At 47.1% G+C, this 49139-nt stretch carries 47 protein-coding genes, 1 tRNA gene, 1 rRNA gene, 1 other RNA gene and 1 riboswitch; of the genes, 37 read left to right on the top strand and 13 right to left on the bottom strand.

All coding sequences use genetic code 11. The features are described from left to right. From rrf to MH144_RS29670, 10 genes are all read left to right on the top strand, one after another. Positions 1-102: ribosomal RNA gene (rrf, locus tag MH144_RS29715) — 5S ribosomal RNA — on the top strand; the annotation flags it as partial. Between the two features lie 353 nt (positions 103-455). Further along, on the top strand, positions 456-1913 hold the full coding sequence (gene guaB, locus MH144_RS29710; protein WP_239305734.1) for an IMP dehydrogenase: 1458 nt from the start codon (positions 456-458) through the stop codon (positions 1911-1913). A 419-nt stretch (positions 1914-2332) separates the two neighbouring features. After that, a complete protein-coding gene (locus MH144_RS29705; protein ID WP_481857411.1) occupies positions 2333-3721 on the top strand; it encodes a D-alanyl-D-alanine carboxypeptidase family protein in 1389 nt (462 codons plus the stop codon). Between the two features lie 325 nt (positions 3722-4046). Continuing rightward, the gene (gene pdxT / locus MH144_RS29700; RefSeq protein WP_239305733.1) at positions 4047-4637 is read left to right on the top strand and encodes a pyridoxal 5'-phosphate synthase glutaminase subunit PdxT; all 591 of its coding nucleotides are present in this window, start codon (positions 4047-4049) and stop codon (positions 4635-4637) included. Between the two features lie 278 nt (positions 4638-4915). Next, on the top strand, positions 4916-6199 hold the full coding sequence (gene serS, locus MH144_RS29695; protein ID WP_239305732.1) for a serine--tRNA ligase: 1284 nt from the start codon (positions 4916-4918) through the stop codon (positions 6197-6199). A gap of 146 nt (positions 6200-6345) precedes the next feature. Beyond that, positions 6346-6434: transfer RNA gene (locus tag MH144_RS29690), tRNA-Ser, on the top strand. 183 nt (positions 6435-6617) lie between these two features. After that, positions 6618-6959 carry a hypothetical protein gene (locus MH144_RS29685; RefSeq protein WP_095293451.1) on the top strand — a complete coding sequence of 114 codons (342 nt, stop codon included), beginning with the start codon at positions 6618-6620 and terminating at the stop codon, positions 6957-6959. 23 nt (positions 6960-6982) lie between these two features. Beyond that, a complete protein-coding gene (locus MH144_RS29680; protein WP_239305731.1) occupies positions 6983-7159 on the top strand; it encodes a hypothetical protein in 177 nt (58 codons plus the stop codon). A gap of 23 nt (positions 7160-7182) precedes the next feature. After that, on the top strand, positions 7183-7335 hold the full coding sequence (locus MH144_RS29675; RefSeq protein WP_095293452.1) for a small acid-soluble spore protein P: 153 nt from the start codon (positions 7183-7185) through the stop codon (positions 7333-7335). A 271-nt stretch (positions 7336-7606) separates the two neighbouring features. Next, entirely contained in the window at positions 7607-8701 is a 1095-nt protein-coding gene (locus MH144_RS29670; RefSeq protein WP_239305730.1) for a hypothetical protein, read from the top strand. Positions 8702-8781: 80 nt separating this feature from the next. On the opposite strand, the gene MH144_RS29665 is transcribed toward MH144_RS29670, so the two are convergent. Then, positions 8782-9351 (bottom strand): GNAT family N-acetyltransferase, encoded by a 570-nt coding sequence (locus MH144_RS29665; RefSeq protein WP_239305729.1) that lies wholly within the window; start codon positions 9349-9351, stop codon positions 8782-8784. A gap of 36 nt (positions 9352-9387) precedes the next feature. After that, positions 9388-9888, bottom strand: coding sequence for a tRNA adenosine(34) deaminase TadA (gene tadA / locus MH144_RS29660; RefSeq protein WP_239305727.1), 501 nt, complete (start codon positions 9886-9888; stop codon positions 9388-9390). 329 nt (positions 9889-10217) lie between these two features. On the opposite strand from tadA, the gene MH144_RS29655 reads away from it, so the two are divergent. Together MH144_RS29655 and rluF are read left to right on the top strand one after the other, a co-directional pair. Further along, positions 10218-12557, top strand: coding sequence for an ATP-binding protein (locus tag MH144_RS29655; RefSeq protein ID WP_239305726.1), 2340 nt, complete (start codon positions 10218-10220; stop codon positions 12555-12557). An 18-nt stretch (positions 12558-12575) separates the two neighbouring features. Then, the gene (gene rluF / locus MH144_RS29650; protein ID WP_239305725.1) at positions 12576-13277 is read left to right on the top strand and encodes a 23S rRNA pseudouridine(2604) synthase RluF; all 702 of its coding nucleotides are present in this window, start codon (positions 12576-12578) and stop codon (positions 13275-13277) included. A gap of 139 nt (positions 13278-13416) precedes the next feature. On the opposite strand, the gene motB is transcribed toward rluF, so the two are convergent. Next, complete coding sequence (gene motB, locus MH144_RS29645) at positions 13417-14235, bottom strand: flagellar motor protein MotB (protein WP_239305724.1); 819 nt, start codon at positions 14233-14235, stop codon at positions 13417-13419. Next, complete coding sequence (motA, locus tag MH144_RS29640; RefSeq protein ID WP_095362317.1) at positions 14222-15022, bottom strand: flagellar motor stator protein MotA; 801 nt, start codon at positions 15020-15022, stop codon at positions 14222-14224. The genes motB and motA overlap by 14 nt, the downstream gene beginning before the upstream one ends. Positions 15023-15257: 235 nt before the next feature. Here motA and MH144_RS29635 point away from each other — a divergent pair, with 235 nt between their 5' ends. From MH144_RS29635 to rbsK, 3 genes are all read left to right on the top strand, one after another. Continuing rightward, on the top strand, positions 15258-15551 hold the full coding sequence (locus tag MH144_RS29635; RefSeq protein WP_095293459.1) for a hypothetical protein: 294 nt from the start codon (positions 15258-15260) through the stop codon (positions 15549-15551). Between the two features lie 261 nt (positions 15552-15812). Continuing rightward, positions 15813-16109 carry a 4a-hydroxytetrahydrobiopterin dehydratase gene (locus MH144_RS29630; RefSeq protein WP_095293460.1) on the top strand — a complete coding sequence of 99 codons (297 nt, stop codon included), beginning with the start codon at positions 15813-15815 and terminating at the stop codon, positions 16107-16109. Between the two features lie 44 nt (positions 16110-16153). Further along, the gene (rbsK, locus tag MH144_RS29625; RefSeq protein WP_239305723.1) at positions 16154-17137 is read left to right on the top strand and encodes a ribokinase; all 984 of its coding nucleotides are present in this window, start codon (positions 16154-16156) and stop codon (positions 17135-17137) included. 72 nt (positions 17138-17209) lie between these two features. Here the strand turns inward: rbsK and MH144_RS29620 are convergent, their stop codons facing one another. The 5 genes from MH144_RS29620 to MH144_RS29600 form a co-directional block, all read right to left on the bottom strand. Next, positions 17210-17566 (bottom strand): c-type cytochrome, encoded by a 357-nt coding sequence (locus MH144_RS29620; protein WP_239305722.1) that lies wholly within the window; start codon positions 17564-17566, stop codon positions 17210-17212. A gap of 154 nt (positions 17567-17720) precedes the next feature. After that, complete coding sequence (locus MH144_RS29615; protein WP_239305721.1) at positions 17721-18212, bottom strand: GNAT family N-acetyltransferase; 492 nt, start codon at positions 18210-18212, stop codon at positions 17721-17723. A gap of 311 nt (positions 18213-18523) precedes the next feature. Further along, positions 18524-18994 (bottom strand): C40 family peptidase, encoded by a 471-nt coding sequence (locus MH144_RS29610; protein WP_095293464.1) that lies wholly within the window; start codon positions 18992-18994, stop codon positions 18524-18526. A gap of 3 nt (positions 18995-18997) precedes the next feature. Next, positions 18998-19135, bottom strand: a riboswitch (cyclic di-AMP (ydaO/yuaA leader). Between the two features lie 260 nt (positions 19136-19395). Next, positions 19396-20238, bottom strand: a complete 843-nt coding sequence (locus tag MH144_RS29605) for a hypothetical protein (protein WP_239305720.1) — start codon at positions 20236-20238, stop codon at positions 19396-19398. Between the two features lie 10 nt (positions 20239-20248). Further along, positions 20249-22240 (bottom strand): M1 family metallopeptidase, encoded by a 1992-nt coding sequence (locus tag MH144_RS29600; RefSeq protein ID WP_239305719.1) that lies wholly within the window; start codon positions 22238-22240, stop codon positions 20249-20251. Between the two features lie 101 nt (positions 22241-22341). On the opposite strand from MH144_RS29600, the gene MH144_RS29595 reads away from it, so the two are divergent. After that, positions 22342-22845 carry a YwhD family protein gene (locus tag MH144_RS29595; protein ID WP_239305717.1) on the top strand — a complete coding sequence of 168 codons (504 nt, stop codon included), beginning with the start codon at positions 22342-22344 and terminating at the stop codon, positions 22843-22845. Between the two features lie 207 nt (positions 22846-23052). Here MH144_RS29595 and MH144_RS29590 read toward each other — a convergent pair whose 3' ends face one another. Next, a complete protein-coding gene (locus tag MH144_RS29590) occupies positions 23053-25131 on the bottom strand; it encodes a transglycosylase domain-containing protein (protein WP_239305716.1) in 2079 nt (692 codons plus the stop codon). A 413-nt stretch (positions 25132-25544) separates the two neighbouring features. On the opposite strand from MH144_RS29590, the gene speE reads away from it, so the two are divergent. After that, positions 25545-26372: a polyamine aminopropyltransferase gene (gene speE / locus MH144_RS29585; RefSeq protein ID WP_095293469.1), complete on the top strand. Its 828-nt coding sequence runs from the start codon at positions 25545-25547 to the stop codon at positions 26370-26372. A 14-nt stretch (positions 26373-26386) separates the two neighbouring features. Continuing rightward, positions 26387-27256 (top strand): agmatinase, encoded by an 870-nt coding sequence (gene speB, locus MH144_RS29580; RefSeq protein WP_239305715.1) that lies wholly within the window; start codon positions 26387-26389, stop codon positions 27254-27256. A gap of 390 nt (positions 27257-27646) precedes the next feature. Here the strand turns inward: speB and MH144_RS30920 are convergent, their stop codons facing one another. Beyond that, on the bottom strand, positions 27647-27778 hold the full coding sequence (locus MH144_RS30920) for a hypothetical protein (protein WP_260504323.1): 132 nt from the start codon (positions 27776-27778) through the stop codon (positions 27647-27649). 281 nt (positions 27779-28059) lie between these two features. Between MH144_RS30920 and MH144_RS29575 the strand changes: the two genes are divergently transcribed. The 5 genes from MH144_RS29575 (at position 28060) to argS (ending at position 33616) form a co-directional block, all read left to right on the top strand. Continuing rightward, the gene (locus tag MH144_RS29575; RefSeq protein WP_239305713.1) at positions 28060-29250 is read left to right on the top strand and encodes a WD40/YVTN/BNR-like repeat-containing protein; all 1191 of its coding nucleotides are present in this window, start codon (positions 28060-28062) and stop codon (positions 29248-29250) included. Between the two features lie 217 nt (positions 29251-29467). Further along, positions 29468-30949 (top strand): alpha-N-arabinofuranosidase, encoded by a 1482-nt coding sequence (locus MH144_RS29570; protein WP_239305712.1) that lies wholly within the window; start codon positions 29468-29470, stop codon positions 30947-30949. 4 nt (positions 30950-30953) lie between these two features. Further along, positions 30954-31253, top strand: a complete 300-nt coding sequence (locus MH144_RS29565; protein WP_239305711.1) for a DUF6171 family protein — start codon at positions 30954-30956, stop codon at positions 31251-31253. 261 nt (positions 31254-31514) lie between these two features. Continuing rightward, entirely contained in the window at positions 31515-31940 is a 426-nt protein-coding gene (locus MH144_RS29560; RefSeq protein WP_239305710.1) for a YwiB family protein, read from the top strand. Continuing rightward, positions 31937-33616 (top strand): arginine--tRNA ligase, encoded by a 1680-nt coding sequence (gene argS / locus MH144_RS29555; protein ID WP_095293475.1) that lies wholly within the window; start codon positions 31937-31939, stop codon positions 33614-33616. Before MH144_RS29560 ends, argS begins: the two co-directional genes overlap by 4 nt. 57 nt (positions 33617-33673) lie before the next feature. Here the strand turns inward: argS and MH144_RS29550 are convergent, their stop codons facing one another. Both MH144_RS29550 and MH144_RS29545 read right to left on the bottom strand, forming a co-directional pair. Beyond that, positions 33674-33832, bottom strand: coding sequence for a hypothetical protein (locus MH144_RS29550; RefSeq protein WP_239305709.1), 159 nt, complete (start codon positions 33830-33832; stop codon positions 33674-33676). After that, the gene (locus MH144_RS29545) at positions 33832-34986 is read right to left on the bottom strand and encodes a S8 family peptidase (RefSeq protein ID WP_239305708.1); all 1155 of its coding nucleotides are present in this window, start codon (positions 34984-34986) and stop codon (positions 33832-33834) included. The genes MH144_RS29550 and MH144_RS29545 overlap by 1 nt, the downstream gene beginning before the upstream one ends. 427 nt (positions 34987-35413) lie before the next feature. Between MH144_RS29545 and rpoE the strand changes: the two genes are divergently transcribed. From rpoE to MH144_RS29475, 14 genes are all read left to right on the top strand, one after another. Continuing rightward, positions 35414-35986 carry a DNA-directed RNA polymerase subunit delta gene (rpoE, locus tag MH144_RS29540; protein WP_239305707.1) on the top strand — a complete coding sequence of 191 codons (573 nt, stop codon included), beginning with the start codon at positions 35414-35416 and terminating at the stop codon, positions 35984-35986. A gap of 492 nt (positions 35987-36478) precedes the next feature. Further along, entirely contained in the window at positions 36479-38083 is a 1605-nt protein-coding gene (locus MH144_RS29535; RefSeq protein ID WP_095293479.1) for a CTP synthase, read from the top strand. A 252-nt stretch (positions 38084-38335) separates the two neighbouring features. Continuing rightward, positions 38336-38722 carry a response regulator gene (locus MH144_RS29530; RefSeq protein ID WP_095293480.1) on the top strand — a complete coding sequence of 129 codons (387 nt, stop codon included), beginning with the start codon at positions 38336-38338 and terminating at the stop codon, positions 38720-38722. A 259-nt stretch (positions 38723-38981) separates the two neighbouring features. Next, positions 38982-39836 carry a class II fructose-1,6-bisphosphate aldolase gene (fba, locus tag MH144_RS29525; protein ID WP_095293481.1) on the top strand — a complete coding sequence of 285 codons (855 nt, stop codon included), beginning with the start codon at positions 38982-38984 and terminating at the stop codon, positions 39834-39836. Between the two features lie 147 nt (positions 39837-39983). Next, complete coding sequence (locus MH144_RS29520) at positions 39984-41237, top strand: UDP-N-acetylglucosamine 1-carboxyvinyltransferase (protein WP_239305706.1); 1254 nt, start codon at positions 39984-39986, stop codon at positions 41235-41237. A 471-nt stretch (positions 41238-41708) separates the two neighbouring features. Beyond that, positions 41709-43031 (top strand): transcription termination factor Rho, encoded by a 1323-nt coding sequence (gene rho / locus MH144_RS29515; protein ID WP_095293483.1) that lies wholly within the window; start codon positions 41709-41711, stop codon positions 43029-43031. Between the two features lie 100 nt (positions 43032-43131). Then, a complete protein-coding gene (locus tag MH144_RS29510) occupies positions 43132-44406 on the top strand; it encodes a radical SAM family protein (protein WP_239305705.1) in 1275 nt (424 codons plus the stop codon). Positions 44407-44509: 103 nt separating this feature from the next. Then, a complete protein-coding gene (rpmE, locus tag MH144_RS29505; protein ID WP_095293485.1) occupies positions 44510-44707 on the top strand; it encodes a 50S ribosomal protein L31 in 198 nt (65 codons plus the stop codon). Positions 44708-44846: 139 nt separating this feature from the next. Beyond that, an RNA gene (gene ffs / locus MH144_RS29500) (signal recognition particle sRNA large type) lies at positions 44847-45114 on the top strand. Positions 45115-45288: 174 nt separating this feature from the next. Then, on the top strand, positions 45289-47043 hold the full coding sequence (gene dnaX / locus MH144_RS29495; protein ID WP_239305704.1) for a DNA polymerase III subunit gamma/tau: 1755 nt from the start codon (positions 45289-45291) through the stop codon (positions 47041-47043). 53 nt (positions 47044-47096) lie between these two features. After that, positions 47097-47408 (top strand): YbaB/EbfC family nucleoid-associated protein, encoded by a 312-nt coding sequence (locus tag MH144_RS29490; RefSeq protein ID WP_095293487.1) that lies wholly within the window; start codon positions 47097-47099, stop codon positions 47406-47408. A gap of 34 nt (positions 47409-47442) precedes the next feature. Then, positions 47443-48042: a recombination mediator RecR gene (recR, locus tag MH144_RS29485; protein ID WP_127541111.1), complete on the top strand. Its 600-nt coding sequence runs from the start codon at positions 47443-47445 to the stop codon at positions 48040-48042. 255 nt (positions 48043-48297) lie between these two features. Further along, positions 48298-48525, top strand: a complete 228-nt coding sequence (locus tag MH144_RS29480; protein ID WP_095293491.1) for a DUF2508 family protein — start codon at positions 48298-48300, stop codon at positions 48523-48525. A gap of 29 nt (positions 48526-48554) precedes the next feature. Then, positions 48555-48824 carry a pro-sigmaK processing inhibitor BofA family protein gene (locus MH144_RS29475; protein ID WP_239305703.1) on the top strand — a complete coding sequence of 90 codons (270 nt, stop codon included), beginning with the start codon at positions 48555-48557 and terminating at the stop codon, positions 48822-48824. Positions 48825-49139: the final 315 nt, after the last annotated feature.

Here is a 49139-nt window from a genome sequence, read left to right as displayed (position 1 = left end):
GGAGGGGTTCCACACGTACCCATCCCGAACACGACCGTTAAGCCCTCTAGCGCCGATGGTACTTGGACCGAAGGGTCCTGGGAGAGTAGGACGTTGCCAAGCAAAGAACCACTGCCGATGATATTCGGTGGTGGTTTTTATTTGTTTACAAAGGTTAATATATGGAAGCTATGTAGTTTTACTTGAAACAAAGTTAAAAAAGTTTGAACTCAAACACCATTTTAAAACGGATGGTGTCTTTGGCATATTCGCCTGTTGTCCGCTCAAGAGATACAGTTGTATGCATCAGACAGTACACCTGATATAACCAGGGACTTTTCCTTGACAGTCTAAATATCGCTTTGCTAAGATGGCAATAATAAATTTTTCAGAAAACGTATTTTCGGCATAAATACTGCCTGAGATCTTCGGGTTTTGGACCGTAAAGCTGAGCAAACATAAGGAGGAACACCTGCGTGTGGGAAGATAAGTTTGGTAAGGAAGGTTTAACCTTTGATGATGTATTGCTAGTGCCACGGAAATCCGAGACACTGCCTAAAGAAGTGGATGTATCGGTTCGTTTGAGCGATAGTGTAAAACTGAATATCCCTCTGATCAGTGCTGGTATGGATACCGTTACTGAAGCGACTCTGGCCATTGCCATCGCACGTGAGGGCGGTATTGGAATTATCCACAAGAACATGTCAGTTGAACAGCAAGCGGAAGAAGTAGATCGGGTTAAACGTTCGGAGAGCGGCGTTATTACCAATCCGTTCTCACTGACTGCTGAGCACCTGGTGTCGGATGCTGAAGCAGTTATGGCTAAATATCGCATCTCCGGTGTACCGATTGTCGAAGGTGATCAGAAACTGGTTGGTATTCTGACTAACCGTGACTTGCGTTTCATCCATGACTACGGTATTAAAATCAGTGAAGTCATGACTCGTGAGAATCTGGTTACTGCTCCTGTAGGTACAACCCTGCAAGAAGCAGAAGGAATTCTCCAAAAGCATAAAATTGAAAAGCTTCCTTTGGTGGATGAGTCCAATACACTGAAAGGTCTTATCACGATTAAAGATATCGAAAAAGCCATTCAGTTCCCTAATGCAGCCAAGGATGCGCAAGGTCGTCTCCTGGTTGGTGCTGCAATTGGTATCTCCAAAGATACTTTTGAACGTGCAGATGCATTAGTACAAGCTGGTGTAGACCTGATTACTGTAGACTCTGCACATGGACACCACATCAACATTATCGAAGCTGTTCGTCAATTGCGCGAGCGTTTCCCGAACTTGACTATTATTGCAGGCAATGTAGCAACTGGTGAAGCTACTCGTGATCTGATCGAGGCAGGTGCATCAGTTGTCAAAGTTGGTATTGGTCCAGGTTCCATTTGTACAACACGCGTTATTGCTGGTATCGGTGTACCTCAAGTAACTGCTGTTTATGATTGTGCAACTGTCGCACGCGAGTATGGAGTTCCAATTATCGCGGACGGCGGTATCAAATATTCGGGTGAGATTACAAAGGCACTGGCTGCAGGTGCACATGCAGTTATGTTGGGAAGTTTGTTTGCGGGAACAGCAGAAAGCCCGGGAGAAACTGAAATCTTCCAAGGACGTAGCTACAAAGTATATCGCGGTATGGGCTCAATGGCTGCAATGAAACAAGGAAGTAAAGATCGTTACTTCCAGGATGATGACAAAAAACTCGTTCCGGAAGGCATCGAGGGACGTGTGGCTTATAAAGGTCCATTGTCAGATACTATTCATCAGTTGATTGGTGGTCTGCGTTCGGGTATGGGTTATTGCGGAACAAGCAACCTTGAGCAGCTCCGTAATGACACAGGCTTTATCCGTATTACTGGCGCGGGACTTCGTGAAAGTCATCCACATGATGTTCAAATTACAAAAGAAGCACCTAACTACTCGTTGTAATCCGAAGAGAGTTAATCATTTCCAGGACAGGCTTGGCGATTTTCGCCGAGCCTGTCTTTTTTTGCGGATACCCCTGTGATAGAATAGAACAAGCGGTGACGATCCTTTATCGGATTAGGGCGTTGCGGCGGCTTTTTGACGTGAATCTATGAACCTTGTTTCACATGGAACAAATGCCACAGAAGGCTGCCCAGCTATATAGAAGCGCGGACGTCCTTTTACATATGCATTGGATAATGCTAACTAAGTGACAATCGATAATGAAACTTATGGAGCAATGATATTGCTCTTTCGATACAGCGCATAAAAAGCTACTTTTCACAACATCTTCTACGATCGTTAAGGACCAAGAAAAATGCAGCCCAAGCTGCACTGAAGCATCAATTAAGCGAAGCTTCGGAACGAAGGGAGTATTATCATTGAAAGCTAAACAAATGAACAAAAAGAAACGCCAAATGCTCAAAAAAAGCGTAGCCTCGGTTATGCTGGTTAATATGCTCTGCATGTCTGCAGTAATGCCGGTTATGGCTGCTGCGAACAATTCAGGTCAGGTGCTGACCGCTGCTGCGACAACAACGAAGACTGAAAAAGCCGTGCAAGTTCCTTCTGTAGACTCACTTGGACTTGAAGTTAGAGCTGCAGTACTCATGGAGGCTTCGACAGGCCAGATTCTGCTTAATGTGAACGCGGACAAAGCTATGCCGCCTGCCAGCATGACAAAGATGATGACCGAGTACATTGTGGCTGAACAGGTCAAGCAGGGAAAGTTTAGCTGGGATGATGTAGTTACGGTTAAAAGGAATGCTGCGGAGAGCATAGGCTCACGTATTTTCTTGGCTGAAGGCGATCAACATACGGTTAAAGAGCTGTATATTGCTATGGCCGTTGGATCTGCAAATGATGCAACAGTGGCATTGGCAGAATATGTTGCCGGATCGGAAGAAGCTTTTGTGAAGATGATGAATGAAGAAGCAAAGCGAATGGGCATGAAGGATACGTTCTTTATTAACTCCACAGGTCTTGATCGTGCGGATATGCCTGCCGACTTCCAACCGGCCGAAGATAAAGAGACAGTTATGTCTGCATTGGATGCAGCAATTCTGTGCAGATATATTATTCAGGATCACCCCGACTACACAGACTTTACAACAATTCAGTCTTATAAATTCCGTCCGAATGACAAAGCTCCAATTATCAACTACAACTGGATGTTGGAAGCGAATAAAGATATAACCAATTTCAAAAGCTATGCCTATGAAGGTCTGGACGGAATGAAAACGGGCCATACCACAAATGCAGGGAATAACTTCACAGGAACGGCTGAACGTGATGGTATGCGTCTGATCAGTGTCGTTATGGGGACCGATTCCGAGCCTGCACGGTTCAGAGAGACGAAAAAAGTGCTGGATTATGGTTATAACAACTTCGAAGTGAAGCAAGCTGTCGCTGGCAAAACCAAAGTCACTGGCTGGGAAGCTGTTCCGCTGAAAAAAGGTAAAGAAACAAATGTGCCTGTAGTGACCGACAATGCAGTAAGCTTTGTTGTTCCCAAAGGCACTCAAAACCTGGATGTTACCTTTAAGGCGAATGTAACGGAAGCAGACAAGCTGGTTGCTCCAATCAAAGCAGGAACGAAAGTCGGAACGGTGACCTACACCTATAAGGCTGATGGTATTGAACCACAAGAGAAAACAGTGAACCTGATCACCGCAGAAGAGGCTGAAAAAGGCGGCTGGTTCCGTTTGTTCTTCCGTGCGGTAAAGGATTTCTTCGTTGATCTGTTTGATGGTATCAAAAACCTGTTTTAATTGAGTTCTGTAGGCATTGACTTCTGATAATAGAAGTTTCCGATCTACCTCACCTGAATAAGGACAATAAGCATCAAATTGCGACTGGATGCATTGTGTATTTACAATTTTTCCGGTAAAATATCAAGTTAGAATTCTACGTATAAATCAGCTAAAAGTCTAAGGACAACCTTGTTAGTTGCACATGGTATAGTTGAAGCGACAACGCATTACATGGACTATAAATTGATTGCTGGAGTGTCCATAAACCTCGGGACACGGATCTCCTAACTTACGGCTTTTAGACGTATAACAGGATCTCGGCTGGTAGGAGAGGGGAACGCAAATGAAGATAGGTGTATTAGCACTTCAAGGTGCGGTTACCGAGCATATTCGCAGTGTTGAGCAAGCTGGTGCAGAGGGACTGGCTGTGAAACAGGTTGAGCAGTTGGATGAGCTGGATGGTCTGATCCTTCCTGGCGGCGAAAGCACCACTATTGGTAAATTAATGCGCAAATATGGTTTCATGCAGCCCATTCGGGACTTTGCTGCCAAAGGTAAACCAGTATTCGGCACCTGTGCAGGCCTGATCGTAATGGCTGAGCGTATTTCAGGACAGGAAGAAGCCCACTTGGAATTGATGGATATGACTGTCTCCAGAAATGCATTCGGGCGGCAGCGGGAAAGTTTTGAAACAGACCTGCCTGTCAAAGGGATTGATGAAACGGTAAGAGCAGTGTTTATCCGCGCACCTTTGATCGAGAGTGTAGGGGAACAGGTTGAGGTTCTTTCCACTTATAAGGGTGAGATTGTTACCGCGCGTCAAGGAAACTTGCTTGCCTGCTCATATCATCCCGAATTGACCGATGATTACCGTTTGCATTCTTATTTTGTAGATATGGCCCAATCATATAAGCAGTCGTTACAGAACCAATAGTGCATGTTAGACAACTTATGATACCCCCGGTGGATTGGAACACTCCTGCTGCAGTCTGTTAAACTGCTGGACGAGCTGTATCTGGTCGAATGCCTGATGTTGCCCGTATCTGCTTTACACAGCGGGAATCGCAGCGTAGGGTGTCACAGGGGTTCATAGGTTGTTTTTTTATTGTAGAAAATGATTAAGATGAAGTTATACGCGACTCCACAAAGGCTATATGATAGGCTTAGGTTTATTGATATGTTTTCTGTGAGGTCATTTAGGAGGAGTATATAATGCTTGATGTAAAGATATTGCGGAATGAATATGCCCGTGTAGAAGAAGCGTTGAAGAACCGTGGCAAGTCACTCGATCTCATTGCTGGATTTTCCGAGATGGACGCGAAGCGCCGGGAACTGCTGCAAGAGAGCGAGACGTTGAAGAACCGCCGGAATACAGTATCCGGTGAAGTTGCTAAGCTGAAAAAGAATCGTGAAAACGCAGATGATTTGATTGTTGAGATGCGCGAAGTGTCTGATCGCATCAAAGCGATGGATGAAGAGGTCCGGGAACTGGAAGCGAAGATTAATGATCTGACGATGGCTATTCCTAACATTCCCAATGAGAGTGTACCTGTGGGTGCCTCTGAGGATGATAATGTAGAGATTCGTCGCTGGTCTGAACCGAAGTCGTTCGGTTTTACTCCAAAAGCACATTGGGAGATTGCGCAGGATCTGGATATCCTTGATTTTGAGGCTGCTGCCAAAGTTACAGGTTCCCGTTTTACGTTCTACAAAGGACTTGGCGCACGTCTAGAGCGGGCTCTGATTAACTTCATGATGGATCTACACAGTGATCAACATGGATACGAGGAGATTTTGCCTCCATATATCGTCAACCGGGACAGCCTCTTCGGAACAGGCCAATTGCCGAAGTTCGAAGAAGATCTGTTCAAGCTTAAGGATACGGAGTATTATCTGATTCCTACCGCGGAAGTTCCGGTAACGAACTATCATCGCGAAGAGATTCTGAATGCAGAGGATTTGCCGAAGCACTTCGTGGCATACAGCTCATGTTTCCGTTCTGAAGCTGGCTCTGCTGGCCGTGATACACGTGGATTAATCCGTCAGCATCAGTTCAATAAGGTTGAGTTGTTGAAATTGTCCTCTCCTGAAACTTCTTATGAAGAATTGGAGAAAATGACGCAAAATGCTGAACGTGTGCTTCAATTGCTGGAATTGCCATACCGTGTTTTGACGCTGTGTACAGCGGACATGGGCTTCACTTCAGCGAAAACTTATGATCTTGAGGTATGGTTGCCAGAAAGCAATACATATCGTGAAATCTCTTCCTGCTCTAACTGTGAAGACTTCCAGGCGCGCCGTGCCAACATTCGTTTCCGTAGAGAGCCGAAAGCTAAGCCTGAATTTGTCCATACACTGAATGGATCCGGACTGGCTGTTGGACGTACAGTAGCTGCTATTTTAGAGAACTATCAGCAAGAAGATGGGACTGTAGTTATTCCTGAAGCATTGCGTCCATACATGGGCGGAATCAGTGTGATTGCACGTCGTTCCTAACATGGGGTATAGGGCTTTATTATGATAAAGCCAACCCAAAAATCCGTCATTTAATTATGACGGTTTTTTTTATTCTAAAGCTTGCTTTTTCACTTATATATGTGGTATGATCTATTTCGTGGCAAGTTTATAAAACTTCAAATTTTGGAGAGGTACCGAAGCGGTCATAACGGGGCGGTCTTGAAAACCGTTAGGGTGCAAGCCCACGTGGGTTCGAATCCCACCCTCTCCGCCATAACTACACTTATAACAGGGACTCGAGCGATAAGCTCGGGTCCTTTTTTGCATATAACATTTTCCTCAGTCGAGCTATCTACCATGGTTAGTTTATTAATGGCATCAACAGCCTCTAATTGACTCCGTATGCATGTATAAAATCATCTTGTTCGCCGCACTTTATAGGAGTGGAGGTGGTTAGATGAACCGCGAGTTAAATATAGATCAGACAGAGCTTGTAGGCGCATGGCAGGAGCGTTTGCCGGAAGTGTTGAATGTCGGTGATCAGGCTCAGGTAATGGCAGATGAAGCCGATCAGAAGGCTATTCGCATTCATATCGCGACTGCAGGACACCAAATGTACTCATTCGATTTCAAATGCGCGTATGTGGACTCCCGTGAGGTCAGTGTACAGCTGATTGATGTAGAACGGGATGGGCAAACGACAGATGAGCGTACAGAACCCATTCAGGAGCTGGCTCAGGATTATACACGGCATATTCATGAATGCGCCCAGTCGTTACAGTCCAAGACAAGAACATAGCCCCAATTGAAGGAGTGATTCGAGTGAGTAAAGCCAAGGCAGGGATTGATAAAAACTTGCAGAATGTTGTTGCTGATCTGGAGAAGCCGGCCGTGAACAGCCATCATGCACAGCAGATTCAGCAAGATACAAACGATCGTCGTCATCAGGATTCGTTGAATCATGACAAAACGGAAGATATGAATCCATCCCATTCCTAAAATCATGAAGAGGGGGTAACGGCATGAGCAAACCAAAAGCGATACCTGTACCTGAAGTTCAAGCTGCTGAGCAGCATCGCCGTCCGGAAAAGCATTCATCTGGACAGGAACCGTTGTCCGGGTCCAAAAAAGTGAAAAATCAGAATCATGTGGATCATAACAATCCACAAGGGTAAGATGAATACCCAGCTCATTTCAGTAATGTATTATGTGATATATAAAGATGCATAATTAGAATCCCCTGTTACCTAACAGGGGGTTTTTGCGTATTCATACATAAATAAAGACCAGTGGTGAAAGGAATTGAAAAGCTAACATAGGTCTTTGTAGCCATTTTAGTGTGGAAAGATCACAAATTTCCCAAATCGTGTTTCCGTTTCAGAATAAATGGTATATCATTGATGTTGAATTATTTTTTTTGGGGTTATCACGAGAGGAGAGAAACAAATGACTAAACGTATGGGGGCGTTGCTTCTAACGTTGCTGTTGACCGTATCTTTGGCTTTGACAGCATGTAGCAGCAAACAAGAACCGAAAGAGGCACTGAAGACGGCTGCGGCCAATGCTTCTAAACTGACTTCGTATGAAATGAGTTCCAATTTCACAATTAATGAATTGAGCTATAAACCTGCAGACGAGTCACAACAAGACCCGACTATGACTCAGTTTATGAGCATGTTGAAGGATGCTCAGTTTAACGTAACTGGCGTATACCAAAGCGAGCCAATGCAAACAGAAATGACAGTTAGCCTTGAGCTCAAAGGTGATATGGGTATGACGTTCACCATTCCAATGGTGATGACAGCTGAGAAGCTTTACGTTAAAGTGCCAAGCATTCCGTTCTTCCCAATTCCAGAGACAGTGGTTGGCAAGTTTCTGGAGCTTGATCTGAAAGAATTGGCTGAGCAAGAGGGTACGGAATGGAACCCTGATGCTATGGACGCAGCCAAAACACAAAAACTGAGCAATGAAGTTATGGATGCTGTTCTTAGTGAATATGACCAAGACAAATTCTTCAAAAACGTAGATGTTAAGGATGCACAGCTGCCAGAAGGTGTAGATGCCAAGCAGGTAGTGCAATTCTCCGTTACTAACGACAACGTTAAAGAAGCTATCACTGTACTGGTGACTAAAGCAATGCCTAAAGTGCTGGATATCTTGTCCAAAGAAGAATACCGCGATATGCTTCAACTGGATCAAGCTGATATTGATCAAGCCAAAGAAGATCTGAACATCACGGAAGCTGATCAGACTGAAATGTCTAAAGATCTGGATCAATTGAAAGAGACGTTGACTATCAATAACTTCAACATCGATTTTGCATTGGATAAGCAGGATTTCCCGGTTTATCAAAAGATTGCAGCTGATCTGCTGATCACACCAGTGGATACCAAAGATGAAGTGAAGTTGGCCTTTACTGGATCCAACACATACACAAAAATTAATGAGAAGGCTGCCTTCAAAATCAATATTCCTACAGGCGAAAATGTAATTACAATGCAAGAGTTCGAAGAACTGATGAACGCTTCTTACGGATACTAAGCTCATTCCAAGTAATGAGTGAAAAAAGCCGCCTCGACTTTATGTCGGGCGGCTTTTTGTTGTTTTATAGTTTAAATCTGTTATTGCAGGGACTCCGATAAATCTTCAGCGAGAACAGCATAAATTCGGTGATCCTGATAGCTTCCGTTGATTCTCAGGTATTTACGGGCAATGCCTTCTGCCTGAAAGCCGTTCTTCTCCAGTACACGCTGGGAGCCGGCATTAGTGGACAGGATTGCGGCCTGGACACGATTCAACTTCAAGGCGCGGAAGGCATAGGCAACAGCCAGTTTAACAGCAGCTGTCATACGTCCACCACCCTGATAGTCAGGATGGATAAAGTAACCCATATCGGCATAATTGGCAACACCATAGGAGACGTTATTCAGGCTGATTTGTCCAATGAGTAGGTCGTCTTTGATGGTGTAGATGCCGAACTGATAACCTGTACCTTCTTCAGCCGCTTTTAAGCGGTCATGAATCCGCCTTGTTTGAGCATTCAGTGTATAGAACTCATCATCTCGAAGAGGCTCTACAGCTTGGTAGGGAACGCGAGTAACCTGGATCAGATCAAGATAAGCCTGGGTATCGTCAATGGTGAGTAACCGTAGACTAATGCCGTTGGGGGTATCATACAATGTTAATGCCATAGCATTGCACATCCTCTCAAGATCAAAGTATAAATATTACTTCTTGCGTAACCGACGAAAGAATTGGGTCAGCATCGTCGAGCATTCGGGTTGAAGGACATCTGGAATAACCTCGGTACGATGATTGAACCGCGGCTCCTGCAGCAAGTTCATCAAGGTTCCCGCACATCCGGCTTTGGGATCAGCAGTGCCATATATTACGCGTGGCACCCGGGACTGTACAATGGCACCTGCACACATAGGGCAAGGCTCCAGCGTCACATATAGGCTGCAATCAAGCAGGCGCCAGGCTCCGATCGTTTCGCTTGCCTGACGGATAGCGACCATCTCCGCGTGTGCAGTGGAATCAAGCGTGGTCTCACGCAAATTATATCCTCTTCCGATAATCTGATTATTTTGCACAATGACAGCTCCGATAGGGACTTCCCCAAGTGCCTCAGCTTTAAGCGCCTCAGCAATGGCTTCACGCATCCAGAATTCGTGCTGCAGTTCCTCCGTAAGATGCGAAAGATCAACCGGAATTGAGTGTTCATTCATTACAGTAAAGCTCCTTCCAAGCATTTATTCAGCGAACAAATATTCGTTTGTTAACATGATGTGCATAAGTCTGTGGATAACCACCGAGTTGCTCACAAAGTTATGAACATGATATCCACAACCCTGTGGATTTGTGTATAGTTTTAGTGATTAATCTCATTGTAGGCACGGCAAAGACAAAAAACAATGAATTTCGAGCTTTTCAGCCAAGCGGTAACTTTTGGTCTAGGGGCATTTATCCTTTTCAAAACCACACACAACCGTTATGATGGAGATATGTTTTGCCATATATCGCCAAAGGGTACAAGCCGAGAGGTGAACTAAAAAAGTTGTCTATTAAAACGAAATTATCCATGATTATGTCGTGCTCGGTGCTTGTTATTTTGATTCTGAATATCGCGCTGAGTTATTATACTACCGAGGAAAATCTTAGGCAGGACAGTGAAACCAAGATGGTCCTAACAGCCAAACAGATTGCAATTTCTGTCGAACAGAATCAGAATAGTTTGGATTATGTAAAACGCCAGATTGGTAATAATCTATGGCTTGCTTCAGTCATGGCTGCAGAAGAACTCGACCCGGATATTAATAATATCACAAATGAAGAACTTGTACGTTTAAGCAAAAAAGTGGGGGTATCGCATATCTCTCTCATGGAACAAACCGAGGATGATATCGTTGTAACCCGCTCTTCGGATCCGCGCGAAGTTGGTTTATCCACAAAGAAAATGACCTATTGGTATCAAGCCTTTAAGCAATTGTTCGAAAAACATCAGGTTACCATCACTCAAGGGCAGAAACTGGATCATTTTTGGTCCGATGGTTTCGAGTACTCGACATCCAGTCCATCAGATATTGATATCTGGGGTTATTATCATGATGGCAAGAGGAACTACATAATCAATCCCTTCTATAATAATGCTGAAGTTGATGACTATGTGAAGATCTCTGGTCCGGATGAGATTTTAAACAAAATTCGTGAAGTGAATCCTTCCATCTTGGAGATCACGGGTATCAATCCATTGACTTTTGGCAGTCCCAACATGAATGACGATGGCAGGGATAGCAACTACAGCAAGTTGAATAATAGACCGATTCGTTTTGGTACGTATCAATATGGTACGTCAGATGAGGATCACCGGGCAGTTGTGAGGGCGATCCGAACCGGGCAAAATGTTTCGTTTGTCAGTGAGACGCATGAGCAGAAGGTGTTAAAAAGTTTCATTCCCATCTTCACGCCGAATGAAGCATCATATGTCATCAGTATTGTCATGGACTATAAACAAATATCCTCCATGGTATCGGAACAATTGGTCAGTCATGCTTCCATATCGCTGGTGCTGCTGGAAATTGTGATCTTTGGCAGCTATTTGTTAGCAGGATATATTACACGTCCTATTCAATCCATCCTGGGCAAAGTGAATGATGTAGCAGATGGACATTTCGACTTCCGTCTGAAAGTAAGAAGGAAGGACGAACTGGGTCAGCTGGCCAATCGGATTAATGCCATGATTCGCAATCTGGGCCACTATACCAACCGGTTGAAACAGATGTATGAGGAGAACAGGGCAGTTAAGGAGCATCTGGAATCCATCATTAATCAAACCGCCGATGCCATTCATATTACGGACCTCGACGGTAAGGTCTTACGTGTAAACCGGGCATTTGAACAACTATATGGCTGGCGAAGCCGAGAGGTGGAAAACCGCAAGCTGAAAATCATCCCGCCAGAAGCGGAAGAGGAAATGAAGCAGCAGCATGCCCAGCTCATTGAAGGGCTATCCATTACCTCGAATGAAACCATATGGATGAAAAAAGATGGCACACGGGTTGAAGTTAGTGTCAGTACAGCGCCTGTGCGAGATGAATTGGGTGAAATTACAGCACTGATTAGTGTGTCGAGGGACATCACTAGCCGCAACCGAATGGAAGAGCTGCTCAGACGTTCAGAGAAGCTCACAACAGTAGGCCAACTGGCTGCAGGTGTCGCACATGAGATCCGTAACCCGCTTACAACACTGCGTGGTTTCCTGCAGCTGCAGCAGGAGACGAACAAACTGAATCATCGACATCTCGACTTGATGCTGTCGGAACTGGACCGCATCAATCTGATTGTAGGCGAATTCCTGATTTTGGCCAAACCACAGGCTGTACACTTCCAGGAGCGGGATATCCGCTTCATTCTCGGCGATGTGATCTCGCTGCTGGATAGCCAGGCACATCTGCACGGGGTTGAATTTGTATTAAATGCATCATCCGATTCAGCTATGGTACACTGTGAAGAGAATCAGTTGAAGCAAGTATTCATCAATCTGCTTAAGAATGGTATGGAAGCCATGCCGAACGGAGGCAGCATTCGGATTCGTCTTGACCATGACGAGGAATTAAACCGGGTGCGGATTGAAATTAAGGATGAGGGTATCGGAATTCCGGAAGAGATGATGCCAAAGCTTGGCGAGCCGTTCTTTACCAATAAGGAGTCTGGAACAGGACTTGGTTTAATGGTCAGTCAGCGCATCATTCAATCACATAAGGGCATGATGGATATTAAAAGCGTCATGAACAAGGGCACGACCGTGATCATTGATCTTCCTGCTACCAAACAGCTCCCGGAGAGCGTGGAAGAGGACGATCGGACGGAAGATGCACTTACAGACGAAGAGAACTAGATGAGGTGAGATTACCTTTTGCGTATTAATAAATTTATTAGTGAAACAGGCTATTGTTCCCGGCGTGAAGCGGACAAATTAGTGGAGAGCGGGAAAGTGACCATTAATGGCGTAACCGCCGAACTGGGAAGTCAGGCGGAAGAAGGCGACGACGTACGGATCAACGGTCAGCCTATCAAGGAAAAAAGAAAGCATGTATACATTGCACTGAATAAACCTGTCGGTATTACGAGTACAACCGAGCAGCATATCAAGGGCAATATCGTTGACTTTGTAGGGCACAAGGAGCGCATTTTCCCAATTGGCCGATTGGACAAGGATTCCGAAGGGCTCATTCTGATGACCAATGACGGAGATATCGTCAACCGGATACTTAGAGCAGAGGGACGCCATGAGAAAGAGTACATCGTTACGGTTGACCGCCCTGTCACGCCGAGTTTTCTGAAGGGGATGAGCACGGGCGTCAAAATTCTCGGTGAAATGACACTGCCCTGCACTGTCACTCGAATCTCTGAGCGAGTATTCCGGATTATACTGACCGAGGGGAAGAATCGGCAGATTCGCAGAATGTGTAGTGCCTTTGGTTACGAGGTGCGTAAATTGAAGCGTGTACGTATCATGAATATTCATCTGGGTGAACAGGCTACAGGGAAGTGGAGAGAGCTGACAGCTGCGGAGAAGTCGGAATTGGGCAGTCTGCTGGACTACTCTCTGGAATAACAGTTCAAAGCATGAAAGCTCTGCATTTCTTTTCTGAAGAAGAGAAGGCAGAGCTTTTTTGATATCATGCTGATTACACATCAAAAGGACGTTTTCCTCTACCAGAGAGAAAAACGTCCTTTTGAACTCGCATTCGCTTCTAATTTGCTTGATTGACTGCTTTTACAGTCGAGTTGTTGCTTTGATACTTCCGGATAATAGAAACCTCTACACGGCGATTCTGAGCTCGTCCAACATTGGTCTGGTTACTGGCAACCGGGTGGTACTCACCATATCCGCTAGGAGTGAACTTCGCAGGATCCAGCGAGTCGTTCAACAACAGGATTTTAAGGAAGTTCAGTGCGCGATCCGCACTTAGATCCCAGTTATCCTTATATTGGCTGTTCGAGATGGGAATATTATCAGTATGGCCAGATACAACCACTTCATATTGTGGGAACTCCTGAAGCATGTTGGATATGGCTTTTGCCAGTGATCGCGATTCAGGCTTCACATCTGCACGCCCTGAAGAGAACAGAGCATTATCACTGATGGTGATCTTCAGTTCAGATTGATTCAGCTTGGTGTTGAGTTGGTCGGATAGCCCGTTTTTGCTAATATATTGGTCCAGTTGTTTCTTGAGTTTCTCCAGATCTTCCTGCTCTTTTTGAGCCATCTGTGCATCTGTAATCTGAGCAGATTTATTCTTGGTGATCTCTTCAGGCACCTGTTTGTTTTTGCCTAGGTCGGTTGTCGCATCCGTAGGATTCATGGATGTATGATCCAATACACCTGCGCCGCCATTCAGCGCACTGCTCAGGGCCGAGGCCATCTGTTCGAACTTGGCTGCATCGAGTGAACTCATGGAGAACAACGTAATAAACAGGGCAAGCAACAGTGTCATCAAGTCAGAATACGGGAGCAACCAGCTCTCGTCTATATGTTCTTCATGCGGCTCATGTTTTTTAGCCTTTTTCACCTGATGATCCCTCCTTCTCTTCCAGCTGTCTACGTTCGGAAGGTGTCAGGAATACAGATAATTTTTGGTTGATGGCAATGGTGGATACACCAGATTGAATGGATAACAACCCTTCAACCATCATCAGCTTGATCTCCATCTCTTTCTTGGACATCCGCTTCAACTTGTTGGACATTGGGTGCCACAACACGTAACCACTAAAAATACCAAGGAGTGTAGCGATAAACGCAGCCGCAATCGCGTGAGATAGTTTTTCCATATCACTAAGGTCGGCCAGGGCTGCAATCAGACCTACAACGGCCCCGAGAACCCCGAGTGTTGGAGCGTACATCCCCGCTTGTGCGAAGATCAATGCGCCTCCGCGGTGACGCTCTTCGGTGGCATGGATATCTTCCATCAAAACATCACTAACAAATTCCTGGTCGTTGCCGTCAATAATCATGCGCATACCGCTGCGAAGGAATTGATCGTCAATCTCTTCGACTTTTGATTCCAGTGCCAGCAAACCTTCACGACGGGTAGTGGAAGCCCAATCCATAAATGTGCCGATCAGTGAAACACGGTCAATCAGTTGCTGCTTTTTGAAGAGTACCCCGAAAAGCTTGGGGATTTTTTTAACTTCAGACATTGGAAATGCCATGAAGATTGTTGCTGCTGTACCAACAAAGATAATAACGTAGGCTGCCGGGTTGTTAACCAGATTGATCAGGGGAGCACCCTTCAGGAACATCCCGAGAACAAGTGAAACCAGCCCTAAAACTAGTCCGATAATCGTTGAAATTTCCATCATACACCTCATCCATGAGATAAAATTGAATCCTTTCAAGCGGCTGTATTCGGGCTTCCGGGCGAATGTTTTGCCGCAATCCGTTTAACCTATGGCATTTTTTAGAAATGCTGTAACAGCTGAAACGGTCATGTATAGTATTTATCGACCAGTAGGCCTTTTTTTTTAAGGGTTATTTTCAGGTATAATAAGAACAAATCAGCTCTTTAGGGGCCAAACAGGAGTGAAAAAGCCAATGGGCGTAAAGCATGGACGGGATTATGAAGGAATATTGACAGATTTGACACAGGCGATCGGCCGCATTCCGGACCGATATGTTTTCTTTGAAATGGATGCAGAGGATTGGTCCCGTTTGGGTGAAAACGAGCAGCTCGAAGTGGACGAAGCCCTGGCAGAGGATTTGTTCTATGCGCTGGGCACAGAGTCGGTCATTCCTGTAGGGAGTGGTGTGGTTATCCATGACAAGGAGCAGCATCGCATTCATATTTTGATTGGGGAAGAAGAATTGACATTTGTACCGCTAATCTAGGGCCGAATATAAGGGGAATTCTAGCGTGGGATCCGGGAGGGGAAACGCCTGGAAGCCTTACGGCTATTGGCTCTAACGCCATTTACAGTATTGGATTTTGCGTTCCGTACGTGGTAAGATGAGAGTCATGAAACGGGCGAGCCGCAGAGCGGCTAACTTATGACGGTTGGGGTTACTGTGGTAGCACCAAGGTTTCGGATGGCATGAGGGAGAGGGCTAGAGACTACCCTTGTGCCATCTTTATGGGGAGGAAGATAACGTATGGTTTTTACGCAAGAAGAAGTCGAAGCTCATCTGGGAAGGCTGGAAGGCTGGGAACTGGAAGAGGGACGGTGGATTGTCCGCAAGTTCGTATTTTCCAACTACATGAAGGGGATTGCATTCGTGGATGAGGTCGCCGCGATCTCGGAAGCATTTAATCATCACCCTTTTATTACGATTGATTATACAACGGTTACGCTGCGTCTCACGTCGTGGGATGAGGGTGGAATTACATCTGTAGATATTAAGGAAGCAGAGCAGTTTAACGAAACGTTTGAGAAAATGAGGACGACATAGCCGGACCGGTTATCGTTGTACTGCCAAGAAATGAGGAAGCATACATGTCAGACATGAATCAGAATAAGCCTCTGATCGCGGTTGTAGGCAGTCTCAATATGGACCTCGTGGTGAAGACCGATATCATCCCGGAAGAGGGAGAAACGGTAAGCGGTGAGGAACTTCACTATCTGGCGGGCGGAAAGGGGGCTAATCAAGCCGTTGCTGCTGCACGTCTGGGTGGACAGACCACGATGATTGGAGCAGTGGGTTCGGACAGCTTTGGTGAGCGCTTGCTGCACAGTCTGACGGATAGTGGGGCGGATGCCTCGCAGGTTCGTGTATTGGAAGACACTGTAACAGGTACAGCCTCCATCTGGCTCTCCAAGGGAGACAACCGGATTATTGTTATTCCTGGAGCGAATGGTCAAGTGGTGCCGGAGATGCTGGAAGAGGCGGATACGGTAAAAAGCCTGACTGCAGCCGCAGCGGTGCTGCTGCAGCTTGAGATCCCGCTGCCAGCGGTCACCCGCGCCGCCGAACTGGCGGCAGAAGGCAGCGCACTGGTGGTGCTCAACCCGGCTCCAGCGGTGCCGGGTCTGCCCCAGGAGCTCCTGCGGTGCGTCGACGTGGTCACGCCGAACCGCAGCGAGCTTGCCGTGCTTACCGGCCGGGATGATCTCCGGCCGGAAGACGTGGATGCGGCGGTCGCAGAGCTCGCCGCATCGCTCGGGGCCGCTGTCGTCACGACGCTCGGCCCCGAGGGGGCTGTGTACGCGGCAGCGCCAGGCGGCCGCGTACAGGCAGGGCGTACCGGCGCTTGCCGTGCGCCGGGCTACGCCGTAAGCGCCGTCGATACGACCGGCGCTGGCGATTGTTTCAACGGCGCGCTGGCGGTAGCCCTCGCGCGCGGGGAAACGCTGGACGCGGCAGTAGGCTATGCCATGGGTGCGGCTGCGTTATCCGTAACGAAGCTCGGCGCCCAGTCGGGGATGCCGTATGCACGTGAAGTGGAAGCCTTTTTGGCAGAACACGCAGCCAGAAGCTGAACGATATGACGAAGAGGCCCGGACCATTCCCGAGAGGGAAGGCAGGGCCTCTTTGCTGTGTATCCATTATCCTTATTTCTTCTCAGCCAGCCACATCGCGATATTGGCAATTTCCTCGTCCTTCAGTTTGTCCTTGAAGGAAGGCATGCCGCCTTTACCTTTGATAATAGTAGAGTAGATCTTCTCCACATCATCCTGACTGCCGATGTTTGCTAGAGCAGGTCCTACGCCACCTTGAAGCTGATCTCCGTGACACGTGATACAATTGGCTTTGACCAGTGCTTCAGCCTGTCCGGCATCCATTGCTACTTCCGGCATGGTTGGTTTCGCTTCTTCTGCAACTTCCTCTTTCCCTGGAAGCGTAAACATTAATACAATAGCCAATGCGCATGCTGCAAAAAATACCCCGCTCATGATCCATTTGTGCATCCCTTATGTCCCCTCCAGAATGAAAGATCATCTAAACTGAAACTGTCCATATCATTATAACGGAACCTGTTAAGACATCATAGCATTTTGTGGTAATTTTTTGAACTAATCACATAAACGGGCATGAATTTCTTTTGGTTATGCCGTTTAAGGGTTAACGAGGTCCTTCATAGACCATGCAATAAAAAGGCATCAAACCGCTTGGTGTCTGTCGTTCATACGTATCCTGGGTGACAAATCCAGCCTTGTGATAAACGCGGATAGCCCGCGTATTCCAGGTGAGCACTTCGAGATCAATCTCATGACTAGGGTTCCGCCGAATGGCTTCCTTCACGATCGCAGAGACGAAGGCAGTACCGCGACCTTGTCCACACTGCTCGGGGTGCATGCCAAGCCCAATTCGCGTCACGCCTTCCAGTGGAAAAAATTGAACGAATCCGCAAAGTTGGCCCTGCTCTCCTAGTACAACTGCATATTGCTCTTTTCGAAGCTGCTCATCGCCGAATTCAACCTCCAGCGCCTTCATTTGTTCCCATGGCAGCCAGGTATAGATGTTATAGGGTGGTTCATATATCCAGCTGCAGATCAATGCTGCATGTTCTTCTTGCATCGGCACAACGTGAAACGTTGCAGAAGCTTCATCCATACCACTGCACGCTCCTTTCATTGTGAACAAGCTACTTCTAGTCATACGCTATTGGCTTATTACATATGTCATTTCATATTTAATCCTGATTTCACTCTACAAAAGAGGAGGGCATTTGGCAAGGTGTTGCTCCTTGAAAAAAAGTGAAACAAAAGTTCATGGAATTTCGTTTATATTATAGTAGGATGGGTAAAAACATCATAAGGGCATGGACGAACAAGCACAAAAAAACCGCCGGATACATTCCTGCGGAGAATGTACCGGGCGGTTGATTTATGCTTCGTTACAGTATGATGTTGCTCAGCTTGTCCCTAGTCGAGGGCCAGTGACTCATATGCGTCCGTGCTCATAATCCGTTTAGCGCCAACATAGCGGTTGGCCCAGTAGTTCTCACTCAAAGAACTAATGGTAACTCCTTTGGAAGACGAGGAGTGTGCAAACTTTCCTTCTCCCACGAAAATCCCTACGTGTGAAACCCCTTTACCCGTTGTATTGAAGAATACCAGATCGCCTGGTCTCATTTCCATGCGGGATACCGAGTCACCCATGTCGAATTGGGAACTGGATTGACGAGCCAAATCGATGCCCAGCTTTTCGAATACATACCGTGTGAATCCAGAGCAGTCAAAGCCGTTAAGCGTTGTTCCACCACTTTTGTATGTAGTTCCCATTGCTGAATCAATTACTTTATCCATTTTTGAATCTGCGAATGCGCTGCCTGCTCCAAGCGATAGTGCGAATGTTAAGCTAAGGACAGCTGCTGTTAATTTCTTTTTGAACAAGAGATATACCCCTTCCAACGCCTGCGAGGTTAGCTTAAGGATTCGGTTGAAGGTCCCCTATGATCCCTCTGTAGCAAGATCAATTCACCCATAACTGGTTCCCCCGCTTCCCAGGTGCCAGGAATTTGGCTATGCTAGTTGTGCACCTGCGAAATCAAGAAATGACGATTTAATTTTAAGTAGTTACAATTCATAAGGTAAAGATTACAAAGTTGTTACTAAAAACTCACTGCGATTATTGTAACAGAGGAGTAAAGCTTTGGCAACGTTTAACAAGAAAATTAGCAAAAAAAACCTCGACCTTTGACGGGGAAAGGTCGGGGTTTGCTTTTGTGAAGCGTTAACATTGACATAAGTTTACATGAAGATGGTAACAATTTTCGTGCGGTTCATTACACTTTTTAACCTTTGGAGGACTTGGACTGCCACAGACGGAAATGAGCACATATCTTCCATATATCCAACAAACATCTGGCGAGCGGATAGGTTTGTTGCAGGATCAGACCGATGAGACCTGTCAGGAACCACGACGCAGATGTGAAGGCACCGAAGACGAGCAGATGAATTCCTCCCAGAACCACTGCGATACCAATGAGAGGAAAGATATGACGCAAGGCGAGCAATAGACCGAGAAATGTACCTTTTACCCCGCCCTGATCCTCGGGAGCTGTAGCGCCAAACTGCATATATAACAAAGCATGATGTATGATCCAGCCATATACGATCCATCCGGCTACATATGGGATGCCTGGCAGCAGCAGCTGCAGCGAGTGGAATCCATCCAGAAAGATACTATACAGCTTGGGGATCAGCCAGTACGCAGGCAGCAGCAATAATAGCGTTTTAATGAAATGAAGCAGCAGCATCGGTTTCCACAGTGCCTTGATCCCGCGTACAAAAGGAATACGCTCTTCTGTATGATTGAAGTGTTGTAATGAATAGAGTAGCCCTGCCTGGATGAGAGGGGTAATCAGCATGCGGAGCAGGAGCATGCCCCCAAGTATCCATAAATAGCGATGCACCTCGGGATGGGTAGACAGACTGAGCTGGCTTTCCATTTTAAATAAAATGGTACTCAGCTCCCCCGCGTCAGGGTCCGGATAGCGCAGCAGCAAAGGAATGACAGCCGATTGCACCATTTTATAGATGAAGTAACCCCACACCAGCTGATAGAGAAATAAAAGTGCCACAATGAACATATGCTGACGAACAAGAAACCAGCCCTCACGTATTTTTGCTTTCACTGTCTCCACCTCACCATGACAGACCTCCGAATATAGCTTCTATAAGCTTGGTTACACTCATGCTCCAGCGGAACTTGGATGGCTCATCCAGACCCGCCTTCAAGAAGTTGTTCATATGACGGTTCTCCAGCACAACGGTATACAACGGATCGGTCATTGCCCAGGATACAGGCGAGCTGTACGTTAACTTGTACGTAATTCGACCGTTACTGCCATCCCATTCCTTGGCGACGATGTGTCCATCTTCAAAAACAATGCGTACGGGCACCTTCTCGTAGTCGCTGCCTTTCTTCAATAATGTTACCGATGATTCATACAACCTTTGACCGTCTTTTTCAACAGGCTTGACCTGGATATTCTCCACGGCGAAGTCGGCCATCCCGTCCCCATATACGTATTGATTAAAATAATCAGACCAGGACTTGCGGGTCACTTGTTCCACGACCTTTTGGAAATCGGCCGAAGTGGGATGTTTAAACCGATATTTTTTGACATAAGTTGAAAGAATGCGTTCCATCGTTTTTGCACCCACTTGTTGTTCAATGCCCAGCAGAACAAGCTTGCCCCTTGTGTAAACATTGGCTGCGTAATGATTCTGGGAATCAAACTTCCAGGACTCCTGCGTGAGTGAAGCAGGCGAAGTGATTAAGCCGGATTGAACGGGCAGATTCGGAATAAGTCCGTATTCCTGCTCCATCAGTTTGTCTTCTGCGTAAGAGGTAAACCCTTCATCCAGCCAGGCCTCTTCAAATTCATTGCTGGCAACCATCCCATAGAAATACTGATGGCCGATCTCGTGTACAACCGTGCGTTCCAGATCGTAGCCTGGTGTAGCGTCATCGGCGCCGAAGGCTGTAATTAAGGTAGGATACTCCATGCCGCCTGCTCCATTGCCTGTTTTTGGGGGAACAACAATGGAGAGCGTGGAATACGGATACGGACCAAACCACTTGCTGTAATTCGAAAGAGCTGCTTTGGCTGCATAGAAGTAACGTTCCTTCAGATCCTGGTGGGCCGGGTCCAGGTAGAGCTTGATTCGTACACCTGGCACGTTGGGAGCAGAGAAGGGTTCTTCTGCATAAACAAAGTCAGGTGAGGCTGCCCAGGCGAAGTCGTGTACATCGTCAGCATAGAATTGATAGATCTTTTCGCCATTTTTTATAACAGCCTGCTTTGTTGGAAACCCAGTTGCGGCAACCTTGTATGTTTCCGGTACCCGAATACGCACACTATAGATGCCAAAATCCGCATAAAACTCGGAATTCCCGTGGTACTGATGCAGATTCCAGCCCTCAGCCGTACGTCCTCGCGTGCCTGCTGGCTCATATACACTGAGTTTGGGGAACCATTGACCCGCCATAACAAAGTTTTCAGCGGTTCCCATACGGGCAAAGATTTTGGGCAGCTTGACCTCAAACCGGGTGTGCAGTGTAATGGTTTCCCCACCCTTGACCGGTTTGGGTAATCTAACTTTAATGAGTGTTTTGTCTTTCATGTTTCCGTCATCCGGCTGTACATACTGCATCCGGTGCAGGAGGGAAAGCCCGTCCTCTGTTTTCATCTCCGTAATGTTCATGGAGCCGTAACCGTCCGTTGGCATCACATCACCGCGAAGCTTTCCGCCGGATTCCTTCATAAATGTCGTGTCTGTAGAAGAGAATGCATTGGGGTATAGGTGGAAATAAAGCTCGCTGACTGTTTTTTTACCCGGATGAGTCCAGGTCAGTGTCTGCGTTCCCTCCAAAACATTGCCATCTACCAGCTTCACATCCATGTGATATTCCACCACGCGGTTGCTGAACACCTCAGCAGTAGGTGTCTGTACACTTTCTGGAGGTGCCGGAGTTTGGACCTTTGCCGGAGGCTTGCCCAATTCCGGGGCGAGCGTTGGCAAGTCGGATGTCGTAGAACGAGTGTGATCCAGAGTGATCCATATGGCTCCGGTAAACACACACAGGGCTAGAATTGCAGTGAGCCAGCTCTTGGCGCGTAGTGGAATCATCGTTAAATACCTCCCGTTGACAAGCATCTACAGCATGTATATGTTTGCAATGGGGCGATTATTAGTTAAAATATTTGTATCAACCCTTGGAGGCTATAACTATGGATCAAAACGAGCAAAACGGCAAAAAACAGATTGCCTTGAATATCGTAAGTGCCAAGAGCAAACATAAAGGTTTCGGTGCAGGCTCCATTGATCTGAACAACCTGTCGCCGGTTATAATTGATAATGGCGAGGCAAAGATTGATATTGGTGCCATGCATGCAAAGAGCAAGGTGGAACGTGGAATCAAGTTTTCGACGAATCGTGAAGATGTACCTAACGGTCGCCAGGTATGGCTAGTTTGGGTAGCTGTAGACCGTACGGAACAAGGACAATTGTATGGCGGAGCAACCGCATGCGAGATGTGGATTGATACCGAAGCAAAACGAGGATGGAAACTGCTGGCTGACCATGTTAACCGGATGGATTATGCAATGAAACGCCGCTTCATGCTGGATGAGCTTGGATCAGAAGATCGTGCAGCTCTCAAGAAGCTGTTGATTACACACAATGAAGAGTGGTGGAACGCTTCTCCGGATGAACTAAAAGAAGCACTTTCCTGATAAAGGCTTTCTAATAAACGCCTTATATGCTGTTTTCTATAAAAAGAACATGAAAAGCCCCGCAACCGAAATGATCGGTTCGGGGCTTTTGCTTTACAAGTGGGAGGGGGTTGAAATAGTTGAATAAGGCTGATCTGCAGAAAGAATCTGAAGCCAGCCAATCACAGTGACGCAATTAAGTCACTATTATGACATTACGTATTTACGTCATTCTACCCACCAACGTTTAAAGTCTCTCCACCACGAATGCTTTTCTTCCTGAATTCCTTCTTGATTCTGTACCTCATGACTTCCTTCATTCTTCTCGGAATCGGTATCTTCCGTTGCCCCGCTACAGGTTTCTGTCGGTTCTGTGCCGTCAATGAAGACCTCAAGCCGTTTCTCTTCACAGCCATTACCCGCCAGTTTTCCGGACTCGGGATCAATATAGACACTGACCACATGATCGGGAACAGGGAAGATCTTAGGCGGCACACTCGCAAGAGCCTGTTCTGTAAATTGGGCAAACATCGGTGCTGCTCGGCGCCCATCCGACGTGGAGATGGCTTTGCCCTGGTCATAACCGACCCATACTGCGGTGGAGAGTTCGGGGGTGAAGCCAACCATCCAGGCATCCGTATTGGTTGTTCCGGTTTTGCCTGCTACGGGGCGCTTAATCGTTGTAGCAACCCGGTTCCCTGTACCGCCATTTTCGAACACACTTTCCATTAAACGTGTCAGTACATATGCTGCGGCCGGTTCTACCACATTCTCGGCCTTGGTTTGTGGGGCTTCATAGATTACACGTCCTGCTGCATCCGTCACCTGCAGAATGGCGACAGGAGGCGTGCGCTGTCCACCTGCAGCAATGACGGAGAAGGCAGAAGCCATCTCCAGAGGGCTTACGGGCGAGGTGCCCAAGGCGAGAGAAGGGACAGCACTCAGATTGCTTGTAATCCCCAGACTCTTGGCCATATCCACAACCTGCTCAGGCCCAATCTGCATTATTGTATTGACCGCATAGATATTGTCCGAAGCGGCGATTGCCTGCCTTAGATCAATTTCCCCCAGATACTTGTCGCCGAAATTGCCAGGTTTATAGGTCTTGCGATCATTGTCATAGTGAAACAGAGTTGGTTCGCTATTGAAGATGGAGGCGCTCGTCAGTTCTTTGGATTCGAGTGCAGCCAGATACATAATAGGCTTAAATGCAGATCCGGGCTGGCGTGTCGTCGCCAGGACATGGTTGATCTGATTAGTCCGGTAGTTTTTGCCGCCTACCATAGCTTTGATATAGCCTGTACGAGGGTCTATGGACACGAGAGCTGTCTCCAGCTCGCTACTTGGATCCATGCCTTTGGCTACAGCATCTTCAGCTGCCTTTTGCACACGCAGATCCAGAGTGGTGTATATATTTAGTCCTCCATGGTCCAGCATTGCTTCACTAATGCCCAGTTCCTTGACGGCCAGGCTGCGAATGTAATCCCGGAAATAAGGCGCGCTTTCTACTGTTTTTCGTTCACTTTCCGGCTTAAAAGACAGCATTTCCTCATAAGCCTTGTCCGCTTCGGCTTTTGTTATCTTACCGATATCGACCATGGCAGACAGTACAATCTTCTGCCGATCCTTCGCGTTCTTCATATGGTTATATGGAGAATAGTAGGTGGGGCCTTTTGGAATGCCTGCGAGCATGGCGCTTTCCGCCAAATCGAGCTGTTTGGCGGATTTGCCGAAATACATGCGCGACGCGGCCTCAATTCCGTAGGCGCCATGACCATAATAGATCTCATTGAGATACATTTGCAGAATTTCATCTTTGCTGTACTTCATTTCAAGCTGTGCCGTGTACATGGCCTCTTTGGCCTTGCGAGTCCAGGTCTTCTCATGGGAAAGATATAGATTTCGCGCAAGCTGTTGTGTGAGGGTGCTGGCACCTTGGGACATTTCCATATGCTGCAGGTTAACGAGCACGGCCCGTCCCACCCCTTGAATGTCGAAACCATAATGGTCATAGAATTTGCGATCCTCGACAGCCAGAGTGGCACTGACCAGGTCTGTTGAGATGTCTTGAAGCTGCACAGGTACGGAATCTTTGCCGCCTGCAGAGAAGGTGGCGATGACTTCGCCTTGGCTATCAAGCAGTCTTGAGTTGCGATCCGAATCAGCTAGGGGGAGGCTGGTCGCGTATAGATAGACCAATCCTGCAATCGTTGCAATAACTCCAAGAACAGCGAGCAGAGAGAGGCCTTTGATCCATTTTAATAAACGGAACCCGCGTTTGCGGGTCTTCTGGCGATGTTGAGTCATGGAACGGGCTCCTTTCTTCTTTTCTTCCCAGTATGGGATTTCATGGACAGGGATATTCAGTCTGCCGCTGAACAGTTTAAAATGTAGCATTTCTGCAGAAAAAACCGTTTTGCAGGATAAACATCTATCGCGTATAATGCAAAAGGGTAATGAAAAGTAGCAGTTCGGCACAACATACAAAAAGGCACAGAAAGACGAACAGCACCAATTGTCATTGATTCGTTGATCGGTCAGACGCTTAGCACGCTGTGGTCAATTTAATCTATATAATGAAGTGAACGCGGACCTTTCCCGCAGCCAGCAACCCTAATGCTTTGGCGCCGAACGCTGGGCGTGTTTGTGCGAACCGGGCGGCGTGCAGCGCCATGCTTGATATGGCTGATCAATAACTTTACGGAAAGAAGGTAGAGATCATGGAATTGTGGTTCACGGAGAAACAGACCCCGGCATTCGGGATTACCGCGAAGATTAAGCAGACATATGTAAGCGAGAAGACTGACTTTCAGGATTTGGCCATGGTAGAAACCGAAGAATTCGGTAACATGCTGCTGCTTGACGGTATGGTGATGACAACTGTGAAAGACGAATTCGTATATCACGAGATGGCGGCTCACCCTGCGCTGAACACTCACCCGAATCCGAAAAAAGTTTTGGTTGTAGGTGGCGGTGACGGCGGCGTTATTCGTGAAGTCATCAAACACGCTGCAGTAGAAAAAGCAGTTCTCGTCGAAATTGACGGTAAAGTTATTGAGTATTCCAAAAAATATTTGCCTGAAATTGCCGGCAAACTGGACGAGCCCAATGTTGAAGTGCTCGTTAATGACGGCTATATGCATATTATTGAACATAAAAATGAGTACGATGTAATCATCGTGGATTCCACGGAGCCTGTAGGTCCGGCTGCACCACTGTTTGAGCGTGGTTTTTATCAAGGGATCCATGAAGCACTGAAAGAAGATGGCATCTTTGTTGCACAAACCGATAACCCTTGGTTCAAAGCAGACCTGATTCAAAAGGTAAACAAGGATGTAAAAGAAATCTTCCCCATTGTACACGTATACGGTTGTAACATTCCAACGTACCCAAGCGGTCTGTGGACATTCACAATGGGCAGCAAGAAACATGATCCACTTCAAGTGGATGAGACTCAAATTCCAGAGATGGACACCAAATATTACTCACCACGTTTGCATAAGGCAGCCTTTGTACTTCCTAAATTCGTGGAAGACTTAACGAAATAAAGGGGAAATCATTAATGAAATTGGATCAAGCTTATTCTGGTAACGTATTTATTTGCAGTTCCGAGGATTATGAGAATTCCAAAGCGGTCATCTACGGGATGCCCATGGACTATACTGTCAGCTTCCGTCCGGGTTCCCGGTTCGGCCCTTCTCATATCCGCCAGGCTTCGGTTGGACTTGAAGAATACAGCCCGTACCTCGACAAGAGTATTGTCGATATGACCTACTTTGACGCTGGTGATCTGCTCTTGCCTTTCGGTAACGCAGGACGCAGCCTTGAAGTGATCAACGAGTATATCGGCAGCCTGCTGGCTGATGACAAATTCCCGATCGGTCTTGGCGGGGAGCATCTGGTTACTTGGCCAGTGATCCAACAAATGTACAAGAAATACCCGGATCTCATCCTGATTCATATTGATGCACATGCAGACCTTCGTGAAAGCTATGAAGGCGAGCCGTTGTCCCACTCGACGCCAGTACGCAAAGCAGCTGAGCTGATGGGCGGCAAAAATATTTATCAATTCGGAATCCGTTCCGGATCCCGTGAGGAGTTCCAGTATGGCCGGGAGAACATTAACTTCTATCCGTTTGAAGTCGCAGCTCCGATGAAGGAAGCTCTTCCTAAAATGGGTAACCGCCCAGTGTATGTGACCATCGACATCGATGTGCTTGATCCATCGGCTGCTCCAGGAACAGGTACAGCAGAAGCGGGCGGAATCACTTCCAAAGAACTGCTTGAAGCCATCCACATGATTGCCGGATCAGATGTGAATGTAGTCGGCTGTGACCTGGTTGAGGTAGCGCCGATCTATGATCCAACACAACAGACACAGATTGTAGCTGCAAAGCTAATCCGTGAGATGCTGCTTGGCTTTGTAAAGTAATAGTTAAAAATAGTTAGTTAGAGTAAAACGCTCTCTGTCTGCGCAGATTCATCCTGTGCAGTGGAGGGTGTTTTCGTTATGATTACATCTGTAAGGGATGCTCCACAATCCTGTTGTAGCGAGTGGAATATTTGATTGGGTGGAGTTCACTTCATTGAACCTCGGTCCACGGCTATGTTATACTGGCTACAACGTAATAGGTAATATATCTAATCATTGATATATTACATCAGTGAAGTATATGGTAGTCTGGTTCGGCCATACACTATAAAAAGAGCCCTTGTCGTTGGTAGCGACAAAGACTCCTAGGACCAGAAAGGCTGTGGATTGCCACGGAGCGCATTAAACTGAATAGCTTAGTTCAAGCGAAACCCACCGTCAGGCTCCAACCTATGAGGTGGGTTTTCGCTTGTTACGAAACTTTTTACGCAACCAACGGTATAGCCTTCGTACACTCAGTACCAGACTGAGAATCGCAGCAATCCACCGGATCACATCAAGCAACGCCACAAGTTTGACCATTAACGTCACCCCCTTTTGGGAGGCTGCGCCGTGGTCATGAAAACATCCACCTTAATTCAAAGTCCATAATATCAATTATAGCACGTATGTTCGCCATGACTCTACCATTTGTTGCACACCACGAATGCCTCGTTCCATATGTTTACGAACGACCACCCTTATCTACAAGATACCAATTGTAGGTGAAGGTGGCTTTTTTATTGCAGTAATGTCACTGGTGATATACAAAATGTCACTTTAGAACATGCAAATTCGGGTAAAACATAGAAGGAGGTGTCGCGATGACAACAAAGAGTACGATCACATGGAAACGGATTAGCACATTGGCATTATCCTTAACGCTGGCTTGGGGATTGGGTCCAGTGTATGCACAGTCGGGTGTAAGTGCAGCAGCAGCTTCATCCACTTGTGGAAGTGGAGATCATGGATTGTCTGCTACATTGAAAAAAGGCAGCGGTGTAGAAGATCAGCATCTGCAGTTTACAGAAATTGATTTCCTGAACAACACAACGGGTCGTGCTGCTGGGGAGGGATTCCTGATTGGCACCTCAAATGCGGGTTGTACATGGCAATCCATCTATACTGGACAATGGCAGTTCACGCAGATTGATTTTCCGAACAACGTAAATGGGTTTGCCTTAGCGCAAATGAAGGATTCTGCCAAGACGTATCTTATTCGCACGACAGATGGGGGATCACACTGGAACCGGCTTGATACCCATGGCATGCAGTTCAAGCATATTGATTTTAAAAATAACAACGAGGGTTACGGCTACACCTATAATGGTGCGTATCGGACACAGGACGGCGGATTAAGCTGGATTAAAGTCCATACCCCCGCAAATACAAGATCGGTGGCTTTCGCTACCAATAAACAAGGCTATGCTGTACAAATTGTACCGGGCTCGGGATATCAGCTGCTTCGGACAACAGATGGAGATAAGAACTGGATAACCTCTCTCAAGGTCGCTTCGGCCACATGGAATGGAGCGGATCTATATGCAAACGGGAAGCAGGTATGGGCTGTCCTGTATGGTGATGCAGGCATGTCTCAACAATCGTATTCCCTATATGCAAGCGGGAATGAAGGCAGAAGCTGGAGGCAGGTTTTCGCTCAGTCGACAGCAGGTGGAGGCCCTGCGCCAGGTGGCAGCAATGTCGGGAAAGGAAAAGGCCCGGCAGACCCGGGGGGCCATCCTGGGAACATGTCGCTAATCGGTGACCAGACTGCTTATCTCTCAGGCGGATCTCCTGCTGCTGGTAAAGTGGGCATTGGCCGTTCGTATGATGCAGGTTCCACGTGGAAAAATATCGATCTGAAAGATCCAGGTTATAGCTCACGCATCTCATTCCCATCAGCCCAAACAGGCTGGCTCGTTGTAACAAGTGATAACTCACCTGCCATCTACCAAACAACAGATGGCGGAACTTCATGGACACAAAAAATGTTGTTACCTTCAGAGCGGGATTAAATGGCCCTTTAATTTGAAATAACAACCAACCAAATTCACTAGTGGAAACGAAAAAAAACCATTTCGTAGGTCTATGTTGAATCTGCAAAATAAACAAGCCCTTTCCAGAGGAATCATGCTGGTAAAGGGCTTGTTTTTGTAAAAATAAAAACGGTTGAAACCTGTTAAAAAACAAGTTATTGTAAGCGATAACAACACATTTTGGGAGGTTGAAATAATGGTTGATGTTACTTTAAAGGCGAATTCGGATCAAGGATTAATAAATCGCAATATTTATGGTCACTTTTCTGAGCACTTGGGACGTTGTATTTACGAAGGGATCTGGGTAGGAGAAGATTCACCCATTCCCAATACGGAAGGGATACGCAATGACGTACTGACGGCACTGCAGAAGCTGAATATTCCGGTACTTCGCTGGCCAGGCGGTTGTTTTGCTGATGAGTATCACTGGAAGGATGGCGTTGGCCCGAAGAATGAACGTGCACGCATGATCAATACAAACTGGGGAGGCGTGGAAGAGAACAACCATTTTGGAACTCATGAATTCCTAAGATTATGTGAGCTGTTAGGAACAGAACCATATATCAGTGGCAATGTGGGTAGCGGAACCGTCCATGAAATGCAGCAGTGGGTCGAATACATTACGTTTGACGGGGAATCTCCAATGGCCAACTGGCGCAAGGATAATGGTAGGGACAAACCATGGAAACTGACCTACTTTGGTGTGGGGAATGAGAACTGGGGATGTGGCGGTAACATGCGTGCCGAGTATTATGCGGATGAGTATCGTCGGTATGCTACATATGTGCGTAACTATTCTGATAATCAGATATATAAGATTGCCTGTGGACCCAACGAGGACAATTACCACTGGACAGAAGTGTTGATGCGTGAAGCGGGACAGCACATGAACGGCTTAAGCCTTCATTATTATACATTGCCGACGGGAGTGTGGCAGGATAAGGGCGAATCTACCGGCTTCGACGATCAAGCCTGGTTCCAGACCCTGAAGCGTACATTGCATATGGAAGAATTAATCGTGAAGCATTCCGAGATTATGGATAAATATGATCCGGATTGCAAGGTGGGGCTTATTATTGATGAATGGGGAACCTGGTACAATGTAGAGCCAGGGACGAATCCGGGATTCCTGTATCAGCAAAACACGATGCGGGATGCGCTGGTGGCTGGCATTAACCTGAACCTGTTCAATCGCTACAATAAACGGGTGCAAATGGCCAACCTGGCACAGATCGTTAACGTACTGCAGGCTCTGGTCCTGACAGAAGGCGAGCGTATGCTGCTCACCCCAACATATCATGTGTTTGATATGTATCAGGTTCATATGGATGCACAGCGGTTGGAGCTGAATTATGAGAGCCCTGGATATACGCTTGGCGAAGATACCATTCCCCAGCTTAGCTTATCTGCTTCCCGCAGTAAGGACGGCGTGATTCATGTAACGGCATGTAATCTCAGTCATACAGATGAGATGGAAGTGGTATGCCAGATTGAAGCTGCAGAGTCTTCTTCCGTATCTGGTCGAATTCTGCATCATGCCGATTTTGGTGCATTCAATACATTTGAAGATCCGAGCAAGGTTGAGCCAACGGATTGGAAGGGTGTTACCCTGGTTAACCAGGAGTTGCGTTTTGTCCTGCCGCCTGCATCTGTAGGGGTACTTGCGATCCAGGAGTAATGCGATGAGCACATCGGATTCGAGTCATTTTGTTGCTAAACAGGAGTCGTGTAAGGGATGCAGTGATCAACATGCTGTCAACATCAGTGATTCCAAAATGGCCCGATTGGTGGAGATTGCATCCCGCTCGCGCCCTGTCGTTCAGGACGAGGAATATGAGAGGCGATTATCCTTATGTGCAGACTGTCCAGGACTGCAATATGGCACTACCTGCCGCTATTGCGGCTGTCTGGTCCAGGTTCGTGCCAAGCTGGTAGAATCGATCTGCCCGTTCCCTTATGAATCCAGGTGGTCGAACCTTTAACGTTTGATTTCATTATAATGTAACTAAGCAGGGCTGCACTTTTAGGGTGTTGCTCTGCTTTTTTTTGATGATATGGGACAAAAACTCTGAATTTGGATTTGAATTGAGCGGGTGAACTGGATATAGTTATACAGTAGAGTGTAGGATAGCGAGCTATCTGGTTATATTAGCGCGTATAGCGGTACTCGAATTCGGGAAGGGCTGTTCTCACCGGTCCTGCCCGATTTTGCGCCGCCTCGAATATATTGGAGGTTAACATTCATGTCGAACATGCGACCGGTTCAGATCCGGCTGCACAGCCGTTATGAAGGCGAAGATGTGCTGCAGGAAATGAAGGGTGAAGCCATTTTGAAGGGTTCTGTGCTCTATGTTCGTTACGAAGAGCCACAGGCTGGACCTGAGGGTGGTATTACCCGAACAACATTGAAACTTGGTGGACAATCCCTCAAGATTATACGCCATGGTGAGGTGGAATCGGAGCAAACGTTTGAAATGAATCGCAAGCTCCCAGGTTTTTACCGATCACCTTACATGTCATTTACCCTGTCCACGCATACACATAAGCTGGACCTTTCCATACAGGGATTGAGCGCACGCGCAGCGTGGAGCTATGACTTTTACCGCTTTGACGAAGAAGCCGGACATTTTGAGATCAGTTTGCACATACAGGAGGAACCAATTTCATGACACGTAATCCACTAGATACGATTAACGAACGGGTAAGTACCGCGATCGGCAATGCTGTTGTTGCTGCCGGTCTCGTTACGCAAGAGGAACTGCCAGCAATAACACTTGAAGTGCCGCGTGACAAGTCGCACGGGGATTTGGCGACCAACGCAGCCATGCAGCTGACCAAGATTGCCAAGCGCAATCCACGCCAGATTGCAGAAGAAATTATTGCGAATCTGAACCTTGTGGAAGCTGGAATCGAGAAGGCAGAGATTGCCGGACCAGGATTTATCAACTTCAAATTGGACAAGAGTTACCTTTACCCGGTGCTTGGACTTGTTCATGAACAAGGTGAGAACTACGGACGGATCAATGTCGGCGAAGGTCGTAAGGTCGAGATGGAGTTTGTCAGTGCGAACCCGACAGGCAGTTTGCATCTGGGACATGCCCGTGGAGCGGCTGTGGGTGATGCGCTCTGCAACATCCTCGATTATGCCGGGTATGACGTAACACGTGAATACTACATTAATGATGCGGGTAACCAGGTGTTTAACCTGGCACGTTCCATTGAAGCACGTTATTTGCAGGAGCTGGGTCAGGATGCGGAGATGCCGGAAGATGGTTACCACGGCGAAGATATCAAAGGATTTGCCAAGGAGCTGGTAGCCGAAAAGGGAGACAGCTTGCTGTCGATGCATCCAGGTGATCGTGCTGCTTATTTCCGTGACTATGGTCTGGAGAAAGAGCTCGATAAAATCAAGCGCGACCTGAATCGCTTCCGCGTTAACTTCGACATCTGGTTCAGCGAGACTTCTCTGTACGACAATGGGGAAGTGCTTCGTGTCCTTGACGAATTGCGTGATCGTGACGAAATTTACGAAAAAGACGGAGCAACTTGGCTGAAAACCATGCAATATGGTGACGACAAAGAACGTGTATTGATCAAAAACGATGGTACGTACACTTACTTGACGCCGGATATTGCATATCACCGTGACAAGTATTCCCGCGGATATGACACGATGATCAACATCTGGGGAGCTGACCACCATGGATATATTCCACGGATGAAAGCAGCAATGCAGGCACTGGGTAATGATCCATCCAAGCTTGTGGTACTGATTGCACAGATGGTGAGCTTGTTCCAAAACGGCGAAAAAGTGAAGATGTCGAAGCGTACCGGTAAAGCGGTAACGATGGAAGATCTGATGGATGAAGTGGGTATTGATGCGATTCGTTACTTCTTCACGATGCGCAGCATGGATTCCCATCTGGACTTTGATATGGATCTCGCGATTTCAACGTCTAATGAGAACCCAGTATTCTACGTACAATATGCACATGCCCGCGTATGCAGTGTATACCGTCAGGCTGAAGAGCAGGGTATTGAGCTGCTGCCACTGGCACAGATTGACCTGTCCAAGCTGACGACGGAACATGAATTCGATCTTCTTCGTAAAATGGGCGAGCTGCCTGAAGAGATTGCCGCAGCAGCTACCGGATATGCGCCTCATCGCATGATCCGTTATGTATATGAGCTGGCTTCATTGTTCCACAGCTACTATCGTGCTGAACGCGTTATTACCGAAGACGCGGGTCAAACCCAAGCGCGTCTGGCGCTGATTGGTGCCGTTCGCACCGTCATCGCGACAGCGCTCCGTCTGGTAGGCGTATCCGCACCGGACAAAATGTAAACCGCGAGGCCAAGCACCGCAGCAGCGGCTTGGCCCATGGCAAAAAGTCTCCATGCATCACGCCTGCAATGCAGCGTGGACATGGAGACTTTTTGCTGTGCCCGGTGCTCCAGCCCGCCAAGGCTTGGCGGACCAGCCGGGCACCGAGCCAGCCAGCCTGCCATAGGCTACTGCTGGCGAGACCCCAAGGGCAGCGGCAATACGCAGCTGCCCCATTACCCGCCGCCCTCCTGCATCAGCCGGAGTGCGTCAATCTCGCCACCGCGCACTTTGCTCTTCGCGGTGGTGGACTTGCGTGCGCGCAGCGGAACGGTTGCGCGCTTGACCAGCGTCTTGATCTCGCTGGGCGAGAGACCCGGATGCTTCGCGAGCAGCAGTGCAATAGCACCGCTCACATGGGACGTAGCCATGGATGTACCACTCATCTCATGGTGCTTGCCCTGCACCCAGGAAGAGATGATCTTGTCCCCAGGGGCATAGACATCCACGTATGCGCCGCGATTGCTGAAGGACGCAATCCGCCGATTTTTGTCGGTGGCTCCCACCGAAATGGTCTGCGGATAGCGTGCAGGATAATCGATGCTGCGGCGTTTGCCGTCATTTCCTGACGAAGCCACAATGACGATGCCAGCCTGATGTGCACGGTTAACCACATCAAGGAGTGCCTTGCTGCGGGTTTTCATGCCGAAACTCATATTGATAATATCGACCCGGTTACGCACACACCAGTCGATGCCCAGTACAATATCAGAGACATAGGCGGAACCGTTATGGTCAAATGCCTTGACCGGGTAGATCAGGGAACGCGGAGCTACGCCGATCATGCCTTCCGTACTATTCGCAGCGGCGATCGTTCCGGCAATATGGGTACCATGACCGTTGTCGTCATGAGGAAGCAGACTGCGGTTTAACAGGTTGATCCCACGAGCCAGGGAGTACCTGAGATCGGGGTGATGGTAATCGGCACCTGTGTCGATTACGCCGATTTTGATCCGGTGTCCCGTGGAGACGGACCATACTTTCGGTGCACGAATCTGCTTCACTCCCCATGGAACCCCTTGAGCTGTGGCCGGCTTATTGTGAAGTGCTGTTGCATGAAGGGAAATTTGCATATCTTCTTCCACACTGATTTCATCACGGTATTGATCCAAAACCTCCAGACAACGGACCGGAGCAATAATGGAGCGGGCCAGTCGTGAGGAGCGGACCATGCTAAGGTGAGTATGCTCATTCCGCATCCGCGAGAGCTCAAGCAGACAGGCTTCATACTGTCCAGGTTTGGCGAACCGGATCAGATACCGCCCTGGCTGTTCCGGTTCAGGACGTTGCATTCCTTCAACTAATTGATGCAAAAAACCAGTATAGTCCATTATGGGCTGCCCCCTTCGGGATGAACATGCTGAGGTATTCTATGAATGCGTTCATCCCGCCGCATGGGGAACTTGCCCTTTTTTTACAAAAAGACGTTCTCTCCGTGTCAAAACGGGCGCAGGGACATATGATGGATGGAGGGCTAGAGGGCTCTTGCGGGGACCCTGGCGAGGAGCGATCCTTCAGGGGTATACAGTCAGAAGGCGGAGGGGACTCCGTCTTTTTTATTTTTCGCTAACTTTTACAGAATCGACATATTTGCAAACGGGAAGCACAGCACCTTGAATTTATATCAAATGCCTACATAAAAACTTGCTTTTTACCGCTAAATAGGTTTTACTTAGGTTTGTTAATGGATATGTTATACGTAACGGTCCAGCTCGTAGGGATATAAAGTGAATTATGTGTGAGAGGAAGTGTCTGTCAGTGAGTACCTCGCTCAATTTAAAAATTGATAAAGAAAAGGTAAGAGAGATTCCTTTGGTTGACCTTGCCTTTATGGTGCTGAAAGCGGCCAATACGCCGTACTACTACCGTGATTTGATGAATGAGGTAGCAAAACAGCGCGGAATGACTGATGAAGAAATCAACGAATTTATCGCCCAGCTATATACCGAGATTAATATCGATGGCCGTTTTGCCTGTGTCGGTACAAGTCTTTGGGGATTGAAACGCTGGTATCCAGTAGGTGGAACAGAAGACTCCATGACTGGTGCGAAGCGTCCGCGTATCATCAACGATGAAGACGATGATCTGGAAGATGAGGACTTTGGCGAAGAGGAAGACAGCTACAACAGTGACGAAGACTTCGACAATTCCGATGATGATCAAGACGACGATGACGATGATGATGACGACGATGACGACATCTTTGATGAAGATGACAGCGATGAAGAAGTTCTGGTTGAAGATGACGATTTGGATGAAGAAGACCTCGATGAAGACGAAGAAGATGAGTCCGAAGACGAGGATGATTTTGACGACGATTCCGATAAGTAACCGTCATTTTTGACGTCGATAATTTACCCGTTTTCCCCAGATAGTCAGCCTTGACAGCGAACGGGGTAACGGGTAAACTATTGCATGGGCTTATGAATGAGCGAGAATATATTTATGTTTTTTATAAAAAGTGCCCCGTCCTGCGGGAGTACTTTTTTTTGTATTTTTAGAGGCAGAATATTGCAAAAATGATTGATTTCCGCACGCTCCCGGCCAAACATCCGTGGCCCGTTTTTTGTATATAAAAAAAACGTCGACAAGAGATGGATCGATGCCATTTTGGGGACAGGCATGGATGTTTGGCTTTCGGAAAATTTGCACGATTCTTAGCTGTAGAACAAGGTTTACACATGGTCTTCGCACAAAAGAGCAGTACGCAGATGCAGGGAATTTCTGCCATTGCTCTTTTTAACGATGATTACCTGGGAAACGGGTTACGATAACACCATATATCGCCTGAATTTCTGCATTTATATTAGGAGGGTAATAACAGTGACAAAGTATATTTTCGTGACGGGCGGAGTTGTGTCCTCCCTGGGTAAAGGGATCACCGCTGCCTCGTTGGGCAGACTGCTGAAAAACAGAGGTCTCAAGGTAACCATTCAAAAATTTGATCCATACATCAACATCGACCCGGGAACAATGAGTCCTTATCAGCACGGTGAGGTTTTTGTAACGGATGATGGCGCGGAAACGGATTTGGACCTTGGTCACTATGAACGTTTTATCGATATCAACCTCTCCAAAAACAGCAACGTCACGACGGGTAAAGTGTATTCCTCCGTTATCAGCAAAGAGCGGCGCGGAGAATACCTCGGCGGCACGGTACAAGTGATTCCGCACATTACGAACGAGATCAAGGAGCGCGTATTCCGCGCTGGACGTGAAGCAGGTTCGGATGTTGTGATTACAGAGATCGGCGGAACTGTAGGCGATATCGAGAGCTTGCCTTTCCTGGAAGCTATTCGTCAGATCAAGAGTGATGTTGGCCGTGACAACGTGATGTATATCCATGTAACGCTGATTCCTTACATCAAGGCAGCTGGTGAAGTGAAAACAAAACCAACCCAGCACAGCGTGAAAGAACTGCGCAGTATCGGTATCCAGCCAAATGTGATTGTATGCCGTACAGAATACGAACTGTCCAAAGACATGAAAGCCAAAATCGCTCTCTTCTGCGACATTGATGAGAATGCCGTAGTTGAATGTCGCGATGCAAGCACGTTGTATGAAGTGCCTTTGAACCTGCGCGAAGAAGGTTTGGATGAAATCGTGGTGAATCACCTGAAGCTGACCACTCCTGCACCGGATATGAGCGAGTGGGAAGGGCTGGTTGACCGCATCAGCAAATTGCAGCGTACAGTTGAGATTGCCATTGTTGGTAAATATGTAGCACTGCACGATGCTTATTTGAGTGTTGTTGAATCCCTGTCTCATGCAGGATTTGCATCCAATGCAGATGTGAAGATCCGCTGGATCCATTCCGAAGATATCACAGACGAGAACGTAGGCGACCTGCTGCATGGTGTGGGTGGTATCCTTGTTCCTGGTGGTTTCGGAGATCGTGGTATCGAAGGTAAAGTGTCGGCGATCCGTTATGCCCGTGAGAAAAACATTCCATTCTTCGGTATTTGCTTGGGTATGCAGGTTTCCGTAATTGAATATGCACGTTCCATTGTGGGTCTGAATGGTGCGAACAGCTCCGAGATTAACCCGGCTACCGAATTCCCGGTAATCGACCTGTTGCCAGAACAAAAAGATATCGAAAATCTGGGCGGTACAATGCGTCTGGGTCTATATCCTTGTAAGCTGCAAGAAGGTTCTTTGGCTATGGCTTGTTATGATGATGAGTTGGTATACGAGAGACACCGTCACCGGTATGAGTTCAACAATGAGTACCGTGAAGCGATTGAAAAAGCAGGTCTGGTCATCTCCGGTACATCTCCGGATGGCCGTCTGGTTGAGATCGTGGAACTTCCGGGACACCCATGGTTCCTGGCTGTACAATTCCATCCGGAATTTACATCCCGTCCGAACCGTCCACAGCCATTGTTCCGTGAATTCGTAAAAGCTTCATTGGAAAATGCAGAAAAATAATATCGAGTTTACCCTATAATGTAGAGGGGTGTTTGCCGAATGGCCTGTGTTTGCAGGCTGGTGCGGTGAGCACCTCTTTTTTGGTTCCGGCAATAGCTCGCATGCAAGTGTGGCGTGGATAAAATGTTTGCTGTAATTTGTGCGTGGGGCAGGATTTTAATGGGAAGGGTAGAATACTTATCATGACGACTATGGGATAGTTATCCAGATTCGGAGAAATGCATGCTTTCCTAAAATCCAGGAGGTTACAGAGTGGAAAATAAAAAAGTGTTAATCGTTGATGACCAGAACGGGATTCGAATCCTCTTAATGGAAGTATTCAGCAGTGAGGGATATAACACATTCCAGGCTCCCAATGGCAAGATCGCTCTGGAAATTGTGAATACAGATAAACCTGATCTAGTGTTGCTCGATATGAAGATTCCAGGCATGGATGGCCTTGAAATTTTGAAGCATATTAAGGAAATTGATCCGGATATCAAAGTCATCATGATGACAGCTTATGGCGAACTGGACATGATCAAGGAAGCTACTGATCTCGGTGCGCTTATGCATTTCACGAAACCGTTCGATATTGATGAAATGCGCGTGGCAGTCAACATGCAGCTTCGCAATGATACGGCGAATAGGTGCAGCTGAATCCTGTGAATGCAGGATTTTTTGGTCTGTGCTCCATAAGGCATGTACTTCTTGGAGGCATTGGGTATTTCGTCCAATCAACGAGGGAATATTGAGAATGGGAGCGGCTTCATGCGGTGTCTATGAAAACTGTGCTGCAAAGCACAGCATTTTTGCAAATGCTTGTTTAGTATTTGACATGGGATGTGGTATAATAAGCCCGTATGTGATTTCGGCTAAAAACCATAGACACAACCCAAACCCTAGGAGGATTGAAACCATGCCATTAGTTTCTATGACAAACATGTTGAACAAAGCACTTGAAGGAAAATATGCAGTTGGTCAATACAACATCAATAACCTTGAGTGGACTCAAGCGATTCTTGCAGCTGCAGAAGAAGAAAAATCTCCTGTAATCCTTGGTGTATCCGAAGGTGCAGCACGTCACATGGGTGGCTTCTACACAGTAGTTAAAATGGTAGAAGGACTCATTCATGACATGAAAATCACCGTTGAAGTTGCGATTCACCTGGACCACGGTTCCAGCTTTGATAAATGTAAAGAAGCAATCGATGCCGGATTCACTTCCGTTATGATCGACGGTTCCCACCACTCCATCGACGAGAACATTGAAATGACGAAAAAAGTCGTTGAATATGCACACGCTAAAGGCGTTTCCGTTGAAGCTGAAGTAGGTACTGTTGGCGGCCAAGAAGATGACGTTATCGGCGGCATCCAATACGCTGACCTGAACGAGTGTATCCGTATCGTTAAAGAAACAGGTATCGACACATTGGCACCAGCTCTGGGTTCCGTACACGGTCCTTACCAAGGCGAGCCAAACTTGGGCTTCAAAGAAATGGAAGAAGTTCGTGATGCGGTACAAGTTCCACTCGTATTGCACGGTGGTACAGGTATTCCTAAACATGACATCGATAAAGCCATTTCCCTGGGTACTTCCAAAATCAACGTAAACACGGAGAACCAAATTTCGTTCACAAAAGCGGTTCGTGAAGTGCTTGCAGCTAAACCAGATGCTTACGATCCACGTACATTCATCGTACCAGGCCGTGAAGCAATCAAAGAAACCGTTAAAGGTAAAATCCGCGAGTTTGGTTCCAACAACAAAGCGTAATTTATCTTTACCAGTTCCATACTGTGAAGTGGAAAGAACACCGCCTAGCCGGTGTCTTTCCATTTTCACACCTTATTTCACGTAGGGAGCCATCAGCACGTCATGCCGTTTATCGGCTGCAAAACACGTAGGGGGACATTAAGCTTTATGGAAAAATTGATGATTAGTGGCGGACGTCCGTTACAGGGGACTGTAACCATAAGCGGCGCCAAGAACAGCGCCATTGCGCTTATTCCTGCAGCATTGCTTGCCGAATCAGAGGTTGTGCTGGATAACCTGCCACTTTTGAGTGATGTCGCGGTTTATGCGGAAATTTTGGAGGAACTCGGAGCTCGTGTATTTTGGGAAGGCAGTCAGATGAAGATCGATCCTTCCGATATCAAATCTATACCTATGCCGAATGGTCCCGTGAAAAAGCTGCGTGCTTCGTATTATATGATGGGAGCATTGCTTGGACGATTCAAAGAAGCAACAATTGGTTTGCCTGGGGGCTGTAACTTCGAGCCTCGTCCGATTGATCAACATATCAAAGGTTTTGAAGCGCTTGGCGCAACGGTAACGAACGAACATGGATCCATCCATCTGCATGCCAAAGAGCTGCGTGGAGCTAAGATTTATCTGGATGTAAGCAGTGTAGGTGCAACCATTAACATTATGCTGGCGGCAACTCGTGCCAAAGGCTCTACAATTATCGAAAATGCGGCTAAAGAGCCTGAGATTATAGATGTAGCAACACTTTTGAATTCAATGGGTGCCAGCATCAAGGGTGCAGGTACTGAAACTATTCGTATTGAAGGCGTGTCGGAGCTCAAAGGCTGCCGTCATTCCATTATTCCTGACCGTATACAGGCGGGTACGTATATGATTGCCGCAGCAGCAACGCGCGGTAATGTTTTGATCGACAATGTCATTCCCAAACATCTGGAGGCGTTAACTGCCAAGTTGCTGGAGATGGGCGTGGGCATTGAAGAGTTGGATGAGAGCATTCGTGTCATTGGACAACCTTCCTATAGCCATGTGGATGTTAAGGCACTGGTATACCCGGGATTTCCAACCGATTTGCAGTCTCCGATGACAAGTGTATTAACTCAAGCTACAGGTGTAAGTGTCCTGAGCGATTTTGTATACAGCAATCGATTTAAGCATGTGCCAGAACTGGTTCGTATGGGCGCTAAAATTCGAGTGGAAGGTCGTTCAGCCATCATTGAAGGCGGTGCACTGAATGCGGCCAAAGTAAAGGCATCGGATCTTCGTGCCGGAGCAGCGCTGGTCATTGCCGGTCTGACGGTTAACGAAGGTGTGACTGAAGTGACAGGCGTCGAGTATATTGATCGTGGCTACGACCACCTCGTCACCAACCTGCGTCTTCTTGGTGCAGATGTATGGCGCGAAACAGAATAGCGTAAGTTACCATATTGCAAGATTGGTGACTTGACGTTATTATTTTGACAGAACTGCATAACCTTACAACAATTGGGTAAACCTATTCTAATAGAGTTCTCAGCCTCTCCGGGATAAGATGAAATGGTTTTTGTTTCCTTAACCGGAGGGTCTTTTTTTGGATCAAATATCATATGGCTGTATGAACTGACATCATTCCTTTTCCCCAAACCCCGATTTGTCTGTGCTCCATGACTGGGTACCCGGATCGAAAGCCTCGTGAATTATATGTTCACTTACAAGTGTGTAACACTGTATCATGGTCATCCCACCCGGAAACTTACACTCAACGACAAGTATTTGCATTATAACGGTTACATTCCGTACAATGGACAGAAGAGAACGCAGCTGATTTGTGCTGTTCTCCCATAGCCGATCATCAAGCGAAACTATCCATTTCACGGACTTATTAATTGAATAGGTGGTTATTATATGGATCTACAAATTTCCGATTTGGAAGAAATGAAACTAACGGACCTCTACAAACTGGCCAAAAAATATCAGATTCCCTACTATGGCACACTGAAGAAGAAAGAATTGATTTTTGCCATACTACGTGCTCAGGCTGAACAGAGCGGTTTGATGTTTATGCAAGGTGTACTTGAGATCCTTCCGGAAGGTTACGGTTTTCTCCGCCCGATTAACTACCTGCCTAGCACCGAAGACATTTATATATCGGCCTCGCAGATTCGTAAGTTCGATCTTAGAACGGGTGACCTCGTATCTGGTAAATGTAGAACGCCGAAGGAAAACGAGAGATATTTCGGTTTGCTGCAAGTCAATGCGGTAAACGGTGAGAATCCTTCAGCTGCTGCGGAAAGACTTCACTTCCCGGCATTAACCCCATTGTATCCGCAGAAAAAGCTGGTTCTCGAAACATCCCCCAACCATTTGTCTACACGCATTATGGATGTGCTGGCTCCTGTAGGTTTGGGACAGCGCGGATTGATCGTAGCACCTCCCAAAGCAGGTAAGACGCTTCTCCTCAAAGAAATTGCCAACAGTATTTCAACCAACAATCCAGAAATTGAACTGTTTGTCCTGTTGATTGATGAACGTCCGGAGGAAGTAACGGATATGTCTCGTTCGGTAAAAGGGGAAGTTGTGGCTTCTACGTTCGATGAGCTGCCTGAGAATCATATCAAGGTTGCGGAACTGGTGCTGGAACGTGCTCTGCGTCTGGTTGAGGCGAAAAAAGATGTAGTTATTTTGCTGGACAGCATTACGCGTCTTGCTCGTGCATATAACCTGGTTATCCCGCCATCCGGACGGACACTTAGTGGGGGTATTGACCCTGCAGCATTCCATCGTCCAAAACGTTTCTTTGGATCTGCACGGAATGTGGAAGAGGGCGGAAGCCTGACTATTCTGGCGACTGCGCTAATCGATACGGGATCTCGTATGGATGATATTATCTATGAAGAGTTTAAAGGTACGGGTAATATGGAGCTTCATCTGGACCGCAAACTGGCAGAACGCCGTATCTTCCCAGCCATCGATATTCGTCGTTCGGGTACACGCCGAGAAGAAGTGTTGCTCAGCAAGGAAGAGCTTGATACCATCTGGACCATTCGTAAAAATATGAATGACTCCCATGATTTTGTGGAAAGCTTCCTGAAAAAACTGCGCAACAGCAAAACGAATGCAGAGTTTTTGGCTGCGTTTGATGCAGCGGGCAATAACACAAGCAATTCGGGGACCACAACGACTCGGCGATCGCCGAGACAGACGGCTACCTCAGCAACAACTACTTAAAAAATGTTGTACGTTTAAGCATTCGAATTTGGCAGTTCCGCTGCTGGATTTATTATAAACTCGTCGTTCGGTTTAACCCATTAGATGTGAGGAGAACATCATGTATTTAGTATACGCAGATGAAAAAGGCAATGTATTTGATCACCCATCCCTGTATGGGCTTGCCCGTAGTGGAGATATGATCGTTGAAATTATGGAGGATGAACTTATTCCTCTACCAGAGGGTGCAACTCTGGTTGGATTACCAAGCACTCGTCCCATTGGGATGGATCCAGACACCGGTGAGATGATGCCTCTTCCGAGTGATACACAGGCGGTCGGAGCTTTGCTCCCGCAAGGATTTACTCGGCTTTGTTTGCCGGGTTATGTGAAAACGGACAAAGAGTATAAGCTTCCGTTGTTCGGGTACTCTGCAGTGGTATGGAAGGATGATGCATTCTACGTTACAGCCCGGATGTCCGATCATCCGGATCAGTGGAATCCGCTGAACTGTGACCGTGATGACGTACGTGCTGGAGTTACGCGGATGACCGAAAAGTATCCTGAAAATCGCTTGTATACCCATCTGTCCAACTGTGCACTTGGATATGAGTGTCTGACATCTTCCAACACGTTCCTGAATCGTTGGGAAGGTGGAGTTCCGGTATCGTACTCCTGTAACGCAGGCTGCTTCGGGTGTATTTCGGAACAACCGGATGACAGTGGTTTTGTTTCCCCGCAGACTCGAATGAACTTCCGGCCTCGTGTGGACGAAATTGTTGAGGTTATGCTGGAACACCTGAAAACACCAGAGTCCATTATTAGCTTCGGTCAGGGGTGTGAAGGGGAACCGTCAACTCAGGCCAAATTGATTATTGAAGCCATTCGTGAGGTTCGTTCCATTACGGATATGGGATATATCAACATTAATACCAACGCTGGTTTGAATGATCATATTCGAGGCATCGTGGATGCGGGTCTTGATTTGATGCGCGTGAGTACGATCAGTGCACTGGACGATCACTATAATGCGTATTACAAACCACGGGGTTATACACTTGCAAACGTGGAGAAATCGATGAAGTATGCGGCCCAACAAGGTGTGTATACATCGATTAACTATCTGATCTTCCCGGGTGTCACGGATCGCGAAGAGGAGATTGAAGCAATGATTGAGTTTGCCCGGAGAACAGATCTGCGCTTGATTCAAATGCGCAATCTGAATATCGACCCAGAGAGTTATCTGGAATTAATCCCTCCAGCTCAAGGTGATATTCTGGGAATGAAGCCAATGATTGAGATCTTCGAAGAAGAGCTGCCTGATGTCGTTATTGGCTCGTATACACATGTTCCTCCAGCCGGAATGGCTCGTCCGAAACGACTCATCACCTCTTGATAATATTCGATTGCAACACGCATTAGGCCGTGTTATAATCTCTGAAGTTGTGCCATTTACTCTGGGTCCGCTTGAGGCTCAGGGCGGAAAGAGGTGAAAGGTAATGAAAGAAGCAATTCATCCTAAATACACGATCGGTCAAGTAACCTGCGCTTGCGGTAACACTTTTGAGACTGGTTCAGTTAAAGAAGGACTTCGTGTAGAGATTTGCTCCGCTTGCCACCCGTTCTTCACCGGTAAACAGAAGTTTATCGATGCTGGCGGCCGTGTCGATCGTTTCAAGAAAAAATACGGAATCTAATTCAGCAATTCCCTGTGAATTGTCTGCTAATTGCATCCAAACCACCCCTGCCTGTTGGCAGGGGGTTTTTATATAGGGATAAAGGTTCCAGTTCACACCTGGTTGCAATTTGGATAAGCTTACGTTATACTATTTCTTACCGTGCTAGATGGGGAGGTAGCGGTGCCCTGTAACTCGCAATCCGCTATAGCGAGGTTGAATTCCTGCTAGAGGTTTTGTCGATGTGAGGTTTGGTCCCTGAACGTGGTGTTGACGGTTGGGTCCTCCGCAATGAGTACTCATGAACCTGGTCAGGTCCGGAAGGAAGCAGCCATAAGTGAGATCACTCTTGTGCCGGAGGGTTGCCTAGCCTGAGCTGTTGTTCAGGGGTGCCACTTGGATCGCAATTATCGATAGCAGGTGCACGGCTTACCATTTGAAATGTAGAGACCTTTGCAGTTGTATGTATGCAGAGGTCTTTTTGATATGTACAAAAAAACTACGCATCATGGGTCAGATAAAGTTTGGAATCACCCTGGAATATAGTATAATGGGGGAACGACAAAGGACTCGAATGCGAAGTGGAAGGAAGGTAACGCATCATGGAGCATATCGCGTTATACCGGGCTTGGCGTCCCCAGTCGTTTCAAGATATGGTGGGACAACAGCATATTATTCAGACCTTGCAGAACGCGATTCGTGAACAGCGGACTTCCCATGCCTACTTGTTTAACGGGCCCAGAGGAACGGGGAAGACCAGTGCTGCCAAGATTTTGGCCAAAGCTGTAAACTGCGAGCGCGGACCTGCGCCTGAGCCTTGTAACGAATGTGAAGCTTGCCGCAGGATCACGGCCGGTTCTGTAATGGATGTGCAGGAGATTGATGCTGCATCCAACCGGGGTGTTGAAGAGATCCGCGATCTTCGTGAAAAGGTTAAATATGCCCCGACGGAAGTCCGGCAGAAAGTCTATATTATTGACGAAGTACACATGTTAACGACAGAGGCGTTTAACGCTTTGCTCAAAACATTGGAGGAACCCCCTCCGCATGTAATGTTTATTTTGGCAACAACCGAACCACACCGCCTTCCGGCCACGATTATCTCCAGGTGTCAGCGATTTGATTTCCGCCGGGTTTCCCTAGAGGAGCAGACGGCAAGACTTACGTTGATATGCGAACAAGAGGGTATGGAGGCTGATCAGGATGCGCTCCAATACATCGCTCGTCTGTCGGACGGGGGTATGCGGGATGCACTCAGTGTTCTGGATCAGATCTCTTCTTTCACAGATGGAAGAGTAACATACCAGCAGGTTATGGATATGACTGGAGGAATCCCTTCAGAGCAATTTGCCAAGCTTGCCGCTTCATTGCTCAAAGGTGATGTCGGACATATTTTGCAAATGATCGAAGGGTTTATGCATGAAGGCAAGAGTGCAGATAAATGCATGGAAAACTTGCTGTATTACTTCCGTGATTTGCTTATGATCAAGATGGTGCCGGATGCCGACAAACTGACAGACCGGGTACTTAACCCTGAGTCTTTCCGTGATATGGCAGAATCCTTCACGAAGGAACAGTTGTTCCAAATGATTGATACACTTAACCGCTACCAGAGTGAGATGAAATATGCAGTGCAGCCGCAAACGTTATTTGAAGTGGCGCTGCTCAAGCTGTGCAGTATACCTGCGCAGGGAGAGGCATCGAATCAAGTCGTTGTGTCAGCAGGAGCGACGGCGTCCCCACCAGCTGACAGCGGGGAAATTAACCGATTGAAACAACAGCTTGTTGAGTTGGAGAAGAAGTTGGATCGAGCGCTGAAAAGTGGTCTCTCTGGTGGAGAGGCTGCACCAAGCAGTTCTTCACGTCCGGCAACTCGTGCTCCCGTATCCAGAGGGAATTCTCCGGCGAAGCTACCTGCACAGCTGGATCAATACGTGGCGCGCAAGGGATCTCCGGAATTTGTGGAGATCAGCAGAAAGTGGAGTCAAATCTTGCAGCGTGTTAAAGAGGAGAAGGTTACGGTCCATGCCTGGTTTATGGATGGCGAGCCTGTATCTATGTTAGAAGACAATGTATTGGTTGCTTTTAAAAACAACATTCACCGTGAAACGACAGAGAAGCAGGCTAATCGTGAAGTGATCGAGCGCGTGCTGTCTGAACAGCTTGGGCGTTCAGCACGTCTGGTGACGATGATGCTTAAAGACTGGACGGGAGCCATGGAAGGAGCTGCTGAAGCGCCAAAGGAGGACTTTAAGCTTGAACCTGAGCATGAAGACGGCGGGTCAGGCAGCAAGCAACCTTGGATTGATGAAGCCATCCAGCTCTTCGGTGAAGATCTTGTAGTGATCAAGGAATAGATATACCTAGCGCAAGCGCGCATCATTAACTATAACAAAGGAGATGAACAATAATGAACAACATGAACCAAATGATGAAGCAAGTGAAGAAAATGCAGGAGCAAATGCTGAAGGCACAAGAGGAACTGGCTGACAAAACGGTTCAAGGTACTTCGGGTGGCGGCGTGGTTACAGCTGAGGTTAACGGACACAAGAAATTGCTTTCCATTACCATTAAACCTGAAGCGGTAGATCCGGAAGATGTAGAAATGCTGCAGGATCTCGTTATGACTGCTGTAAATGATGCGATGAGCAAAGCTGATGAAATTGCTAACCAGGACATGGGCAAATTCACAGGTGGCATGAAAATTCCGGGATTGTTTTAATTAAAATTGATCCTGTCAAAGGAGACACAATCGATTGTATTATCCCGAACCGATAGCGAAACTTATTGATGCTTTTACCCGATTGCCGGGTATTGGCCCCAAGACAGCTGCGCGACTAGCTTTTCATGTGCTTAACATGAAGGAAGATGACGTTATTGATTTTGCCAAGGCGCTTGTTAGTGTGAAGCGTAACCTTCATTATTGCTCGGTATGCTGTAATATTACAGATACCGATCCATGCCGCATTTGTCAGGATAAGTCCCGTGATGGTTCTGTCATTTGTGTGGTTCAAGACTCCAAGGACCTTGTTGCTATGGAGCGTACCAAAGAGTTTGATGGGTACTATCATGTGCTGCAAGGTGCGATCTCTCCAATGGAGGGAATCGGCCCTGATGATATTCGGTTGAAGGAGCTGTTGACCCGACTGAGCGATGAACGGGTGCAAGAATTGATTTTGGCAACGAATCCGAATATTGAGGGTGAGGCGACGGCGATGTATATATCCCGTCTGGTTCGGCCGTTCGAGATTACAGTGACCAGGATAGCCCATGGATTGCCTGTCGGTGGAGACTTGGAGTACGCAGATGAAGTGACACTATCGAAAGCACTGGAAGGCCGCAGAGAGATCCGATAAGCATGTATGTGTGACTAAGGAGAACGTGGCTTTGCATAGAATGAAGTAGTTGGAGATTGGAATGGATTCATCCAGAGAGCCGAGAGGCTCTCTTTTTTTGTTTGCTGAATGAAGTATCGCGAGAGAAATTTGTTTCTCTAGTTCTAAGTTTGTCCTTCCCTTGATAAGTATGAGAATATGCTGTGCTGAATCAAAGGGGGAGAGCTTATGTTTTTTTGGAAAAATGCAGGACGGGCAGTGGAGAAACGCACCCAAATGCAGAAGGAGCTGGAAGAAGAACAGATCTACTTGGAGATTGAAAAGGCTAAAGCAGAGTGGGAGCGTGCGGTGAGGCAGTTTGAAGAAGCGCAGGGGGAAGATGAAATTGATTATGCCATATATGTTCTGGAAGCAGCAGAGCGTAAGTACCAGATTCATCTGAAGCGGGCGAAACGAGCGGGGATGAAGAAGTCAGCTGTAATGGATCGGGGCATGAGTGTGTGATGAATGAATATGCCGAGGAGGTGTTTAATATGAAAAGTGTGATTCTGGGAAGTGTGCTTGTGGCTTCATTGGTGGCGCTGGTGATCATATTGTTCAGAAAGCGAATCGGATTGTCATGGGTAACATCATTTGGAATACATCTGGCTTTGGCTGCGATCGGGATCTATGTTGTCAATTATTCCGGTTGGATTACGGGTGCCTACATACCGCTGAATCCTGCTACAATCGGTACAGTAAGTATTTTGGGCCTGCCAGGAGTAGGGCTTCTGCTGGGGTTGAAAATTTCTTTGTTTGGGTAGTTGACTCAGTGCAGAGATTTATGGTACATTATATCTCGTTGCTTTGCTTGCTTGGTCGAGAAAATTTGAAGATAAAACAAAGATCGCTAAGAGCTTTGAAAAAAAACTTCAAAAAAGTGCTTGACGAAAACAAACGAAGTATGGTATATTATAAAAGTCGCCGCTGAGAGAAAATAGTGACGACAACAATGAATGTTTGATCTTTGAAAACTGAACAACGAGTGAGTAAATGATCTTGCTTGCAAGATCAACAATGAGATTTTTAATCTCGTCAGATTCAAAATGAGCTAATCGCTCTTTTCAATACTTTATTGG

It is taken from the genome of Paenibacillus sp. ACRRY, assembly GCF_022346995.1.
Lineage (GTDB): Bacteria > Bacillota > Bacilli > Paenibacillales > Paenibacillaceae > Paenibacillus.
This window is presented reverse-complemented; position numbering and strand designations above follow the sequence as displayed.

Bases quoted from the DNA above. Each gene is read 5' to 3' on its own strand.
- pdxT (WP_239305733.1), top strand. From the start codon at position 4,047: ATGAAGATAGGTGTATTAGCACTTCAAGGTGCGGTTACCGAGCATATT.
- serS (WP_239305732.1), top strand. From the start codon at position 4,916: ATGCTTGATGTAAAGATATTGCGGAATGAATATGCCCGTGTAGAAGAA.
- MH144_RS29685 (WP_095293451.1), top strand. From the start codon at position 6,618: ATGAACCGCGAGTTAAATATAGATCAGACAGAGCTTGTAGGCGCATGG.
- MH144_RS29675 (WP_095293452.1), top strand. From the start codon at position 7,183: ATGAGCAAACCAAAAGCGATACCTGTACCTGAAGTTCAAGCTGCTGAG.
- MH144_RS29670 (WP_239305730.1), top strand. From the start codon at position 7,607: ATGACTAAACGTATGGGGGCGTTGCTTCTAACGTTGCTGTTGACCGTA.
- MH144_RS29665 (WP_239305729.1), bottom strand. From the start codon at position 9,351: ATGGCATTAACATTGTATGATACCCCCAACGGCATTAGTCTACGGTTA.
- tadA (WP_239305727.1), bottom strand. From the start codon at position 9,888: ATGAATGAACACTCAATTCCGGTTGATCTTTCGCATCTTACGGAGGAA.
- motA (WP_095362317.1), bottom strand. From the start codon at position 15,022: ATGGAAATTTCAACGATTATCGGACTAGTTTTAGGGCTGGTTTCACTT.
- MH144_RS29635 (WP_095293459.1), top strand. From the start codon at position 15,258: ATGGGCGTAAAGCATGGACGGGATTATGAAGGAATATTGACAGATTTG.
- MH144_RS29630 (WP_095293460.1), top strand. From the start codon at position 15,813: ATGGTTTTTACGCAAGAAGAAGTCGAAGCTCATCTGGGAAGGCTGGAA.
- rbsK (WP_239305723.1), top strand. From the start codon at position 16,154: ATGTCAGACATGAATCAGAATAAGCCTCTGATCGCGGTTGTAGGCAGT.
- MH144_RS29620 (WP_239305722.1), bottom strand. From the start codon at position 17,566: ATGCACAAATGGATCATGAGCGGGGTATTTTTTGCAGCATGCGCATTG.
- MH144_RS29615 (WP_239305721.1), bottom strand. From the start codon at position 18,212: ATGGATGAAGCTTCTGCAACGTTTCACGTTGTGCCGATGCAAGAAGAA.
- MH144_RS29600 (WP_239305719.1), bottom strand. From the start codon at position 22,240: ATGATTCCACTACGCGCCAAGAGCTGGCTCACTGCAATTCTAGCCCTG.
- MH144_RS29595 (WP_239305717.1), top strand. From the start codon at position 22,342: ATGGATCAAAACGAGCAAAACGGCAAAAAACAGATTGCCTTGAATATC.
- MH144_RS29590 (WP_239305716.1), bottom strand. From the start codon at position 25,131: ATGACTCAACATCGCCAGAAGACCCGCAAACGCGGGTTCCGTTTATTA.
- speE (WP_095293469.1), top strand. From the start codon at position 25,545: ATGGAATTGTGGTTCACGGAGAAACAGACCCCGGCATTCGGGATTACC.
- speB (WP_239305715.1), top strand. From the start codon at position 26,387: ATGAAATTGGATCAAGCTTATTCTGGTAACGTATTTATTTGCAGTTCC.
- MH144_RS30920 (WP_260504323.1), bottom strand. From the start codon at position 27,778: ATGGTCAAACTTGTGGCGTTGCTTGATGTGATCCGGTGGATTGCTGCG.
- MH144_RS29575 (WP_239305713.1), top strand. From the start codon at position 28,060: ATGACAACAAAGAGTACGATCACATGGAAACGGATTAGCACATTGGCA.
- MH144_RS29570 (WP_239305712.1), top strand. From the start codon at position 29,468: ATGGTTGATGTTACTTTAAAGGCGAATTCGGATCAAGGATTAATAAAT.
- MH144_RS29565 (WP_239305711.1), top strand. From the start codon at position 30,954: ATGAGCACATCGGATTCGAGTCATTTTGTTGCTAAACAGGAGTCGTGT.
- MH144_RS29560 (WP_239305710.1), top strand. From the start codon at position 31,515: ATGTCGAACATGCGACCGGTTCAGATCCGGCTGCACAGCCGTTATGAA.
- argS (WP_095293475.1), top strand. From the start codon at position 31,937: ATGACACGTAATCCACTAGATACGATTAACGAACGGGTAAGTACCGCG.
- MH144_RS29550 (WP_239305709.1), bottom strand. From the start codon at position 33,832: ATGGGGCAGCTGCGTATTGCCGCTGCCCTTGGGGTCTCGCCAGCAGTA.
- MH144_RS29545 (WP_239305708.1), bottom strand. From the start codon at position 34,986: ATGGACTATACTGGTTTTTTGCATCAATTAGTTGAAGGAATGCAACGT.
- fba (WP_095293481.1), top strand. From the start codon at position 38,982: ATGCCATTAGTTTCTATGACAAACATGTTGAACAAAGCACTTGAAGGA.
- MH144_RS29520 (WP_239305706.1), top strand. From the start codon at position 39,984: ATGGAAAAATTGATGATTAGTGGCGGACGTCCGTTACAGGGGACTGTA.
- rho (WP_095293483.1), top strand. From the start codon at position 41,709: ATGGATCTACAAATTTCCGATTTGGAAGAAATGAAACTAACGGACCTC.
- MH144_RS29510 (WP_239305705.1), top strand. From the start codon at position 43,132: ATGTATTTAGTATACGCAGATGAAAAAGGCAATGTATTTGATCACCCA.
- rpmE (WP_095293485.1), top strand. From the start codon at position 44,510: ATGAAAGAAGCAATTCATCCTAAATACACGATCGGTCAAGTAACCTGC.
- dnaX (WP_239305704.1), top strand. From the start codon at position 45,289: ATGGAGCATATCGCGTTATACCGGGCTTGGCGTCCCCAGTCGTTTCAA.
- MH144_RS29490 (WP_095293487.1), top strand. From the start codon at position 47,097: ATGAACAACATGAACCAAATGATGAAGCAAGTGAAGAAAATGCAGGAG.
- MH144_RS29480 (WP_095293491.1), top strand. From the start codon at position 48,298: ATGCAGAAGGAGCTGGAAGAAGAACAGATCTACTTGGAGATTGAAAAG.
- MH144_RS29475 (WP_239305703.1), top strand. From the start codon at position 48,555: ATGAAAAGTGTGATTCTGGGAAGTGTGCTTGTGGCTTCATTGGTGGCG.